At 36.2% G+C, this 57,671-nt stretch carries 57 protein-coding genes (2 of these 57 cut by a window edge); 6 read left to right on the forward strand and 51 right to left on the reverse strand.

The window, feature by feature from the left end; genetic code table 11:
- The 3 genes from CZ487_RS25615 to CZ487_RS25625 all read right to left on the reverse strand — a co-directional run.
- Positions 1-1,518 carry the 5' portion of a malate:quinone oxidoreductase gene (locus CZ487_RS25615; RefSeq protein ID WP_077215179.1) on the reverse strand. 15 nt of this gene lie to the left of the window's left edge, so only the first 1,518 of its 1,533 coding nucleotides appear in the window; it begins with the start codon at positions 1,516-1,518; the stop codon falls past the left edge of the window.
- Between the two features lie 341 nt (positions 1,519-1,859).
- The gene (locus CZ487_RS25620) at positions 1,860-2,216 is read right to left on the reverse strand and encodes a nucleotide excision repair endonuclease (RefSeq protein WP_077215180.1); all 357 of its coding nucleotides are present in this window, start codon (positions 2,214-2,216) and stop codon (positions 1,860-1,862) included.
- Between the two features lie 112 nt (positions 2,217-2,328).
- Positions 2,329-3,213 carry a LysR family transcriptional regulator gene (locus CZ487_RS25625; RefSeq protein WP_077215181.1) on the reverse strand — a complete coding sequence of 295 codons (885 nt, stop codon included), beginning with the start codon at positions 3,211-3,213 and terminating at the stop codon, positions 2,329-2,331.
- A 129-nt stretch (positions 3,214-3,342) separates the two neighbouring features.
- Between CZ487_RS25625 and CZ487_RS25630 the strand changes: the two genes are divergently transcribed.
- Positions 3,343-4,533: a coenzyme F420-0:L-glutamate ligase gene (locus CZ487_RS25630; protein ID WP_077215468.1), complete on the forward strand. Its 1,191-nt coding sequence runs from the start codon at positions 3,343-3,345 to the stop codon at positions 4,531-4,533.
- Between the two features lie 104 nt (positions 4,534-4,637).
- On the opposite strand, the gene nhaC is transcribed toward CZ487_RS25630, so the two are convergent.
- Positions 4,638-6,086 (reverse strand): Na+/H+ antiporter NhaC, encoded by a 1,449-nt coding sequence (gene nhaC, locus CZ487_RS25635; protein ID WP_077215182.1) that lies wholly within the window; start codon positions 6,084-6,086, stop codon positions 4,638-4,640.
- A gap of 657 nt (positions 6,087-6,743) precedes the next feature.
- Here nhaC and CZ487_RS25640 point away from each other — a divergent pair.
- Positions 6,744-7,220 (forward strand): PAS domain-containing protein, encoded by a 477-nt coding sequence (locus tag CZ487_RS25640; protein WP_077215183.1) that lies wholly within the window; start codon positions 6,744-6,746, stop codon positions 7,218-7,220.
- A 358-nt stretch (positions 7,221-7,578) separates the two neighbouring features.
- Entirely contained in the window at positions 7,579-8,286 is a 708-nt protein-coding gene (gene rluF / locus CZ487_RS25645) for a 23S rRNA pseudouridine(2604) synthase RluF (protein ID WP_077215184.1), read from the forward strand.
- 166 nt (positions 8,287-8,452) lie between these two features.
- Here rluF and rlmH read toward each other — a convergent pair whose 3' ends face one another.
- The 20 genes from rlmH to CZ487_RS25745 form a co-directional block, all read right to left on the reverse strand.
- Positions 8,453-8,932 carry a 23S rRNA (pseudouridine(1915)-N(3))-methyltransferase RlmH gene (gene rlmH / locus CZ487_RS25650; RefSeq protein WP_077215185.1) on the reverse strand — a complete coding sequence of 160 codons (480 nt, stop codon included), beginning with the start codon at positions 8,930-8,932 and terminating at the stop codon, positions 8,453-8,455.
- Between the two features lie 80 nt (positions 8,933-9,012).
- A complete protein-coding gene (locus CZ487_RS25655; RefSeq protein ID WP_077215186.1) occupies positions 9,013-9,171 on the reverse strand; it encodes a CxxH/CxxC protein in 159 nt (52 codons plus the stop codon).
- Between the two features lie 173 nt (positions 9,172-9,344).
- On the reverse strand, positions 9,345-10,559 hold the full coding sequence (locus CZ487_RS25660; protein ID WP_077215187.1) for a S1C family serine protease: 1,215 nt from the start codon (positions 10,557-10,559) through the stop codon (positions 9,345-9,347).
- Positions 10,560-10,751: 192 nt separating this feature from the next.
- Complete coding sequence (locus tag CZ487_RS25665; RefSeq protein WP_077215188.1) at positions 10,752-11,546, reverse strand: MBL fold metallo-hydrolase; 795 nt, start codon at positions 11,544-11,546, stop codon at positions 10,752-10,754.
- A 5-nt stretch (positions 11,547-11,551) separates the two neighbouring features.
- Entirely contained in the window at positions 11,552-12,361 is an 810-nt protein-coding gene (locus CZ487_RS25670; RefSeq protein WP_077215189.1) for a two-component system regulatory protein YycI, read from the reverse strand.
- Entirely contained in the window at positions 12,348-13,673 is a 1,326-nt protein-coding gene (locus tag CZ487_RS25675) for a YycH family regulatory protein (protein ID WP_077215190.1), read from the reverse strand. The genes CZ487_RS25670 and CZ487_RS25675 overlap by 14 nt, the downstream gene beginning before the upstream one ends.
- Positions 13,670-15,511: a cell wall metabolism sensor histidine kinase WalK gene (gene walK, locus CZ487_RS25680; protein ID WP_077215191.1), complete on the reverse strand. Its 1,842-nt coding sequence runs from the start codon at positions 15,509-15,511 to the stop codon at positions 13,670-13,672. Before walK ends, CZ487_RS25675 begins: the two co-directional genes overlap by 4 nt.
- 9 nt (positions 15,512-15,520) lie before the next feature.
- A complete protein-coding gene (gene yycF / locus CZ487_RS25685; RefSeq protein ID WP_077215192.1) occupies positions 15,521-16,228 on the reverse strand; it encodes a response regulator YycF in 708 nt (235 codons plus the stop codon).
- A gap of 193 nt (positions 16,229-16,421) precedes the next feature.
- The gene (locus tag CZ487_RS25690) at positions 16,422-17,837 is read right to left on the reverse strand and encodes a M23 family metallopeptidase (RefSeq protein ID WP_077215193.1); all 1,416 of its coding nucleotides are present in this window, start codon (positions 17,835-17,837) and stop codon (positions 16,422-16,424) included.
- 356 nt (positions 17,838-18,193) lie between these two features.
- The gene (locus tag CZ487_RS25695) at positions 18,194-19,486 is read right to left on the reverse strand and encodes an adenylosuccinate synthase (protein ID WP_077215194.1); all 1,293 of its coding nucleotides are present in this window, start codon (positions 19,484-19,486) and stop codon (positions 18,194-18,196) included.
- Between the two features lie 266 nt (positions 19,487-19,752).
- Positions 19,753-21,117, reverse strand: a complete 1,365-nt coding sequence (dnaB, locus tag CZ487_RS25700) for a replicative DNA helicase (RefSeq protein WP_077215195.1) — start codon at positions 21,115-21,117, stop codon at positions 19,753-19,755.
- Between the two features lie 149 nt (positions 21,118-21,266).
- Positions 21,267-21,716: a 50S ribosomal protein L9 gene (rplI, locus tag CZ487_RS25705; RefSeq protein ID WP_077215196.1), complete on the reverse strand. Its 450-nt coding sequence runs from the start codon at positions 21,714-21,716 to the stop codon at positions 21,267-21,269.
- On the reverse strand, positions 21,713-23,686 hold the full coding sequence (locus tag CZ487_RS25710) for a DHH family phosphoesterase (protein WP_077215197.1): 1,974 nt from the start codon (positions 23,684-23,686) through the stop codon (positions 21,713-21,715). Before CZ487_RS25710 ends, rplI begins: the two co-directional genes overlap by 4 nt.
- Positions 23,687-23,781: 95 nt before the next feature.
- Entirely contained in the window at positions 23,782-24,732 is a 951-nt protein-coding gene (locus CZ487_RS25715; RefSeq protein WP_077215198.1) for a YybS family protein, read from the reverse strand.
- A 159-nt stretch (positions 24,733-24,891) separates the two neighbouring features.
- Positions 24,892-25,134 (reverse strand): 30S ribosomal protein S18, encoded by a 243-nt coding sequence (rpsR, locus tag CZ487_RS25720; protein WP_019157210.1) that lies wholly within the window; start codon positions 25,132-25,134, stop codon positions 24,892-24,894.
- A gap of 201 nt (positions 25,135-25,335) precedes the next feature.
- Entirely contained in the window at positions 25,336-27,288 is a 1,953-nt protein-coding gene (locus tag CZ487_RS25725) for a hypothetical protein (RefSeq protein ID WP_077215199.1), read from the reverse strand.
- Between the two features lie 3 nt (positions 27,289-27,291).
- Positions 27,292-27,771 carry a Panacea domain-containing protein gene (locus tag CZ487_RS25730; protein ID WP_077215200.1) on the reverse strand — a complete coding sequence of 160 codons (480 nt, stop codon included), beginning with the start codon at positions 27,769-27,771 and terminating at the stop codon, positions 27,292-27,294.
- 280 nt (positions 27,772-28,051) lie between these two features.
- Entirely contained in the window at positions 28,052-28,333 is a 282-nt protein-coding gene (locus tag CZ487_RS25735; protein WP_139339618.1) for a YhfM domain-containing protein, read from the reverse strand.
- 340 nt (positions 28,334-28,673) lie between these two features.
- Positions 28,674-29,153: a hypothetical protein gene (locus tag CZ487_RS25740; RefSeq protein ID WP_077215202.1), complete on the reverse strand. Its 480-nt coding sequence runs from the start codon at positions 29,151-29,153 to the stop codon at positions 28,674-28,676.
- A 129-nt stretch (positions 29,154-29,282) separates the two neighbouring features.
- Positions 29,283-29,621 carry a hypothetical protein gene (locus CZ487_RS25745; RefSeq protein WP_077215203.1) on the reverse strand — a complete coding sequence of 113 codons (339 nt, stop codon included), beginning with the start codon at positions 29,619-29,621 and terminating at the stop codon, positions 29,283-29,285.
- Between the two features lie 261 nt (positions 29,622-29,882).
- Here CZ487_RS25745 and CZ487_RS25750 point away from each other — a divergent pair, with 261 nt between their 5' ends.
- Positions 29,883-30,347 carry a hypothetical protein gene (locus CZ487_RS25750; protein ID WP_077215204.1) on the forward strand — a complete coding sequence of 155 codons (465 nt, stop codon included), beginning with the start codon at positions 29,883-29,885 and terminating at the stop codon, positions 30,345-30,347.
- Between the two features lie 120 nt (positions 30,348-30,467).
- Here CZ487_RS25750 and CZ487_RS25755 read toward each other — a convergent pair whose 3' ends face one another.
- The 16 genes from CZ487_RS25755 to CZ487_RS25830 form a co-directional block, all read right to left on the reverse strand.
- Positions 30,468-31,211, reverse strand: a complete 744-nt coding sequence (locus tag CZ487_RS25755) for a hypothetical protein (RefSeq protein WP_077215205.1) — start codon at positions 31,209-31,211, stop codon at positions 30,468-30,470.
- A 165-nt stretch (positions 31,212-31,376) separates the two neighbouring features.
- A complete protein-coding gene (locus tag CZ487_RS25760) occupies positions 31,377-31,724 on the reverse strand; it encodes a hypothetical protein (RefSeq protein WP_139339619.1) in 348 nt (115 codons plus the stop codon).
- A gap of 146 nt (positions 31,725-31,870) precedes the next feature.
- The gene (locus CZ487_RS25765) at positions 31,871-32,686 is read right to left on the reverse strand and encodes a lipid II flippase Amj family protein (RefSeq protein ID WP_077215207.1); all 816 of its coding nucleotides are present in this window, start codon (positions 32,684-32,686) and stop codon (positions 31,871-31,873) included.
- A gap of 213 nt (positions 32,687-32,899) precedes the next feature.
- Positions 32,900-33,409 (reverse strand): hypothetical protein, encoded by a 510-nt coding sequence (locus CZ487_RS25770; RefSeq protein ID WP_077215208.1) that lies wholly within the window; start codon positions 33,407-33,409, stop codon positions 32,900-32,902.
- A gap of 126 nt (positions 33,410-33,535) precedes the next feature.
- Positions 33,536-33,940: a hypothetical protein gene (locus CZ487_RS25775; RefSeq protein WP_077215209.1), complete on the reverse strand. Its 405-nt coding sequence runs from the start codon at positions 33,938-33,940 to the stop codon at positions 33,536-33,538.
- Positions 33,941-34,078: 138 nt separating this feature from the next.
- The gene (locus CZ487_RS25780) at positions 34,079-34,402 is read right to left on the reverse strand and encodes a hypothetical protein (RefSeq protein WP_077215210.1); all 324 of its coding nucleotides are present in this window, start codon (positions 34,400-34,402) and stop codon (positions 34,079-34,081) included.
- A gap of 546 nt (positions 34,403-34,948) precedes the next feature.
- Positions 34,949-35,401 carry a hypothetical protein gene (locus CZ487_RS25785; protein ID WP_077215211.1) on the reverse strand — a complete coding sequence of 151 codons (453 nt, stop codon included), beginning with the start codon at positions 35,399-35,401 and terminating at the stop codon, positions 34,949-34,951.
- Positions 35,391-36,995 carry a tyrosine-type recombinase/integrase gene (locus CZ487_RS25790; RefSeq protein WP_077215212.1) on the reverse strand — a complete coding sequence of 535 codons (1,605 nt, stop codon included), beginning with the start codon at positions 36,993-36,995 and terminating at the stop codon, positions 35,391-35,393. Before CZ487_RS25790 ends, CZ487_RS25785 begins: the two co-directional genes overlap by 11 nt.
- Entirely contained in the window at positions 36,996-38,429 is a 1,434-nt protein-coding gene (locus CZ487_RS25795; RefSeq protein ID WP_077215213.1) for a tyrosine-type recombinase/integrase, read from the reverse strand.
- Positions 38,422-39,534 carry a tyrosine-type recombinase/integrase gene (locus CZ487_RS25800; protein WP_077215214.1) on the reverse strand — a complete coding sequence of 371 codons (1,113 nt, stop codon included), beginning with the start codon at positions 39,532-39,534 and terminating at the stop codon, positions 38,422-38,424. Before CZ487_RS25800 ends, CZ487_RS25795 begins: the two co-directional genes overlap by 8 nt.
- A gap of 221 nt (positions 39,535-39,755) precedes the next feature.
- Positions 39,756-39,998, reverse strand: a complete 243-nt coding sequence (rpsR, locus tag CZ487_RS25805; RefSeq protein WP_019157210.1) for a 30S ribosomal protein S18 — start codon at positions 39,996-39,998, stop codon at positions 39,756-39,758.
- Positions 39,999-40,322: 324 nt separating this feature from the next.
- The gene (ssb, locus tag CZ487_RS25810; RefSeq protein WP_077215215.1) at positions 40,323-40,847 is read right to left on the reverse strand and encodes a single-stranded DNA-binding protein; all 525 of its coding nucleotides are present in this window, start codon (positions 40,845-40,847) and stop codon (positions 40,323-40,325) included.
- A gap of 70 nt (positions 40,848-40,917) precedes the next feature.
- Positions 40,918-41,205, reverse strand: coding sequence for a 30S ribosomal protein S6 (rpsF, locus tag CZ487_RS25815; RefSeq protein ID WP_077215216.1), 288 nt, complete (start codon positions 41,203-41,205; stop codon positions 40,918-40,920).
- 259 nt (positions 41,206-41,464) lie between these two features.
- Positions 41,465-42,565, reverse strand: coding sequence for a redox-regulated ATPase YchF (gene ychF / locus CZ487_RS25820; protein WP_077215217.1), 1,101 nt, complete (start codon positions 42,563-42,565; stop codon positions 41,465-41,467).
- A gap of 81 nt (positions 42,566-42,646) precedes the next feature.
- Positions 42,647-44,668: a molybdopterin-dependent oxidoreductase gene (locus CZ487_RS25825; protein WP_077215218.1), complete on the reverse strand. Its 2,022-nt coding sequence runs from the start codon at positions 44,666-44,668 to the stop codon at positions 42,647-42,649.
- Positions 44,669-44,760: 92 nt separating this feature from the next.
- Positions 44,761-44,958 (reverse strand): DUF951 domain-containing protein, encoded by a 198-nt coding sequence (locus CZ487_RS25830; RefSeq protein WP_077215219.1) that lies wholly within the window; start codon positions 44,956-44,958, stop codon positions 44,761-44,763.
- 341 nt (positions 44,959-45,299) lie between these two features.
- Between CZ487_RS25830 and yyaC the strand changes: the two genes are divergently transcribed.
- Positions 45,300-45,923, forward strand: a complete 624-nt coding sequence (gene yyaC, locus CZ487_RS25835) for a spore protease YyaC (RefSeq protein ID WP_077215220.1) — start codon at positions 45,300-45,302, stop codon at positions 45,921-45,923.
- Between the two features lie 51 nt (positions 45,924-45,974).
- On the opposite strand, the gene CZ487_RS25840 is transcribed toward yyaC, so the two are convergent.
- The 11 genes from CZ487_RS25840 to rpmH all read right to left on the reverse strand — a co-directional run bounded on the left by CZ487_RS25840 (position 45,975) and on the right by rpmH (position 56,627).
- Positions 45,975-46,694, reverse strand: a complete 720-nt coding sequence (locus tag CZ487_RS25840; RefSeq protein ID WP_077215221.1) for a DUF554 domain-containing protein — start codon at positions 46,692-46,694, stop codon at positions 45,975-45,977.
- A gap of 126 nt (positions 46,695-46,820) precedes the next feature.
- On the reverse strand, positions 46,821-47,681 hold the full coding sequence (locus tag CZ487_RS25845; RefSeq protein WP_077215222.1) for a ParB/RepB/Spo0J family partition protein: 861 nt from the start codon (positions 47,679-47,681) through the stop codon (positions 46,821-46,823).
- Complete coding sequence (locus CZ487_RS25850) at positions 47,674-48,435, reverse strand: ParA family protein (RefSeq protein WP_077215223.1); 762 nt, start codon at positions 48,433-48,435, stop codon at positions 47,674-47,676. Before CZ487_RS25850 ends, CZ487_RS25845 begins: the two co-directional genes overlap by 8 nt.
- A gap of 355 nt (positions 48,436-48,790) precedes the next feature.
- A complete protein-coding gene (gene noc, locus CZ487_RS25855; protein WP_077215224.1) occupies positions 48,791-49,702 on the reverse strand; it encodes a nucleoid occlusion protein in 912 nt (303 codons plus the stop codon).
- A gap of 137 nt (positions 49,703-49,839) precedes the next feature.
- Entirely contained in the window at positions 49,840-50,556 is a 717-nt protein-coding gene (gene rsmG, locus CZ487_RS25860) for a 16S rRNA (guanine(527)-N(7))-methyltransferase RsmG (protein ID WP_077215225.1), read from the reverse strand.
- A 137-nt stretch (positions 50,557-50,693) separates the two neighbouring features.
- Positions 50,694-52,583 carry a tRNA uridine-5-carboxymethylaminomethyl(34) synthesis enzyme MnmG gene (gene mnmG, locus CZ487_RS25865; protein ID WP_077215226.1) on the reverse strand — a complete coding sequence of 630 codons (1,890 nt, stop codon included), beginning with the start codon at positions 52,581-52,583 and terminating at the stop codon, positions 50,694-50,696.
- 96 nt (positions 52,584-52,679) lie between these two features.
- Positions 52,680-54,065 (reverse strand): tRNA uridine-5-carboxymethylaminomethyl(34) synthesis GTPase MnmE, encoded by a 1,386-nt coding sequence (gene mnmE, locus CZ487_RS25870; protein WP_077215227.1) that lies wholly within the window; start codon positions 54,063-54,065, stop codon positions 52,680-52,682.
- Positions 54,066-54,441: 376 nt separating this feature from the next.
- Entirely contained in the window at positions 54,442-55,056 is a 615-nt protein-coding gene (jag, locus tag CZ487_RS25875; protein ID WP_077215228.1) for an RNA-binding cell elongation regulator Jag/EloR, read from the reverse strand.
- The gene (gene spoIIIJ / locus CZ487_RS25880) at positions 55,053-55,832 is read right to left on the reverse strand and encodes a YidC family membrane integrase SpoIIIJ (RefSeq protein ID WP_077215229.1); all 780 of its coding nucleotides are present in this window, start codon (positions 55,830-55,832) and stop codon (positions 55,053-55,055) included. Before spoIIIJ ends, jag begins: the two co-directional genes overlap by 4 nt.
- A gap of 158 nt (positions 55,833-55,990) precedes the next feature.
- Positions 55,991-56,359, reverse strand: a complete 369-nt coding sequence (rnpA, locus tag CZ487_RS25885) for a ribonuclease P protein component (RefSeq protein ID WP_077215230.1) — start codon at positions 56,357-56,359, stop codon at positions 55,991-55,993.
- A gap of 133 nt (positions 56,360-56,492) precedes the next feature.
- On the reverse strand, positions 56,493-56,627 hold the full coding sequence (gene rpmH / locus CZ487_RS25890) for a 50S ribosomal protein L34 (RefSeq protein WP_077215231.1): 135 nt from the start codon (positions 56,625-56,627) through the stop codon (positions 56,493-56,495).
- Between the two features lie 682 nt (positions 56,628-57,309).
- On the opposite strand from rpmH, the gene dnaA reads away from it, so the two are divergent.
- Positions 57,310-57,671, forward strand: partial view of a chromosomal replication initiator protein DnaA gene (gene dnaA / locus CZ487_RS25895; RefSeq protein ID WP_077215232.1) — the 5' end (the start) only. It continues 985 nt past the right edge of the window; the window shows 362 of its 1,347 coding nt (coding positions 1-362); it begins with the start codon at positions 57,310-57,312; the stop codon falls past the right edge of the window.

The raw sequence follows: 57,671 nt of genomic DNA on the forward strand, positions 1-57,671 counted from the left end.
TACGCGTGTATTGATTTTTGGATTTGTTGGTTTCTTTTCTTCTAGGCCTAGTGTCTGTGCAGTTGAATTATGAATCTCATGAAGAAGGTCAGGATTCTCCATTAGCGACACGCCATAAGAAGGAATCATTTCTTTAATTTTCTGTTCCCATTCTGCTATATATTGCGGGAAACATTTTTTAAGAACTTCAATCATAACGTGAACAGCAGTTGAAGCACCTGGTGAAGCACCTAATAAAGCTGCAATTGATCCATCAGAAGCTGTGATAACTTCCGTACCAAACTGAAGGGTTCCTTTGCCTCCAGCTTCTGTGTCCTTAATTACCTGCACACGTTGGCCTGCAACCACTAGATCCCAATCTTCAATTTTTGCATTCGGAATAAATTCGCGAAGCTCTTCCATGCGCTGTTCTTTCGATAACATCACTTGCTGAATGAGATACTTTGTCAGTGCCATCTCTTTTGCACCAGCTGCCAGCATCGTTAAGAGATTATCCGGTTTTACCGAAGTAACCAAATCGAACATCGAACCCGTTTTTAAGAACTTTGGCGAGAAACCAGCAAAAGGTCCAAATAACAAGGATTTTTTATTATCAATGTATCTTGTATCAAGATGTGGAACAGACATTGGCGGAGCACCCACCTTAGCCTTTCCGTATAATTTCGCATGATGCTTCTCGACCACTTCCGGATTATTACATACCATAAATAATCCGCTTACAGGGAAGCCGCCAATATGTTTCCCTTCAGGAATACCTGACTTTTGAAGTAAATGCAGGCTTCCTCCTCCGCCTCCAATAAAGACGAATTTTGCAGTGTGACGTTCAACTGCACCGCTATCAAGATTACGTACTTTTAGTTCCCATAATCCGTCACTCGTGCGTTTAATATCGTTAACACTGTGTTTGTAATTTATCTCGACATCTTTGCTCTCTAAGTGTTCAAACAACATGCGTGTTAAAGCCCCAAAGTTGACATCCGTTCCAGAGTCAATTTTGGTTGCTGCTATAGGTTCGTTCGATGTGCGGTCTTGCATAACAAGTGGAATCCACTCTTTAAGTTTTTTTGGATCTTCAGAGAATTCCATTCCTTCGAATAAAGGATTGTTAGACAGCGCTTCAAATCGTTTCTTTAAAAAAGCTACATTTTTTTCCCCTTGTACTAAACTCATATGAGGCAATGGCATAATAAAGTCTTTCGGATTACGTATCAGATTACTATCTACAAGATATGACCAAAACTGCCTTGAAAGCTGGAACTGTTCGTTAATTTTGATCGCTTTGCTTATGTCTATCGATCCGTCCTTTTTCTCAACAGTATAGTTTAGCTCACACAGTGCGGCATGCCCCGTTCCTGCATTATTCCACTCGTTTGAACTTTCCTCTCCTGCGCTTGAAAGTTTCTCAAATACTTTTATTTCCCAGTCCGGTTTTAATTCTTTCAGCAGTGACCCCAAAGTCGCACTCATAATTCCGGCACCAATTAAGATAACGTCTGTTCTAGTATGTCCGTTGCTCATTTTACCGTCCGTCCTTATCCCCTTAGATTTGCAGAAAGGATGTGGGCGTTCCTGCTTAGGCGTCACAATAAGCCCAGGACCACCTGTTAATACATCTTTTCTGGATCAATAATACCTACTAATAGTGTATCACTATTATCAAAAGATTAAAATATTAATTTACTATTATATGATAGTTATAACCTATTTAAAAGTGAACGAAACCTTAATTATTCCATACATTTACAATTTAAAAGTGAAAAGTCCACACTTCCTTTGTAAAACACAAAAAAACCAAAGCTGAAATCGGGGTTTCTGCTTTGGTTAATCGTTATCTCTCTATAATAAATCAGCAATTTCATTTAGCGAAAAAATACTTTATCAACATTGTACTTTGCCTTGAGTTCGTTAATGATGTATGTTTCATAAATTTCTCTATGTACAGGATCTTCAACCAGGCAAACGGCAATTTTCGTTACTTCGTCTCTGTGCATCTTTATTGGAGAAACATTGTCCTCAAAATGCTTTTTTATTCTCTGTCTTAACTTCCTCGCTTTGCCTACGAATAATAACTCCTTATCACGGTTGTAAAACATAAAGATTCCACCTTTATCTCTAGAGATAAGATGAAAGTCAGTAAATCCATATATATTACTTAATTCAGGATTATCCTTCTTAGTAATCGTCACATCTGGCTTTGGAATTGTTATGTTTATCATCTTAACCCACCTCCTCACTTTTATAATGCTCTAAATCGCAGCCGCTATCCTAAGATAGTTCATTTATTCCTTTTTGTATACTAAAAGGACCTTGGCTGTATTTTCACATCTTTCAACTATTGTTAATTCTTTCCACAAACCTCTTTGCAGCACGTGATAATGGGACATTCCTTAAATAGCATATACCAATATTCCTTTTTGGAATCGTCTCTTCAAGCGTTACTTCATATAAATTTCCTGAGTTCAAATAATCCTTTGAAAACTCCTTTGTAACGCACGCTATGCCCAGATTTATTTTTGTGAATTCTAATAATAAATCATAAGAACCAAGTTCAAATACTGGTGAAACTTGAAAGCCTCTCTTTTTCAAGAAGTTTTCTACATAAATTCGCGAATTAGATTTTTTTTCCAAAAAAATGAGTGGCATTCGCATCAAATATTCCAAACTAATTGGTTTTTCCGTTATTTTCTTGTATTTTTCACCACAAACAAAAATGTCCTGAATCTCTTTACATGGAATGACTTGAAGGTTTTCCTCCTGGATTGGCAGATTGCAAATCCCTATATCTGCTTTGCCTGACTTGATAAACTCACAGATTTCAGTTGTTGTGCCATTTAATATAGTTAATTTAACACCAGGATATGCTGTGCGAAATTCTTCCAAATAAGGCAATAAAAAATAACGAGAAATTGTGTCTCCTACCCCAATACGCAATTCTCCTGTTTTTAATGATTTAAATTCTAAGATTTTATCCTCTGCTGCCTGAATAATACCTAATGCTGAGTTCACATGCTCATTTAGCAGGCTTCCTTCATTTGTTAAGACTACACCTTTTGATGTTCGATAGAAAAGCTGGATATCTAATTCCTTTTCAAGCTTGGATATAGCTTGGCTGACTGCCGACTGTGTCATATATAACTCATGTGCTGCTTTTGAAAAACTATTATTTTTACTTACAACGTTAAATATGCGATATAAATCTAATGATCCAATCATATAAGTTCTCCTTATATCCGATATTATGAATATTAATTTTACTTATACTACTTAAAAGGTTATAGTAACATAGGATTTAAAATTAGTATTTAAAATATATAAATATACTTTGATAGAGGAGCGATCATGTTGCAAAGAGTAGTCGGAACAGTAGTACGCGGACTTCGAGGGCCGATCATTAATCAAGGGGATAATATTGAAGAAATCGTAGTAAATACTGTATTACATACAGCAAAGGTGGAAGGCTTTTCTATCGAAGATAATGATATTGTCACAATCACTGAATCAGTCGTTGCTCGTGCACAAGGAAACTATGCGACAATTGACGATATTGCTGCTGATGTAAAAGAAAAATTTGGTGAGGAAACAGTTGGTGTCACCTTCCCAATCCTAAGCCGTAACCGCTTTGCAAACTGCTTACGAGGGATTGCTAGAGGAGCTAACAAAGTTGTTTTAAAGTTAAGCTATCCTTCTGATGAAGTTGGTAACCACCTTGTTGACATCGACGAGCTGGACGTAAAGGGTGTAAATCCGTGGACTGATGTATTAACGGAAGATGAATTCCGTGAGCATTTTGGATATAAAAAACATACTTTTACTGGTGTTGATTACATCGAATACTATAAAGAATTAGTTGAAGCTGAAGGTGCAGCTTGCCAAGTTATCTTCTCAAATAATCCAAAGACTATCTTAGATTATACAAAGAATGTTTTAACATGTGATATCCACTCACGCTTCAGAACAAAACGTATTTTAACTAACCATGGTGCTGAAAAAGTATTTGGACTTGATGATATTCTGAAAGAATCAGTCAATGGCAGCGGCTTTAACGAAGCTTATGGTCTATTAGGATCTAATAAAGCAACGGAAGAAAGCGTAAAGCTATTTCCAAATAACTGCCAACCTATCGTGGACGGTATTCAAGCAAAACTTAAAGAAGTAACAGGTAAAAATGTAGAAGTTATGATTTACGGCGACGGTGCCTTCAAAGATCCAGTCGGGAAGATCTGGGAACTTGCGGATCCAGTTGTATCACCCGCTTATACAGCAGGACTTGATGGTACACCGAATGAAGTAAAGTTAAAATACTTAGCAGACAATAACTTCTCACATCTTCGCGGCGAAGAGTTAAAACAGGCTATTTCCACTTACATTAAGAACAAGAACGAAGACTTAGTAGGTGCGATGGAAGCACAAGGTACTACACCTCGCAGATTAACGGACCTAATTGGATCATTATCGGATTTAACGTCTGGCAGCGGCGACAAGGGAACACCAATGATTTATATTCAAGGATACTTTGATAACTATACAAAATAAGCTATACAAAGAAGCTGTCTCATTAAAATGAGGCAGCTCTTTTAAAACCCTTCTATTTCATGACAGTTCTCCGTAATATAGAGGCTGTTATTAGACTGAACAACTTACAAATCCTCTTTCGGTCTGCTCTTTATTTTTGAGCGTATTTGATAGTTAGTTTTCTTCTTCTGTGGATCTTCTTGTTTTGTGATTGTTAATCCTGTTATACCGTAGAACAGTGCAACTATCGGTGTGATCAGAGCCAAGAAACAGAACGGAAAATAAGCACCAGTTGCAACACCAAGTGTAGTTGCTGTGAAAATACCGCTGCCAGTCCAAGGAACTAATGCACCACCCTGTGTGCTTGAATCTTCTATTGTTCTTGAGAGATTTTCGGGTCTTAAGTTTAATCTTTCGAAAATAGGTTTCATTAAAGTACCACTCATCACAGAAGAAAAGTAAATGGAACCACCGATTGCAAGTGTTGAATAACTTACTATGATTGTTACAAAAATCAGGGTGCCAGTGTGTTGAATTTTATCTGCAAAAGAAGCAATTAATGCCTCTAATACTCCCGTTTCAGCAAGCATACCTCCTAGACCTAGTGCAAATAAGAACAGAGCAATAAGTTCAAGCATACTTGTTAAACCACCGCGCTGCAGTAAATTGTCAACAATTTCAATTCCAGACTCCACCACGTAACCCCTATATAAAATACTCAACGTTTCGGAGATCCCGAATCCTTGATAGATGGTTGCAACAAGAGCAGCCACTACTGACGCAATGAAGATGGAAGGGATTGGCGGTTTCTTTTTTAATAACAAGGCAATTAAAACTACAATAGGAATCATAGACACTAGCCCAAGATTGAATGTTTCGCTTAAATAAGCTGTCAGTACTCTTACACTTTCTGCATCTGCAACCCCAGTATATTGCAGCCCAATAAAGGTAAAAATTACTGCGGAAATAATATAAGCAGGTACTGTCGTCCATAGCATATGTTTAATATGTGTGAATAGATCACCACCAGTAACAGTTGGTGCTAAGTTTGTCGTATCTGATAGAGGTGACATTTTATCACCAAAATATGCACCACTTATAATCGCCCCCGCAGTTACTCCCGGTGGTATCCCCAAACTCGTACCAATCGCCATCATAGCTATCCCTGCAGTACCAATCGTCCCCCATGAAGATCCTATAGCCATTGATACAACCGAACAAAATAATAAGGTTGTTACTAAAAAGAATTGAGGCGATATCATTTTAATTCCGTAATAAATTAAAGTAGGTACTGTGCCCGAAGCTATCATCGCCCCAATTAAAATACCTACTGATAAAAGAATAATGCCAGGATGCAAGGCTTTACTCATTGAAGACATCATAGCTTTTTTTACTTGTTTATAGGTGTACCCTAACCCTTTCATAAACGGAATCAATGCAACCATACTTATAAACATTAAAATTTGAATAGGCGCTTCAAAAGCAATTATGCCAGTCGCCACAATAATAACAGCTGAAAGCAGCATAAATAACGCATATTTGAATGATGGTTTTTTTATATGTTCATTTTCCAAAAGATCACTTCCTTCCCTTTTCACTTTAATTTTAGATCTAGCTAACCTTAGATAAGACTGAATCAACGTTCATAAATTTATAAAATATTTTAAAACACGAATTCATAATGTATTATGCTGATTAAGTGGGGATTTTATTAGGAGCATATTTAACAAAAAAGGGGTTGAACCTTTGTTCAACCTTACTGTTCATTCTGCCCTATCCGATTGTGTTAAGAAGTCTTATCCTCAAATGAGTAACCGGCAAAAATAATATAAGCGGAGATTTTCCCGTTAAAATCAAAAAGATGCTCGTTTTAGGAGATATAAGGGGAGATTTTCCGCTTACCCAAGGTAAAATATCCTATTTTCGCATTTTCCTGAGTCAATAAAGGGAATTTCTCCGCCTATTAGTGGCTATTTTCGATGCATTTACTTTTTAAGCGGAATTTTTCCCTCTATTTATCTATCGATCAAGTTTTTAACCTGATCTCCTAAACCAGTCCCTTAATTACAAGTAATGATCAAAGACAATTTTCGTGAGATAAATCACAACTCGCTGTCATTATTATTGCTATCATTATTAATGAGGTAGATAATTATTCACCTAAAAGAAGAGGATTTTCTCAAGATTATTTGTCTTTTCATAAAGAGAGTTTCCATAAGGGAGTGTTATACATGTCTGAAAATAAATTGTCTGAATTAATTAGTCCTGAGGCTATCATAAATTTTGAAACCGGTGCAATTAAAGCGAGCACTTTGGATTCAATTATCAATCTTTTACCATTTGAAATGGGCTTTTGCGATGCTAACGATATTTTCCGCTGGTATTCAAATAATCCAGACCGTGTCCATGGTCGTCGTAAAGAGGCAATTGGACGCCATGTGCTTGAACTTCATCCAAAAGTGGCTCATCATGTTGAAAAATTGTTGAATGATTTCCGTTCAGGAGCACGCGACGAATGGGAATTTTGGTTTCCAAAACGCTCTGGTGAAGAAAGTGGTCAAATTTACCAAAAGTTCATGGCAGTGCGTGATGAAAATGGAAAATACCTTGGCTGTATGGATGTGACCATTAATCTCGACGTTTTCAAAGGAAAAGAAGGTAAACACACCCCTGAAACTATTGACGAATTTATAGCTGTTAAGCCCTGAATAAAAATAACTTTTCTATTAAAGAACACATTGGATCCCCCCGATACAATGTGTTTTTCTTTATATAGAAATTTCAATTTAACTTACTAAAAAATTCTTCAAATTAACCGCATCTATTTATGATACGGTTCACCGTAATGTACTTATATTAGGTGTTGCTAGGTTAGGGTGTGCAAGCTCGTTTTAACTCCTTTCTGCTATTCAGAATAATATCCTTATATATACCTATAATAGAGTAATTTTCGCTTCTTTTTATCCCCTATATCCGTTATATATAAATCAGAATTTGTCATTCACCCTAAAAATGAAGTATAGTTAGTATCTAATAAAACAATCCTCTGATTAAGGTTGTGTCAACATGCGTATTAATAAATATATAAGTGAATCTGGAAAAGCATCTAGACGAGGTGCCGATAAATTAATTACCGATGGAAGAGTTACTATTAATGGTAAGCGTGCAACTATAGGTAGCCAAGTTGAACCTGGGGATGACGTTAAAGTGGATGGAAATCCAATTCGAGTAGCAAGGAATAATGTCTATATTGCCTTAAATAAACCTGTAGGCATTACTAGCACAACAGAAAAAGGTGTAAAAGGAAATATTGTTGACTTGGTCAACCATCCATTAAGAATATTTAATATTGGGCGCCTGGATAAAGATTCAGAGGGCTTAATACTTCTTACGAATGATGGCGATATTGTTAACGAAATTCTGCGGTCTGAAAATAAGCATGAAAAGGAATATATTGTTTCAGTAGACAGACCAATTACTCCTGAATTCTTGAAGAAGATGTCAGAAGGTGTCAAAATATTAAATACTAAAACCCTGCCTTGTGAAGTTGTTCAATTATCAAAGTTTGAATTTCAGATTATTTTAACACAGGGGCTAAACCGCCAAATACGCCGCATGTGCGCTGAATTAGGATACGACGTTTACCGTTTGCAAAGAACCCGAATCATGAATATTCATTTAGGTAACCTTTCTCCTGGACAATGGAGAGATTTATCCAAGAAAGAACGAACTCAGTTATTTAGAGAATTAAACTATGAGCCAAAAGAATGGTGAAAACTATGGAACATCAAGTTTAGGCAGAGTTATCATTGGATTAATATCCAAATAACAAATAAAGGGACAATCTCATTATAATAAATAAACCTTAGTGCTTCTTTCCAAGAAAGAGGCACTAAGGAAAATATGCGTAGGGGCCATCCTATACCCTTAATAACTTCATTTACTTATGATACGGTTCCCCCCGATTAATTCGATACGCCCGATAGACCTGCTCCACCAAAATCAGCCTCATTAATTGATGAGGGAATGTCATTTTTGAAAATGACAGGTGCTCATCTGCCCTGTTTAAGACTTCATCACTTAAGCCAAGTGAACCGCCAATGATAAAGGCAATTTTGCTCTTCCCATAGGTTGCCAGTTTATCCAGTAACTCTGCCAGTTCTTCGGAAGATTTTTGTTTTCCTTGAATCGCTAATGCGATAACATATGTATCGGGGCTTATTTTCGCTAGAATTCTCTCTCCCTCTTTTTGTTTCACTTGCTCCATTTCGGTTGCACTTAGTTCCTCTGGTGCCTTTTCATCGGATACTTCAATTACCTCTACCTTGGCATAAGATGATAATCTTTTTAAATATTCTTCAATGCCTTGTTTTAAATATTTTTCTTTTAACTTTCCAACCGTTACTAACGAAATATGCACACCTAATCCTCACTTTACAAACAAGATATCCACATAACTTATCCACATATCCACATTTTCTATCCACATCTTGTATGAGATCATTCGTTCGCTACCATATATACAGCGGAATTTCGACAATATTCACAGCTTGTTGATAACTCGTCCACTGCCACTTTAGACAGTAACGGAAATGTCTCAAATTCATCTACAATCGTGTCTATAGCAAGATCCACATGTTCTTCACAGCAATATATCATGTTCTTTTCTCCTTCTATCATGTTTATATTTTCTACATAATTAGACAAAATTCTAATGTGGAAAACACCATTCCAAACTCTGTCCTACTTATCCACATTTCATCTTAACATGATCAAAAAAAGCAGGAAAGCTTTTATACACAGCCTTCCTGCTCTATTTTACCCACATCTAACTAATATACTCTATTTCCTGTTAGTTTCATCGTGGTTTCCTCTATCTTTCCATTTCGGTAGACCTTAATAGTTAAGGACTCACCAATGTCCTTTTCATTATATAAGTGCTTGCGTAAATCGATCACGTCTGTAATCTTCTCTCCATCCATTTCAACGATAACATCCAGCTCTTGCAGGCCAGCTAACTCTGCTGGTGAATTTGGTTCTACTCTCATGACAGCAACACCATAATTAATATCTTTTGGAAGCTTCAATGCTTCTTGCTGATAATAAGACGGAATTTCATTTACAGATTGAAGTTCGATTCCCATGTATGGCCTTTGAACTTCACCAACCTGTTCTAAGTCTTCAATAATAGGGATGGCATAATTGATTGGTATCGCAAGTCCAATTCCTTCAACCGCACTCTCAGCAATTTTCATTGAATTAATCCCGATTACTTGGCCAGCAATGTTAATTAGAGCCCCTCCGCTATTACCAGGGTTGATAGCAGCATCCGTTTGTAATACTTCTGCCTGCCAATCAACTACACCATTTTGATCGATATCAACCGGGATTGCTCTTTCTAACCCTGAAATGATCCCTTGAGTAACAGATCCTGAGAAGGTAGGTCCTAATGGGTTTCCAATTGCAATAACTGGTTCACCCGTCCTTAAAGCATCAGAATCTCCAAATTCAGCAATAGTTTCAATTTCACTGCCATCTACTTCAAGCACCGCTAGATCTGTCCAAATATCACTGCCTCGAAGTGTCGCAGGAATTTTTGTGCCATTTGCTAACGTAATTTCAATCGTGTTAGCTCCTTCAATTACATGATGATTTGTTACGACAAAGGCTTTATTGCCTTCCTTTTTATAAATGACACCGGAACCAGTACCAGCCTCTTCTCCTTGACCATTTCCCCAAAAGCTAGTTGCTTGGATATTGGTTATACCCACGACAGCATCTGCCGCTTTTTCGACTGCTTTTGTAATATCTGTTTCAACATTTACTGAAACCGTCTCTGATTGCAGAGGACTGCGTTCTTCCACTTCATTTTTTTCTTCATCATCCAAGGAATAAGGCAATACATCATAATTTAACAGCTGCGGAAGGGCAATTACTACTAGCAGAGCTCCTAATATCACTCCGACCAAGCTGGCAAGTATATATCCACCCCTGTTTCCCTTTTGCTTTTTATAGCGTTCTTGGTAATCTTGATCGTAATAACCCACTTTTCACCATTCCTTTCACGAGAACGATTGCTAAAGATTATTCTTCCTATCTATACCTAATTATAATCTTGTAACATGAAAAATCTAATGAAAAGCATGCTAAATTTGCATTCTTACAACTTTGTTCATATTTTAGTCTTAGTTTATTCATAAAAAAGAAACCGGTTCTCTCACCGATTTCTTCTCAGGTACCTATACGGCTGTTAATGCCGTTGGATTTTTTGGATCTGTATCATAAAGTTCAACTTGCTCACCGACAATTACTCCTCGGCTTTGCAGTGTTTGTGTGACAGACATCTTTGCTAAGTCTTTCATATTATTATCCTGACTTAAATGCGCTAAATAAATTCGCTTAGTCTGATCCCCGATAACTTCACTCATAGCAATGGCTGCATCTTCATTAGAGACATGCCCCACATCACTTAGAATTCTTCGTTTAATATTCCAAGGATATCGCCCCATGCGAAGCATTTGGACATCATGGTTACTTTCAAATACGAAAGCATCTGCATTCGAAATAATCCCTTTCATCCTGTCACTGACATAACCTGTGTCTGTAATAAGAACCAGCTTTTTGCCCCCATGGTGAAAGATATAGAACATCGGTTCAGCTGCATCATGAGAAACGCCAAATGATTCAATATCTAATGCGCCAAAGCTCTTAACGGTTTCTGTCTCAAACGTGAACCTTTGTTCTAATGGTATTTTCCCAATTAAACCATCCATCGCAGCCCATGTCTTTTCATTGGCGTAAATAGGCAGATTATATTTGCGGGCAACAATTCCTACGCCCTTAATGTGATCGCTATGTTCATGAGTAACAAGCAAACCAGAGAGTTTCCCCATATCCCGGTCAATTTTTGCAAAAAGAGCTTCCATCTGCTTCCCGCTTAAACCAGCATCCACTAAAAAGGAATGCTCCTCCGTTTCTACGAAAACTGCGTTTCCCGTGCTCCCGCTAGCAAGAACACTAAATGTGAGTCCCATTTTTTTCACTCCACTATCTTTTTATCTTGGTTTTCTAGTTGAACAATTTGACCATCGATTGCGTTTACGAATAAGCTTTTTTCATCATCGACCAAGAACCGCCAAACTGGTGTCAGCACTTGCGATGACGTAAGATGAACCAATGTATAATACCCTAGCTCAACCTTTGAGATTTTGCTGCCAAATTCTAATTCCCCATTATCATATAGAGTTTCAATCGCTTTAAGAGGCTGAAGGATATTATCCTCCTCAGAAAATTCCTCAAAGTTCTCTAAAAGAGTTTGTTTATAACCGGTCAACTCATTTTCATCATTCAAAAAAAAGGTAAGCTCACCATTGGGATTTTTGTAGAGCATTTTACCATCAAAGACTTGGTAAAATGTGATGACATTTTTATCTTCATCTAACTCCCAAAGCTCATATTCTTCCGTATAGAGAACATTGCTTTTCATAAAAGACTGAAATTCAGCTAAATCAAATTTCTCCTTCAGCTCTATCGGTTCTTGAAAATTAGATTCAATCGTCGTTTCATTCCAAACGGTGATGTTTTGTCCTCTTAAAATCGTGTCCTTAACCTTTTCTAATTCCTCTTTCGTGAATTTCTTTGGTTCCGCACTCAAATATTTATCACTCTTAATATTTTTAGGAAGGTCTTCATATTTAATTTCATCTGTTTTTAACTTATTTTCAATAGAAGTTTCCGACATATAATCATATTGACTAGAATGATAAGTTTTATAAAACTCGAACATCAAATTAAGATTCAAGATAAGGAAGGCTACGATAAAAATTGATTTAATCCTACTCCAATCCAATTTCTTCGCCTCCCTTATTCTCCTTCGGAACCATCAGCCATTGGTCCTTATACTTGTAATACCATGCTGGTTGTAAATGAACAAGCGGTCCTCCTGAACCACGAACCATATTATAGCCGATGGTTAAATCCTGGATAAACTCAGGGTTAATACCCTCGGTGTTTTTGAGAATACGTAATGTATCGATACCGGAAACTAATGGGTTCTCCTTCGTTTCCGTATCAACACGGCGGTCAAGTGCAAAATTATTTCTCATATACATAAAGGTTTCTGTTTGACCCCAGATATGGAGAATGTCAGACATTCCGCTATTAAAAATCGGAAGTCCAGAAGAACGTTCGTACATGCGATATGAAACAGTTCTTTCTGCAGCATCCACCCCTACAAAACGATAGTTATCTGTCCAGCCGCCATGCCCATTTACAAAGTCTATACTGTGCTGCAGCAATTCACTAGCATTGATTGGCCGTTCACTTTCCTCTGCAGGATTCACATAAGAGATCGTATATGTCTCTTTATTGACTCTGAGCAACGTGGAAGAATCCTTATATTCATCCCCGGACATCGAACTATATCTCTGTACACGGATTGGATCACTAAATAAGGCATCTCTGAAGCTATCTGTTTGAAAAATATCTAACAAATAACTGTACGTTGGCAGCGTTGTTGAGTAAGTTAGTACTAATAAGCTTCTATTATCTGTGAGTGGTTCCAACGTATAAGTTAAGAAGGAAGGATTGTCTTTTGCAGTCTGATAATAGGACTGTTTGAAATTATTAATAAAGGAAACAACTACACGTGCCCGAAAAGCCTGATCATGTTCAGAGTTTAAAAAATAGACAAACCCTTCTTCACCTGCTGTGTTTTTTAAATCAATGATGATCCGATCAAATTGAAAATTTAATGTTTCACTATCCCGAAGATTTAATACACCTTTGTAAATTTCCATCGGTACAATATCGGGGAAAATAATCTCCGCATATCCTTCTTCATAAAAATTGGACAATCCACCGATGTTTTTCGAAACGTTCTCGAAACCATCTAAATTCCAGTTACTTAGTTCCTGTAAGACAGTATTTATCTCATTATGATTGACTGTCCCAAGATGGAGGTTGTTCTGATGGTAAAAAATCTTCGTTGGCTTCACAATTTGAGAAACTTCCTTTTTTTCACCTAAGTTAACTTCCGGCACAATATTGGTATTTTCCATTGTGTCGTAACTTGGCTTATAGGTCCAAATACCATAAGTGAATAGTGTACTTGTCAGTACTAAAAAAGTTAATAGCACTGTCTTAAAGTTTTCATATGTCATGCCCAATCATCCTCTTCCGTCTGTACATAAGGTAGACTAAAAGAAATCGTTGTCCCATGACCTTCCACACTGTCTGCCCAAATATTGCCTCCATGTGCTTCAACCATTTCTTTTGCAATGGCCAACCCTAATCCTGTACCGCCCAGCTTTCTTGTTCTAGCTTTATCAACTCGATAAAAACGATCGAAGATTTTCTCGATATTTTCCTTTGGGATCCCCACTCCCTCATCAGAAATGCTAATAACCAGCTGTTCTTCTTGTTCAACCATATTAAAAGTAACTTTTCCACCCTCAGGTGAGTACTTCAGTGCATTTGAAATAATATTATCCAACACTTGTGTTAATTTATCTTCATCAATTTCTACAACTGCAGCATGGTCAAGGAGCTTCCTTTCAAAATGAACATCTTGATTTTTGGTCAATTCAAATCGATCAATGATTCGATTGAAAAACTCCACAAAATTAATCCACTCTGTCGTCAGCTGATAATCTCTGCTGTCCATTTTCGATAACTGCAATAAGTCATTGACTAAACGAATCATTCTTTCTGTTTCGTTTTGTGTCACTTCTAAAAAGTTAGGTGCAATATTCTCATCTTTCCAGGCACCATCTGCCAGCGCTTCTAAATAGCTTCTCATCGTTGTCAGTGGTGTCCGTAATTCATGTGACACATTGGCAACAAATTCACGCCGTTCCATATCAATCTTTTCCTGCTCAGTAATGTCATGAAGCACTGCAATCAGACCGTTCACAAACCCCGTTTCTTTCTGAATGACAGAAAAATTAGCACGCAGTACATAAGGTTTTGTGTTCGTACTATAGTTTAAAATCACTGATTCATTTTCCACTAATAAGTCGTCAAGCGTATACTCTTCTTCGATCCCGAGCAAAGATACAATTGGTGTTGAGAGAATCGTTTCACGTGAAACATTCAGCATTTTTGCAGCGGGTTCATTAATTAAAATAACTCGTCCTTTACGATCCGTGGCAATAACACCGTCGGTCATATAGGAAAGAACTGAGGAAAGCTTTCGCCGTTCTCCTTCAGTTGTTGCCTGTGCTTCTTGAAGTTTCTTAGTTAAATTATTAAAGGTTATTGCTAACTGGCCAATTTCATCATAGCTGTAGACCTTAACTTTTCTTGAAAAGTTCCCTTTTGCCATTGCTAATGCTTGTCTTCTCATATCCGAGATCGGTCTTGTAATCGTTCGAGCAAGCAACACTATTAGTACCGCTGTGATTCCCAACGACATAACCGTGCCTGTAGCAAAGATATTATTAATGGTCCTCATTTGCTCATAAACATTTTCTACATTGGCAATTAAATAGATGGCTCCTATAACGTCACCATCCACCTTAATAGGATTAACTAGAACCCATATACGATTTTTAGTTTGCGGATCAATCATTGTGACATCGTCACCGTCATCATCAGACGTAGCAATGACACGCCAGATTAACTTATCTGTCGTTCTTTGTCCGACAATTCCTTGGTTATAAGGATCTGAGGTCCCTAGGAATTTAAGACTGTTCCCTTCGATTACCCGAACCTCTGAAATATCAGCCGTTTTATTAAAATCCTTCAGGAGATTTTTGACATCATCCTCTAAAGTGGGACCCTCTTCGTCCGTACTTCTTTCCTTGATCATTTCTTCTCCAAGATAATAAGCCAATAAATCGACTCTTTCCTGAATCGATGTTTCAAAATTTTTTAAAAGTGTCGCTTCAAGCTGACGGACGAAATAAGCACCGATGATTTGCATCGCTATTAAAATCAATAGTACATAAATTAATACCAGCTTTAAATGTATCGAACGAAAGAAACCGACTTTTTTCATGATCGTGAATTACTCCTGATCAGGATTTCTTAAGTAGTAGCCGACTCCCCTTCTCGTTACAATCCATATAGGATGACTCGGGTTATCTTCGATTTTTTCACGTAAGCGTCTAACCGTCACATCTACTGTTCGTACATCACCGTAATAGTCATAGCCCCAAACAGTCTGCAATAGATGCTCTCTCGTCATAACTTGACCAATATGCTTAGCTAGATAATGAAGCAGTTCAAATTCGCGATGTGTCAGCTCAATCTTTTCTCCGCGTTTTGAAACAATATAAGCATCTGGATGAATCGTTAACGCCCCAACCTCAATCTCATTTGTCTCTTCTTCATCACTTTGCGCCGCGACATGTTGATGTCTCCTTAAATTTGCTTTTACGCGGGCAATTAACTCTCTTGAACTGAAAGGCTTTGTCACATAGTCATCTGCACCTAGCTCTAAGCCCAATACCTTATCTATTTCAGAGTCCTTTGCGGTCAGCATAATGATCGGCATTTCGTATTTTTTTCGTACTTCCCTGCATACCTCCATCCCATCTCTTTGAGGAAGCATGATATCTAAAAGAATTAAATCAGGTTTGATTTCTTCTACCATTTCAAGTGCACTATTTCCATCATAAGCACAATAGACTTCGTAGCCTTCTTTTTTTAAATTAAACTGCAGTATATCAGCAATTGGCTTTTCGTCATCGACAACTAAGATTTTTTTATCCATACAATTCTCCTTCAATCAATCTAATTTCACTGCCTAGAAAATTGTTCTACTTTCTACTTTACCATTTTATTTAAGGGAATTCACCTATTAGCACGAGGGTAAAAACATATACCTCGAATGGTAAATATTTAAATGGGCATGAATTAAGTAAAAAAGTCCCTAGAGCATATACTAGAGACTTTTTACCATTTTATTATAAATAATCCTGAGGGTCTTTCAGACTGCCATTCTTATAAATCTCAAAATGGAGATGAATACCAGTTGAATTTCCCGTTGAACCCATAATGCCAATTTTAGTTCCTTTTGTAACGGTTTGCCCCACACTTACATTTATGGAAGATAGGTGTGCATAGATTGTTTTGTACCCATTTTGATGGTCAATAACAATTTTATTACCATAACCGCCATCCCAGCCAGCGGAAACTACTTTTCCGTTATCTGCTGCTTTTATCGTTCTATTACTAGGTCTAGCTATATCGATTCCTTTATGAAGTTTCCCCCATCTAGTACCTTGTGAGCTGGAAATGTAACCGCCCACAGCCGGCCATGCAAAAGAACCATCTCCGCGGGAAGGGATTACTTTCGTACCTTTTTTTACAATATGTTTAACAGGTTCCTCCACAATCTTTTCATTGATGGTTTCCTGTTTTACTACCATGCCATTTTGCTCAAATGATTTATAAGTTACTTCCTTAGAGCCATCCTTGCCTTCCTGTATAACCTCTGTGTCACCTTTATACATTGATGGGTCTTCTACGACCTCTTTTTCATGTGCAATTGCTTCCTTTTTAAATGTTTCCTTCTCCACAACTACCTCTACAAGAGGCTTAAGGAATGTGACGTTTAACTCCTGCCCTACCTTAATGGTAGTTTCATCTTTTAACTCTGGATTAATCGATCGTAACTGTTCTAATGTCATATCATGCTCATTAGCAATTTTGCCAAGAACGTCTCCTTCTTGTACTCGATACTTTTTCTCATGGAGAGTACCTTTTATTAAATATTCGACAGCATCCTCTACGGACAATAACTCTTTCGCTGAAACAATTTTCTCCTCTATCTCAATCTCTTTGGATAGAGAAACATTTAATATACGTGTTTCATTTTCTTTTAAAGGCTGTAAGCTGCTGGCTGATTCTTCTTTTTGCTGCTGTACTTGCTGAAGCTGCTCTTTTGTCACATATTTGAGTTTTAGTGCCTCTATTACTTTCTCCGCTGCCTCGTAATCTTTTACATACACAGCAGACTCATCGCCAATTTTTAAAGCATACGCTTCCGCTTCAACATCCAATGAATCTGTTAATTCTTGAATTACCTTTTCATCATCTGTGTTCGCTCCTGAACCAAATACTTGCTCAGGAATATATGTAAGTTCTGAACCAATTGTCAGGTTAACTTGTTGATAGTTATCCTCTGCTTCACTAACTTTCTTATGTAATGCACTATTAATCACTTCTTTATCAGAAACAGTTCCAATATAGTCATCCTGGTTGTATACATAGTAAACCGTTGTAAGATTGGAATCCGCTGCTGCAGCAGCCCCTGTGCCTAAAGAAATAGCCGCAAAAGCAAGTGCTGACATAGTCAATTTTTTTATACCTATATACATTTAAATCCTCCTAGACTAATAAGATAGTAAAACCTCTTATTATTCTATTTACATCCTTGTTTAACACCTTTTTAACTTTAACATAAATAAAACAGAAAAGATTAAGAGAATTTATAATGTAATATAAATGTATAATTCATGACATGCTGCCCTAAAGAAATGTTAGGAATATTATGATTAACCACTTTGGACATGTCGTAAAATAGCATATTCTGGCGAAAAAAACATCAAGTATGCTATTAATAACATTGTCATAGTGATTTTTCAGTTTTATTACAGGAATGTTACAAAAAGGGGGTTATAACAGAAAAAAGACTAAAGGAACTTAGATTCAGTCCTTTAGTCTTTTATCGTGATTAGTTTTGACGCCATGGATTCATGACTACATTGGTTTGAGTACGATCCGGTCCTACAGAGAAGATAGATAGAGGAACACCTGTTAACTGGGCTACTCTTTCTACATAATGGCGAGCATTAACAGGGAGTTCATCTAAAGATTTACAGCCAGTGATATCTTCTGTCCAGCCTGGAAGCTCCTCGTATACCGGTTCACATTCCCCTAAAACCTTTAGACTTGCTGGGAACTCCTCCATCACTTCTCCTTTATAGCGGTAGGCTGTACAAATCTTTAATGTTTCAATTCCCGTTAATACATCAATTGAGTTTAAAGATAGATCTGTGATTCCACTTACACGGCGAGCATGACGTACCACTACGCTGTCAAACCAGCCCACACGGCGTGGACGGCCAGTTGTTGTACCATATTCTCTTCCTACTTCACGAATTTGATGGCCGATCTCATCATTAAGCTCTGTTGGGAAAGGTCCATCGCCAACGCGAGTCGTATATGCCTTACAAACTCCAACAACATGCTTAATCTTTGTCGGACCAACACCAGACCCGATCGTTACTCCACCTGCAACGGGGTTCGATGAAGTCACAAATGGGTATGTACCTTGATCAATATCTAGCATGACACCTTGAGCACCTTCAAATAAAACACGGCGTCCCTCATCAAGAGCATCGTTTAACACGACAGAAGTGTCAACGACATACTGTTTAATTTGTTGTCCAAGCTCGTAGTACTCATCTAGTATATCTTCTATTTTAAAGCCTTCCGTTTCGTAGATACGTTCTAATAGACGGTTCTTCTCTCCTAAATTCCGTGACAGTTTCTCTTCAAATACTTCTCGATCCATCAGATCCGCGATGCGTATTCCTACCCGTGCTGCTTTATCCATGTATGCTGGACCGATTCCCTTTTTAGTGGTTCCAATTTTATTGGCACCTTTACTTTCTTCTTCTACCTCATCTAGTTTTAAATGATATGGCAAGATGACATGCGCACGATTGCTGATGCGTAGATTATCTGTTGTGACTCCTTTATCGTGTAAATAAGCAAGTTCTTTAACTAACGCTTTTGGATCTACAACCATTCCATTTCCAATTACAGAAATTTTATCTTTATAAAAGATTCCAGATGGAATCAAATGCAGCTTATACGTTTCTCCATCAAATTTAATCGTATGTCCCGCGTTATTACCACCTTGATATCGAGCAATTACCTCTGCATTTTCTGAAAGGAAATCTGTAATCTTTCCTTTTCCTTCGTCTCCCCATTGAGAACCAACAACCACTACCGATGACATAAATATCCGCACCTCCAAAGGTATGTATTTAAAAATAAACTGTCCTTTTTTAACATAGTAATTTTACCAATTTATGCATACGTTAGTCAATGAAACACGAACATTTTTTATTATTTTTTTAACAATGTTCGTTAGGAATAAACTAAAAGGAAAACCGTTTCGCCGAAGCATGGTCATAACTCCTTTTCTTTACTTTTTCCAAAAACAAAAAAGATTAGCCGGTTTACATCCAACTAATCTTCATCACAATTATTTATCTTTACAGGCTATGCACCAGGCGGCATAGCAGAATCATCAAATCTTCTTTCTAAATTCACGAATTTATTATATTCTTTTACAAATGCTAATGATACCGTTCCTGTTGGACCGTTACGCTGCTTAGCGATAATGATTTCAATAATATTCTTGTTTTCGGATTCCTTATCATAGTAATCATCACGATACAAGAAAGCAACAATATCGGCATCCTGCTCAATACTCCCTGATTCACGGATATCTGACATCATCGGACGCTTGTCCTGACGTTGTTCAACTCCACGTGATAGCTGTGATAGAGCAATAACAGGCACCTGTAATTCACGGGCTAACTGCTTTAAGGAACGAGAGATTTCAGAAACCTCCTGCTGGCGGTTTTCACCAGAACGTCCGCTTCCGAGAATTAGCTGAAGATAGTCTATTAAAATCATTCCCAAGCCATGTTCCTGTTTCAAACGGCGGCATTTCGCACGGATATCCTGCACTCTTACGCCGGGAGTATCATCAATAAAGATCCCTGCATTTGATAAACTTCCCATCGCCATCGTTAACTTTCCCCAGTCCTCATCTGTTAAGGACCCTGTACGAAGTCTTTGGGCATCAATATTTCCTTCGGCACAAAGCATACGCATGACAAGCTGCTCTGCCCCCATCTCAAGACTGAAGATCGCAACATTCTCCCCCGTCTTTGTCGCGACATTTTGCGCAATATTCAAGGCGAAGGCTGTTTTACCAACTGATGGACGGGCTCCAACGATAATTAAATCATTTCGCTGAAATCCTGCTGTCATTTCATCGAGTTCGGCAAATCCTGTAGCAATTCCTGTGATGTCGCCTACTCGGTTATGCATCATTTCAATATTATCATAGGTGCGGACAAGTACATCTTTTATATTGTGAAAGGCACCGGCATTCTTTCTCCCAGATACCTCCATAATGCTTTTTTCAGCTTCACTTAACAGAAGCTCAACTTCGTCTTCACGCTGGTAGCCATCCTGTGCAATACCAGTAGCTGTTCGAATCAATCGTCTAAGCAATGATTTCTCTTCAACAATTTTAGCGTAATATTCAATATTGGCTGCTGTAGGTACGGACCCAGCTAATTCACTTAAATAACTGACTCCTCCAGTATCTTCAAGTAATTTGGCCGCAGCAAGCTCCTCTGTCACGGTAATCAAGTCGACTGCCTTCCCTTGATCATTCAGGTTCAGCATGACATTAAATATCTTTTGATGTGCAGCACGATAAAAATCTTCCGGAATCAGAATTTCCGTTGCTAGTGTAAGAGAGGATGGTTCAAGGAAGATAGCTCCTAATACCGCCTGCTCTGCCTCAATATTTTGTGGAGGAAGTCGATCTGAAAATAAGTCATTCACGATATTTAACCCCCTTTTATAAATAGAGCAATAACACACTCAAACACTTGTTAAAGTATATATTAGAAAAATGTGATCAGCGATACTGATCACATTTGAATGAACTCTATTATTTTAACATGTTTACGGAAAAAAGGAACTTCCATATATTAGTTTCCTTCTTTAACATGAACATTTAATGTAGCAGTAACTTCAGTATGAAGCTTCACCGGAACTTTTGTATATCCTAGTGCACGAATAGCATCCTCTAACTCAATCTTGCGTTTATCAATTTTAATTTTATGTGTTTTTTGAAGTGCGTCTGCAATCTGTTTGCTCGTAATAGAACCAAATAGGCGTCCGCCTTCACCAGACTTTGCTGTTAATTCTACCGTTAATTTTTCAACTTCTTCTTTTAATTTCTTAGCTTCTGCTAATTCTTCCTCTGCTTGCTTTTCTTCTTTTTTCTTTTGAGCATTAAGAGAACTTATATTTGCTTGGTTTGCTTCCACAGCCAAGCCTTGTTTGATTAAGAAGTTATGTGCATATCCATCTGCCACGTTTTTAACTTCGCCTTTTTTCCCTTTTCCCTTTACATCCTTTAAAAAAATTACTTTCATGATTTCTTTCTCCCTTCCATATAATCATCGATTACTTCTTGTAATCGCAGTTCTGCCTCATCTATTTCAGCGTCATGAATCTGAGTTGCTGCATTCGTCAAGTGTCCGCCGCCACCCAGACCTTCCATAATGACCTGAACATTGACATCTCCTAATGAGCGGGCGCTGATTCCAACCATATTTTCATTCCGTTTGGAAATAACAAAAGATGCAGTGACTCCATCCATCGTAAGGAGCGTATCAGCCGTTTGGGCGATTAAAACCTGATCAATAATTTGGTCGGGCTTACCCTTAGCGATTGCAATACCTTCTTTATAAAAATATACCGTCTCAATTAACTTAGCCCGCTTCAGGAATGTCTCAACATCTTCTTTTAAAAACTTCTGAACAAGTACCGTGTCAGCGCCTTGTCCACGGAGATATGAAGCAGCATCAAAGGTTCTAGCGCCCGTCCTTAATGTAAAACTCTTTGTGTCAACAATAATTCCTGCTAGCAATGAGGTTGCTTCCAGCATATTAATTTTTCCATTTTTAGGCTGATACTCTAAAAGCTCTGTAACAAGCTCAGCGGTCGAAGAAGCATACGGCTCCATATACACAAGTAATGGATTATCGACAAATTCCTCTGCTCTACGGTGGTGGTCAATGACAACAACATGATCGATCTTATTTAAGAGACTTTCCTCAATTACTAGAGACGGTTTATGTGTATCTACAACGACCAAAAGTGTATCTTCTGTTGCAATTTCTAATGCTTGTTCAGGCGTGATAAAACGTGAATATAAATCCTCATGTTTTTTTATTTCATCCATGAGCCGAGATACGCCAGTGTCTATCTCACTAGGATTGACAACAATATAGCCCTCACGTTGATTCAATTGAGCAATTTTTCGAATCCCAATCGCAGCACCGATTGCATCCATATCTGGATTTTTATGTCCCATGACAATTACTTTGTCACTTTCAATAATCAATTCTTTTAATGCATGTGAAATGACACGAGCGCGGACTCTTGTCCGCTTTTCGACTGGATTCGTTTTGCCGCCATAGAATTTCACTTTTCCATTTGTTTGTTTAATGGCAACTTGATCGCCGCCCCGTCCTAAAGCTAAATCCAAGCTTGATTGTGCCAACAGACCCAATTCAGGCAGCGATGAAACTCCTGTACCAACACCGACACTTAACGTAAGCGGGACATTTTGCTTAGAGGTCACTTCTCTAACATCATCTAGTATAGAGAACTTCCCTTTTTCTAATAGATGAAGGATATGTTCATTAAAAACAGCCACGAACCTTTCAGAAGAGACTCTTTTTAAAAATACTCCATTATCATTAGCCCATTTGTTCAAGGTTGAAGTAACAAGACTATTAAGACTGCTTCTAGCTTGGTCATCCATCCCTTGCGTTTGGTCATCATAGTTATCTAAAAAGATATAGGCAATAACCGTTCTTTCGTCCTCATATAATTTTTCAATCTCCGTTTGTTCGGTAACATCAAAAAAGTATAGAAGACGTTCCTCTGCACGATGAATCACTCTAAACTTTCGATCATGCAGTGTGATTGTTTCCGTTTCAACTTCTTGCTTAATGAGGGGAATTAATGATTCACCAACATCAAATAGGGATCTACCTATAATCGTATCCTCATCAAAGCATGAAGCTAAAAATGGATTTGTCCATTCAATGTAATAATCGTCATTGATCAGCATAATTCCGATCGGCATTTCCATTAAAGCTTCTTCCCCAACTTTTTTCACTCGGTAAGAAAGTGTGGAAATATAGTCTTCCATTTCTTTTCTTTGCCGAGATTCAATTAAGAAAAAGTAATAAAATGGGACAACCGCGATTAGAACGCCTGCTAAGCTAAACAACCAATGATAGGAAGCTAAGATTCCAAGCAGCACCACTGTTATGACGATCAATCCATAGATTGGATAGCGAATGGACCGTTTTTCTAAATATGAAGGCATTATGATTTTCAGCTCCCAAACAGTAGTGAAAAGTATAATCGGACACTATTAAATATTAGCTATTTTTAGGATACAACATTCGTCTTCCTTATGCTCTAACCTTTCGTTCTATCTTCTAACCTCTTCCTTAGATCAAATCCTAAATCAATTATACCTAATAACCTGACAATATAAAGAAATATCGGAATAAACAAAGTTAATACGGTTGCTAGAACTGGTATAAATGTCGAAAGTTTTTTTCGATGTGATAAGTAATAGATAAAAGATAACCCCTGCAACAGCATGAAAAATTGCAGGATGAAAGAAAGATTCATTAATGCAGTGAACCAATAACTGCCCTCTTCGGGATTTAGCATAAGTGAGATAAATAAAACGATTAGATAGTACCATAAAAGACTTTTAGGCAGTTTTAGTTCTCTAAATGGCATCCATTTCGGAACTTCTATCCCGAACCTTTTTATAATTGGAAATGACAGCAATTGAATAAAGAATACAATCATGAATGAAGCCATAACAAACAAGCTGGGAATCAGTACCTCTAACATTGCGATACTTGCTTGAAATTGTTCAAGCATAGCCTGGTCAGGACTCTGTCCAAGTGCCGACATCATTTCGGTTGATTGCTCAATTGATTCCTCCATCAACATCATGGACTCTTTAATAAAGTCTACCTTGAAAAAGGCAACAGAGACCGCATATTGCCCCACTAAACTAATTAAAAAGGCGATGCCTCCACCAATAAAGCCTGCTATTCTGCTTTTCTTTTCTCTTATAAAGTCTCCAATGACAATCCCCGTTAATCCATAGGCAATTGCTAAAGGAATGGATAACACCGTTCCGACAATTAAAGAGATCGCAATGGCTCCAATTAAGAATAAGACGGAGCTCTTCCGATTATTCTTTGCAGAAAACATGATAAAAGGGAGTGAAAGAAATAAATTCACAACCATTCCAAGTACCGGAACATAAATCGTAACTAATAGTAATACAGCAAAAATCGCTAATAATAATGCCCCTTCAGTAAGCCTGCGCGGGCTATTAACCATTCCCTCACCTCTTTGATTAAACATCCTAAATCATATTTTATCGATGATTTACATCATCTTCAACTTATATGTAATAATAACGGTTTCCCTAATATGAAGTCAGATTAACCCTTTTAAAAAAAAGACAGCTGGATTGAAATTCCAACTGTCTTTTTCATATTATTCGCCTGTTACGTATGGTAATAAAGCCATAGTACGTGCACGCTTAATAGCAACAGTTAATTTACGTTGGTATTTAGCATTTGTTCCAGTTACACGTCTTGGTAAAATCTTACCGCGTTCAGAGATGAATTTTTTTAGTAAATCTACATCTTTGTAGTCGATGTGAGTGATTCCGTTTGCTGTAAAGTAGCAAACTTTACGGCGCTTTGCACGTCCGCCTCTGCGTCCTCCACCTGCCATGTTATTTCCCTCCTCTGTAATGTAAATAATATACGTTCCGCTTATCCCTTATTAGAAAGGTAGTTATACCAACTCTAACGTGTGTAATCTTTGGTATTTATTGTTTTGAGAGCATATTACCCCAAATTATGAGTAATCTACCTTTTGTAGATTTCCTATAGACAATTCACAAAACTAAACTTACCGAGTACGGCATTATAATCAAAAATATAAAATTGTTTTAATAACACTAGTAACCTTTTTATTAATAGTAGTCATACCATATGATTTTGAAGCTGCATTTATCTTTTCTACCATATATAGCAATTCTTTGTCATTATTAAGGAACAGGATTTTTATTAACTCCTTTAATTCATCTTTATAACTTTTCCCAACCCTACCTAAAATTTGATAAGAAACTAAAAGAATTAACTTTTGAAGACAATGTAACTTTGAAAAATTATTAAAAGAATAGTGATAATATCCCAGATCAAAATCATTGTTTCTTCTCTCTAAAATTTTCTTAATAAAACCGCTAATTGCTTTAAGGTAATTTTTAATAGTAAAATGGCTCATACTTACTTTAATAATATAGCCTGTACATGCATAATGCCCTATTTCTATACTCTTATACAGGGAATGTAATATAATTTTAATTACACCTGTAACTGCCAACTCCTTAAAAATACCATTAGATGAATAGTCTTTAATCCCAGTAACTAAATCTGCAGAATAATTGTATCTATTTAAAATACTTGTTTCTTTAGTTAGTTTTTCTTTAACCTCATTTTCTAAGCCATCTGGATAGTGAACGTGACTATAATATTGATTCAATAATAGGTTCATAGACTCAGTTAAAAAACGTACATTATTTGTTTCAACAGACCAAATAAATAAGGATTCTAGTAACTGTAATTGTTTTTTAAGTAAAGAGCTATAGAAATTTTTAAATTGCTGGTCATTCTTTCCCTTAAAAATATCTAAAGAATTAAAAAGCCCAATTGATTTAGAAATCTGCTCTATTAGGTATGAATACTCAACAGTTTTTTCATCAGAAAACTCTTTTATTATTTCAAACAATGCAGTTTGATAACATCTTGCTAACTCTTGGTAGTAGTTATTAATCCAAACATACTCCTCAACTTGTAAATTTTCCAATTCAAACTTATAAAACTTCACAGGATTCAATCTAGAAAATTCTAGAAGAGATGTTTTTTGGATATTCGTAACGCCATTAGTTGAGGCCTCTCTTATTAATGTCTTGTAACTATATACAATAGTTTTATAGACTTCAATTAAATTATCCATATAATAAATCTTTTCTGATAAATCCTCTTCCAACTCAGTACTCTCAGTAACTCTAAAATCAAGGGAAAAGACCTTTTTGTAGAGTAAATCCTTTTCGGTTACACTAAGCAATCTTTTTAAATTTTTTTCCGAGGTTATGTCTATATATGTTGAAAAATAATCGTTACTTAAAGCAAAAAGATTTTTTAATTCATTTTCAATATTCGAGAAATTTTTCCTTGAAATTGCTGCAATGATTAATTGAAAATTAGATTCAATCAAATGATTATATTCCTCGAACAAGTGCTTATAACTAAATTCTTTCTTATTATCATTTAAGTACAAATATTTAATAAAATTATGAAGCTTTAATGTTTTTTTAAGTGTTTTTTTTGAAGAATATCTAATGTCCATATTCCTTAATAAATAATAAAAGTATACGATGAGTAGAAGGAAAGTTAGGAAACCTAATGAAAAGGTAATCTGAAATCTAATTACGGTATCACTATTAATTTGAGAAGATTTTGTTATATTTGATAGTTCTACACTGGTTGATATAGAATAGACTAGTGTTAATATTGATAATGATACCGTGTATAAAAAAAGTGTAATTATATTCGAGGTCTTCAAATTAGAATAGGATGCATCCTTTTTTTCTCTATACACGAAAGTAAAAATTGTAATAACGGCTGGTATGACAAACATGAAAATCCTTATAAAATAATCAAGAATTTTTTCATTAGGTTTAAGTATTTCAAAATTCCAAGCAAGATTATTACTATAAAACTGTAATGAAATTAATCCTAAAATTAAAATAAGGGTGATAAATTTCACCCAAGTTTTTCTATATAATATTTCAACTTTATAATAATGTCTTTTAGGATCCATATTCTACACCTGTCTATGCATTAATAATTCTTGTGGTGGATTTTTCCTGAAATAGTCAGCTATTGTTTCAGTGGAAATTATACTACTTTCTTTATTAAAGTACCATGAATTCAACCATGGACTTTCACTATGAGTCATGTCTACCAAAGTACCTGCCCTTAATTCTCCAAATTTCCTCCAAACTAATGCAACTATTCCCATTTCTTCTAACTCTAGATTAAAATCATCTTCTTCAACTTGAATATTGATATCTAAATCCCCAAAAACTTTGTAAGTATGGTAAACCTCTTTAATGACTGGACCATATTTCCATGCTTCGATATCCTCTTCAAACAAAGGTCTACCATTATTATTTAATGACAAAAAATACCCTTGACAGTAATATAACAATTTTTGGAGTTTTAGATTGGAAAGCTCTAATTGACGAGGGTCATGGTTTTTTAAAAAGATTAAAAATTTAGCAATATCTAATACATTTGCCATGGAATCAACTCCTCGCTTTAAAATATTTCCTATAATTAAATTTCGACAAAATTATAATAAAATCCTCTGTAAATTTACAGTTTATTCATCTCAGACTAACTAATTCTCTATAGATTGTCAAAAAAATTTGGGCATCTATTTTTTTCTAAAGTTTGTAAAGTAATATTTCTCTTTCCACTTTCAACATTTCACCATTTTTTAACAAACTACTTCGTTAGCAAAAAAAACGACTGCTCCTATTTCGCAATTGCCCCCGTTACTGAAAGAATAAAAAATTCGTTTATTCTTCAATTTGTTGCACCATTTCATTTATCTGCTTTATAGCAGAATTAGAAAAAGAAAAAAATGTTCTACTATCCTTTTCTTTAGCCATGACTACTACCTTTTCTTCCAACCAAAGAAGATAAGTCTCTTTGCCAATCTCTATTTTATAATCAGGATCTCTTCCAATCTGTCCTTGTTTTTGTTTAGCGCGATTAATTATTTTAACAAGAGAATTTATTATTTCTTTATCCTCAATTACAATCGAGGAGTTTTCTTTTTCCTCAAAATAATTTTCCATCTCATAAATATTAATCCTTTGAACATTCTGATTTCCATTAGAAGAACAAGCTGTAATCGCAATAATAATAAAAATAATATAGATATATTTAAAGAACAATTTTTTAATTTTAATGAACCCCCTCTTTTTTAAGATTGCAAAGATTATATCATATATTTAATCTTCTTAAAGTAACCTGCTCCGATAGTAAAGAAAGCGAATACACTGTTCAGCATTCAGCGTTAGTTCAATGTTTTATTAGACTTTTTTTTACTTCAAGGATTTCTTTTTGCAGTTCAAATATCTCTTCTTCAATTTGGAGATAAGCTCTACTGAAAGCTCTACGTTTTGCATATAGCTCTTAAAGTTTCTTTTTTTTCATAATTTCAGTTAAGTTCTCATTTTGTGCTTTAGTGGTAGGCAATTCAGCAGGTGGGGACAAATGTTTATAATCTAATATTTCAATTTTGAACCCATGATTACATTTCAGCTTATTAAGCTTATCGCTGTCACAAGAAGGGGATATTCTTACCTTAACTAAATCTTCTTTATTGTTATCAAGATTTTTTGAAGGAATTTTGATTCTTACGGAAAGATCATAAGAATGATTGTCATTGTAAGATATATCAACAATCCTTTTCCATTCCCAGCCAAAAAGAGTATCCTGCCCATACTCTTTTATTACTCTTTTATCAATACTTGGGAATACAATATCTGAAATAATATCCTCTATTGTGACATACAGATCTTCAGCTTTTGGAACAGTTTCAGCTTTAACAGTTTGTAAAGGAATAAAAGTAGAAAATAAAATCCCAAATAGGAATATGCATATCTTAACCATCAAGATTCACCTCATATTACATATTTACTCTTATTCTTCGCAATTTTTTAATCCTTATTAACCTTTCCCTACTCCATTAAAAGCAACTGTTCCTGCTGAAGAATCGCATCCGTTAGTGAAAAATAGCATTTATTTATTTTGAATATCTTCAAGATACCTTAATGCTTCCTCAACATCATATGTTTTTAGTTTTAGTTTCTTTAAAACCGCACTGTTGTCTTCGAAGATTAAAATCGCGGGTACTTTTTCTATTTCATATTTTGGATATTTTTCTTGAGCAGTTTTTAAATTAAATAAATGCTGATATTGGATAACGGGATTGCCTATATAACCCGCAAATTTTTCACTGATATTTTCCTCGCCAGAAACAACGATAATTGAATAAGTTTCTTCCTGTTTGTCTGCGGAACAAGCTGAAAGCATAATTAGAAACAAAAGTAATAATAAAATAATTTTTAAATACTTCACTAAATTCCTCCCCCGCCCCCAACCTACTTCGATAGTTGAACAATTATTATATTTTAATCTTAACATTGATTTCTTTTAATTTGGAAAAAGAAACGTTCCTGCTTATGACATAAACGCTACTTGTTACTTTAATAAGCAAAAAGGCTGCCGAAACAGATACTGAACTTCATCTCTTGCCCCTGAATTTGAATAAGAAAATAATTAATACTAAAAATAAAATTGTTCATTCACATAATAAACAGCATGAAATGGAGGCAAAAAATGAAAAAATTTATAAGTTTGGTAATAACTTGTTTTATAATTTTTATTCTCACGGGATTTGATAAGCAACAAAATTTGAACATAATTAGTATTAAAATTAATGTAAAAGAAAATATCCTCAGATATGAAGTATTATTAAAAACAGATGACGGTTCACCGATTAGAAGTTATTTTGATTATCCGGGGGAGAGAATACAGGGGTTCGAATTAGCTGTTTTACCCAACAAACCATTAGCACAACTTATGGAGCTTGACGATAAAAATTCAAAGTTTACAAAGATGCGTCCACAAACAATAGGAACATCATCTCTTTCCAAAAATGATGGACTCCTTTTATTTAATGAATATATTATTAAAAAAGGTTCCGATACGAATAGAGTTGAAAAACTAGCAAGGGATGAGGCAACTTTATTTATTTTTGATGGTGCTAACAAAATAATAGAACAACCAATTTCAAGGCAATAAGGAAATTAACCCTTTTTGCCTTATTTAATTCTTTTCTAATAAATTGCAAATTGAATTATCTTCCCCTTTACTTCAATAAAAAAAGCTATACTCCTTCTTGAAGAATAGCTCCCCGATTTTTTATAACATAGAGTTAGCAATTTTAAGTAAATCATCTACTGTAATCTTTTTTTCTGTTCTTCTACTTATACCGATCGAGTACTTTAAATTTTTATGTTGAAAGATTAGTTGCTGTGCTGGACCAAAATTCGGTTGGTACAATGCCTTTGCTCCGTTCTTCAATGTATAAAATTTATCATATCTTCCTCCAAATCCTTCTAAACTAACATCATTAGGTACAACACTTATCTGAAGTAATCCGTTTATATTTTCATTTCGATATCTTAGCATCAATTCATCTTTATATACATATCCGTTTACATGTGTAATATCAAAGGGAAATTCTGAAGGTACTAATATTTTATTTTGAAATTTAGCTTCATATTCATTAACAACTTTTGATTCATTCATAAGTGGATTGGATCCATCATAAACAACCCGTATATTTGTTATTTTTTCTTTATTAGAAGTGATTTCCCAAATAAAAGCTATTCTTTCTGGCTCATTTTCTCCATCATCGAAATAAGTAATGGATACTTTAACATTTTCTTTAGGTGAGGATAATTTCATAAATCCCCTAATTGGTGTATTTTCTCTTATTTCAGGAATTTTAACATTTGAAGATACATATGACTTTGCCAGTTTATCATTATTTTTGACTAGGGCTAATATAAAATTATTCACCACTTCGTTGCTACTAGAGGTTGCTAATACCGATTGAGTAGTAAAAAGCAATCCTATTAGTATAACCAATACTTTTTTCATTTTTCATCACCAATCTTAGATTTCCCAAAAACACAAATATTATTTCTTGTTATATTCTACATCCCGCGCTTTACACTTCATTAAAAAAGCACTTCTCCTTCTTGAAGAAATGCTCCCTGTTTGTTAATAACAAACATATAAAGTAAGTCATAAATATAACGAAAACTAACGATTCTTTATATTTAACAAAGATATGAAAGTAATAAGGTACATTAAAGGTACGATTATATACCATTGAAGGATATTATTTGTCGCATATATTAAATATATTGCACCAAACAAAGCCATAAAAGAAGAAGCTAAAATCAACCATTTCTCCCCTCTGAATAATGCACCTAATGTTGTCATAGAAGGGATAATTATAGATGACCCTACTGGCAATGTGTAATCAAACGCACGCCTAAAGGGTGAATCATTGAAAATAAAATAATAAAAAATTGCAAAGAAAACAATACCAAGAATAGCAGAGAAAAGGCCTAATAAAAAAGCACCTCTATTTGTCTTATACATCAATCAGCACATCTCCCCTTAATGTTTCTGTCATAATATTATTTTTTCCTCCATAAATGAGTTTATTAAATTATTTGACTAACCTGCTCTATACTGCAATAAGGGAAGAGCCATTCTCCTTCTGATGAATATCACCAGTTGAATAACGTTTACACAATGAACTTTGTAAACCAAGCTATGTATCTTGCTCCCCATATAAACAACAATTGAGCAAATAATGTGCCAAATAACCTTGAAGTGACCATCATTATTGACATGCTTTTTAGCTTATTGTAACTTCCTCTTTGATTAACAACATCGTCCGCAATTACAGATATTTTGGGGTCAATGAAGATAACCAAAAGTATCGTTGCTATGCCATTTATTAAACCTGATGCCATAATAGCAGTTGAGGCTCTTTCGGGAGCTAATAAAGCAGCATATAGTGCAGATAATACACCAATTGTATATATTGCTGTTATTATCATATTTACAAAAAAGAGTTTAATTGGAATATCCTTAACCTTAATATCTTGGAAGTATGAAAATTTAGGTAGATTAAAATGTGTTATGCCACGCTTTATGTACTGTAAAGAAAATATCCTTTTCATTAAGGAAGGAACAGAGCCTTTCTCCTCTGATAAATGAATGATTGCCCTTGAAAATAAAGCTATAAAAGTAGGAAGTAGAATTATGCCAAATACTGTTCCAATCGTTGATGCGCCAATGAGAATTCGAAATTGAGTTTCCACAAACTCCAAAGCATTTTCTTTTGGAGCAGTATCAATTAGACTACCAGTGAAAGGTTGTTGCATCATATTTGCTAACCTTGAAACGATAACCATTATATTAAATAGAGATAAAGCTGATGCTATCATCTTTACTCTTGCACCTGATAACCTCACAGCATAAGCTAGTGTTTCTATCGAATGGATAATAAAGATAAACAATCCTATAAATAATAATTTTTCAGTTAAGAATTCCATTCAGTAACCTTCTTTTTAATTTGAGTATATACCCTAATTTTACCATATTCTTCATTTTTCTTCTTGCACTATTCTGCCAGTTAGTAAAATAGCGACTGCTCATATTGAACAATCGCACCCGTTAGTTCAAGTTTTAATTTGGCTTTTTTTCTGCTTCAAGAATTTCTTTTTGTAGTTCAAATATCTCTTCTTCAATTTGGAAGTAAGCTCTACTTAAAGCACTCGTTTTGCATATAGCTCTTCAAGTTTCTCTTTTTTTATAATTTTAGTTAGGTACTCATTTTGTGCTTTAGAGGTAGTAGTCAATTCATCAGATGGGGACAAATGTTTATAATCTAATATTTCAATTTTGAACCCATGATTACATTTTAGCTTATTAAGCTTATCGCTATCACAAGATGGGGATATTCTTACCTCTACTATATCTTCTTTATTATTATCAAGATTTCTAGAATGAATATCAATTCTTACAGAAACATCATAGGAATGATTGTCATTGTATGTTATACCAACAATCCCTTTCATTTCCCAGCCAAAAAGAGTATCCTGCCCATACTCTTTTATTACCCTTTTATCAATAGTTGGGAATACAATGTCTGAAATAATATCCTCTGTTGTGACATACAGGTCTTCTGCTTTTGGAACAGTTTCAGCTTTAACAGTTTGTAAAGGAGTAAATGTAGAAAATAAAATCCCTAAAAGCAATATGTATCTCTTAACCATCAAAATTCACCTCATATTTACATTTACTCCTTATTCTTTGCAATTTGTTAATCCTTATTAACCTTTGCTTACTCCATTAAAAGCAACTGTTCCTATTGAAGAATCGCCCACGTTAGTGAATTTTTGTTACTCTTTAATAAAGCTATCGATTAGTATATAACCCACTATTATAGTACCTCCGTGTCTGAAAATGATGTTCGTATGAACAAGAAACTCTGGTATAGGATATGAAAATGGGAAATACCAATAAAATACGAAATATAGGATTGGTAAACCAATAAATAATAATTTTTGAAAATTTATTTTCCACTTTCCTGCTTTTTTCTTTTCTTTTAAGAGTTTGGGTAGTCCAAGATATATCCCAATAGGAATATAAGTTAACGTTGCATATATGGACCAAGGTACAAGTTTGTAGGTGTCCTGTTGGATTCCTTGAAAATAAGAATAAATCTCACCTGAAAAAATTAACAAAATAATAAATCCAACAGCATAAGTAAGGTATTTTGCTGAAACCTTCCAACTAAACCCCATATTTTTCTCCTCCTCTCTATTTGTAATATCGGAATTATTAGAATATTCCCTTCGATCTTTTACTAATCTCCCGTTAGTAAAAAGGCAACTGCTTACTTATTTCGCGATCGCCCCACACCTATAAAATTGATTTGATTATTATGTTTTAAAAAAATTAATATTTTGAGCTATTTCCTCAAGTATTTCTTTATGCGAGTTTATATTCCAAATAATAAAAATTGTAAAGCTTGTAATATATAAAGCAATTATCCATTTTACATGTTTTTTTGATTTCAAACGAGAATCTAATAATCCAAATAATGCCGCAGTAAACACCAAAAAGATTAAAATACTTGCATACCATAGTTCCTTTGCGTGGTTAATATCCAACATGACCATAGCGATGTTTATTGAATTATATTCATTAACATGCTCACTGTATATTTCCTTCTTTTTAACAAATCCCTCTTCAAGACTAAACATATTCGTGTTTTCATCCAAATGATAAGCATAACCAGATAAATTGAAGTTAGTAAAAATTGAAAAAACCAATAGTGCTATCATCAAAGAAATAATTACCGCACACAGAATCCTTCGCTTATCAAATTTTAGAATAAATATCTCCTCCTTATTACCATTATTTTACCATCACTTTTATATCCCTTGTTAAACAATCCTGCCACAATAGTTGAAGAAGGAACAGCTTGTTCAACTATCGCACTCTTTAGCTATTTAGATTAGTTACTGACAGGTATTTCAAGAATCGTTTCATCAGGGTTAAGTACATATTCCCACACTTTTCCGTCTTCACCTTTATAAAAAATAGGAATACATAATAGCTTTATCTTGAATGATGTTAATAAATAAAAAAATTGACTACCTAAAAGATAATCAATTAATTTGCATTTTAAAAAGCAATAGTTCTATATGTATTTCCGGCTGCTTTTTTTCTATCTCTTAAAGCAACAGGTTCATCTTCCTAAATAATAATAAATTCTAGTTTATCCATTCCATAAGAGGTTTCAAACGTCACGAACGATTACTACTTTTCATCTCAACGATTTTAAGTTCAGCCTGAGAATACAATTTCTCCTCCAAATCCGCAAGTCTTTCTTTCAATCTAGTATTTTCTTTAGTGAGAGTTATGTTTTGCTCTAGAATCTTTTTCTTATCCTCTATAAGCTCCTTATTCTTCTCTCTAAGCCGTTCCAAACGTTCAGATTGAGTTGTGCCTTTTGATTTGGTTTTATTTCCCTTAGATGCCTTTAAATCGTTTTGAAGGGAACTCACTTCATCGATCATTGCTTTTAAATCAGGACGGTTTGTCGAGATTGTCTTTCGTGATATATTAGCCATTTTAGAAACACTACTTATGCTTATTGGTAAGTTTCTATTCTTTAATATTTCAAGTGCTTCTTTGACTTTTTCTGTAGTTCTGAGCCTGTTTATCTCTGCCAACGTTAGATTATTCTTATTCGTCATATTTTGAACCTGCCACTTGTTCTAATGATTCTTGGAATTCTTTTTGTGCCAATTTTTCTTGGAGGTCGAAGACATACTTTTCTAGCTGCCCTTTTTGATAACGAAGTTTAGTAGAGTATATACTTCTATCATTGCTGGTTTTATTTAACTCTTCGTTAACCTTTTCGAGCCTTCGTTCGTAAATCGGTAGATGATTGGAGGATGCTAGGAAGTTGTTACATCCTAAACACACACCGTCTTGAGCGCAAGGTTCTCCGCGCATCGGATGGTGTAAACATATTCCGTGAGGTAAAAGCTCAATTTTTAGGCTCCTTCGCATTTTATCTACTTGATCAATGGTTTTACCTTTAAACGGATTATCGTCGCCTTCAATCGATGCCAGTACAGTTTTATTAGTTGTGCTAACTGAAACATCACCAGAAAGAATTCCCTTAATTACCTCTTGTTTTTCTTCCGAAGTATGGTCATATGTTTCTGTCATCATAATTGATGCATGACCTAACATTTCAGCAACATCATGTATTTTCATTCCACCTTTTAATGCATAGGTAGTAAATATATGTCTGAAATAGTGCTGTGTTAGCTTTAGTTTGTTTCCATACTCATCCTTTAAATCATGCTTTTTGATAAAGGGGTTTAACCTGTTTTTACCCCAATTTGAATAATCAGCTATTTGAATAGGAACTTTGTTTTTAACTCTATCTAAGAAGAGATAAGGTTGGCCGATTTGCTTTCTAAAAGGTTCTGAATGCTTTTCTAAAGCTTTTATTGTTTTAACAACAATTTCATTCGCAGGCCTCGTAACCCAAATAAGCTCCTTCTTTGTTTTCCAAGTTCGGAAGGTGATCTGGGCTTCTCCGTTAATAACACTTAAACGATTTGCTTCCATTAGGACAAGCTCACTGATCCGAAGTCCTAATTGGGTTGAGATTAGAATTCCTGCCGATACAAGTACATCCTCACCCTTTTCAATTTGTTTTAGCGCCAAATTTATTAGATTACTGACGATTTCAGCTTCAGGCAATACTTTGTTTGTTTTACCTAACTTCGTACCTTCTTTAATTCTATTATTTCTAATGATCAACTCATCGTAAATACTATTTACTTTAACTGTATTTCGAGGGACATCCCACCCCCTTTGACTACCTCGGATTAACAATTCTTTAACCACTTGTGCTGATTTTTTAACACTTACTGGACTAAGACGTGTCCCTTTATTGCTTTTGGCATTTAAGAGATACTCAAAAAACTCACGAACTGTATTATTAGAAAAGTCCTGAAAGGATTGAATATTAGGGTTCTCTTTCAAATAATCCCTAAGCTGTTTAAATGATGCATATTTTCGTTTGACGGAGTTAAAAACAATCATTATTAATTCTGATAGGATATACCTTTTTACTGTAACTTTAACTGATTGCCACTCATTAAAAGAATTGAAGTCTATTCGGAATTTAGCATCATTCCAGTGAGGGGCATCAACCAAACCTTTAAAGTCCCATATATCTTCTGTAAATTTACTATTACCACAACGCCATTCAGTTTCTGGCTTTGAGGGGTCGTAATCAACAATGGGTATATTCTTTTTAATTGCCACTTAATGATCTCCCTTCTTGGAGGGCTGCAAACGACTTATAATGTCTTCTAGAGCCTTTTCAGTCTCAAAAAGATGGTATTCACTACCCATTAAGTCTTCTGCCAGATACCGTTCTTTATCCGCCCTTATACGTTCTAAATGAACCTTATGAATATCAAGAAATTCAGGTGTAGTAATAAACTTAGGACAGAATAGACAGGCATTAGGTTTCTTGCAATCAATAACCTTTGTATTAATTGGCTTTGCACAAACACCATCTGGAAGTTGTGCCATTAAACGTTTTTCAGAATCAAGTTGTTTTCCTTCTTCATCAACAATATTTTCGATGCTTTGTTTGATGACACCTATAAAGCCAACCTTCTTATACTCTTTGGTTAATCTGTCGTTTCGAACTTTGGCATATAACCTAGTGGAGTGCATGGACTCATGCCCTAAATACTGCATTACTTCGAAAGCACTCATCCCATTATTTAAAAGATCAGTTCCTATTTGATGACGAAAGTTATGAAATGTCAGTACTGCTAATTTACCATTAGAATCCTTAATATCAAACTTCTTAATAAACTTATTCCTTAACCAATCTCTCGCAGTGTTTTGATCAAGTATCTTATAGCTGTTTTTAAAGATTAAATTATAATAGAACAGTTTATTGCTGTTTAAATCAACCCGAAGATCTTTTGTAGTTTGACTAAGATAATCAATTGCTACTGCTACTTCTTTACTCACTGGAATAAACCTTTCGGTTTCATTTTTTGGACTTACTACCTCTAGCAAATACTTCTTCATTAAGTCTCTATTTAAGCAATCACTATTGAGATTTAGAGCCTCTGTAAGCCGAATTCCAGTATGCCTAATTACAGTAATTAATACCCACAATACAACATCATTTAAGTTTTCTAAAACCGGATTTATTGTTGATTTCCACTGGCGGAGTGAAGAATCAATTGAATCCATTACAACATCATCGATCAACATACTTTTTAGTGTATCTTCTGTTTGAAGAGTACGTTGTTCTGTACCGTCAAAGACTTCAAATGCAGGGAATCCCTCCCATTCAAACATTTGACCATGCTTTATGTGATGCTTTAAAGATGCAATTATTACAGATCTTGTCGATGGACTATCTACGTTTGCTAAAAGATAGTGAACAAAGCCTTCAATAAGCTCATATGAGATATCCTTAAACGTAGCAAGTTCAATATCATAGCTCTCCAAGAAATCAAAAAATACCATTAGAGAATAGTTGTATCTGTTTAATGTAGAGAGTTTTAATCTACCTATTGTAATGTTTTCCTTTGCAATTTTCTTAATCGTCTCCTTAAACCATTCATTTGGTAAATATTCAAAAACGAATGAGTAATCATGTAAGTCATCACTAGAAGGTAGTATCCATGTATCTTTTTTCATATCAATTAGAGGAAGTACGTTATCCATCGGACACCACACCTTCCTTTCTTGCTAGATATCTTTCATGGGCCTTAATTAAAGTATCTATTGAAGGTTTAGCATACTTAGCAGTAGTCTCAATGCTTCCATGTCCTAAACGTTCCTTTATGATATTCACATCAACCCCAAGGTCTTGTAATTCGGAAGCATGAGTATGTCTAAGCGCATGAGGTGTTAATCGGATTTGTTTTAGTTCACTTGCCACTTCAATTTCATTTAAAACCCCTTCAACGGTTACTCTTCCAACTGGATTTCCAAAATTAGCCCTAGAGTGGGAAACGAAAATATAATCGACACCTTCCTTTTCAGGGCGATGATACAAAATATAATCATCTATCTCTTGCAATAACGTAGAAGAGACCGGGGTTGTTCTTTCCCCTGTTTTAAGTTGCCTATCGGGTGGTTCATTATCTCGTTCGATAAGATAAATGTTTCCTGTTTTTTCTGTTGGATCAGGATAGTCAAAATCAGCAATTCTTAGATGTAGAAGTTCAGATACCCTATAACCTGTTTCATATAGAAATTTAAACATCAACCTATTACGAAATTTTAAGGACTCATTCTCATTCCACAGAGACTCTATTGTTTCGTAACACTTATCCACTGCATCAGGAAACAACCTTTTCTTATCTATTTTCTTTTTGTGCTTCCTCTTAAAGTAATTGTGAAGATTTTTATCCCAATTTTTAGTGATATGTCTAAAGTACCCTCTTCTTTGGGTAGGTCTAAAGCCTTCTACTTTAACTAATGGAGATTCTTCTACAAAACCCCCTAAAGCTTCAAAATGTCTGTAGAAGGAGCTTAGAGTAGCTAAATACCTTGAAAGGGTGGGAGGCGATACTCTTCCACTTATACTCCTACTATCAATGAACTCAATGAAACTTGGTATATGTTTTGGCCTTACCTCATAGAACAGCAGCCCTTCCTGGGTAAGCCACAAATAAAACACCTTTAGATCATTTAAATAGCCTCTAACAGTATTGGGTGACATCCCCTTTTGTTCCAACGTATTTGTAAAATCTAAAACCTCTGGAATAATTCTCATATTAGAATCTACTAATACTAAGGAAGATAGGGTTTTCTCAACTTTCATTTCATCCCCCTAACCACCAAATATGGGGGGTACTCCCCTTTTGGTTAGATTTACATATTATTCAAATTATAGCATATTAATTCCATAGGAACTGTATCAAGACCTAGATTACTCATATAAAAAGCAATTGGATAAACCTATTAGATTTAAGGCAAATTGTCATATATGCATAAAAAAAAAGCAGTAGGAGAATTATCTCCAAACTGCTTTTTATCATACCATTATTCTCCTGTTACATATGGTAACAATGCCATAGTACGCGCACGCTTAATAGCAACAGTTAATTTACGTTGGTATTTAGCGTTTGTTCCAGTAACACGACGAGGTAAAATCTTACCACGTTCTGAGATGAATTTTTTTAGTAAATCTACATCTTTATAATCGATGTGAGTGATACCGTTTGCTGTAAAATAGCAAACCTTACGACGTTTAGCACGTCCACCTCTACGACCTCCACCTGCCATTTAAATTACCTCCCTTTCCAAAAAGATTTTTAATATAATTCACCGATACCCGTTTTTTTAACAAAAAAATCTACCCTATAGAGATTGAGCCGAAAGAAAGGAAAATGTCCCCTCTTTAAAAGATTTACACATTACACATATCATAATATGTAAATCCTAGTGGCTATACTGATTATTTAAGATTACTCATATAAGTAACAGAGTTTGAATAATCCACCTAAAACCATTAATCACTTATTATAGATTACTCACCTGTAAACTAGGTTGAAGTCCTATTATATAAGAGTTTTTAAGTGTTTTTAAGATTACTCATCTTAATACTTGCTAAAATGGTAAATCATCATCAGAGATGTCGATCTGACCGCCACCTGCAAATGGATCCTCATCTACACGGGTAAAGCCTTGGTTGTTATTATTGTTATTGTTATTGTTGTTGTTATTGCGATATGGTTGATTCTGATTATTCCCGAATGGATTAGCTTGTTCTCTTCCACCGCCAAAACCGCCGCCACTATTACCTGAAGACGCATTTTTCGGTTCAAGGAACTGTACACTTTCAGCTACAACTTCTGTAATGTATACACGCTTACCATCTTGTCCTTCAAAATTACGCGTTTGAATGCGCCCATCCACACCTGCAAGGCTTCCCTTTTTAAGAAAGTTAGCCACGTTTTCAGCAGGACGACGCCAAACCACACAATTGATAAAGTCAGCTTCTCTTTCACCTTGTTGATTTGAAAAACTCCGGTTTACAGCAAGGGTAAATGAAGCAACAGGAACACCATTTGGTGTGTATCGCAATTCAGGATCTTTCGTTAATCGACCGACTAGAACTACACGATTCATCATCAGAATCAACCCCTTTCTCCCACTAGCTGTTTCACGTGAAACAACCAGTTAAAAGTGCTATATAAAAAAATTATTTTTCATCTTTAATTACGATATGACGAATGATGTCTTCGCTAATTTTAGCTAGACGAGTAAATTCTTCAACAGCAGCTGCATCAGCATTAACCTTTACAAGCTGGTAATAGCCATCACGGAAATCATTGATTTCATATGCTAAACGACGCTTACCCCACTCTTTAGATTCAGCTACTTCCGCACCATTATCTTTTAAGATGCCATCAAAGCGTTCAACAAGTGCTTTTTTAGCTTCATCTTCAATATTTGGGCGGATGATGTACATAATTTCGTACGATCTCATCACGTTCACCTCCTTTTGGACTAACGGCCCTTAAATGGGCAAGGAGCAATATTCATTACTCACAAGAAGAAATTATAGCACAGTAAAAATCAATTAGCAAGAGCTAGAAAAACACTCTATTATTTCAACAGAGTGTTTTTTAAAAAATCAGCCCTAGCAGATCGGTGGTCCTTGGAATGTGCCTTTATTGTAATCAGAATAACAGCACGTGGAAAGGTTCAGCGATCTGCGAGTTTGACAGCGAAACAAATCAAAAAGCCTAAACGTTAAAACGGAAGTGAATGATATCGCCATCTTGGACGATATAATCTTTTCCTTCTAGTCGTACCTTCCCAGCTTCTTTAGCAGCAACCATGTTGCCAGCTGCCAATAAGTCATCATAAGAAACCGTTTCAGCACGGATAAAGCCTCTTTCAAAATCTGAGTGAATGATCCCTGCACACTGTGGTGCTTTCATTCCTTTGCGGAACGTCCATGCACGCACTTCCTGTACACCAGCAGTAAAATAAGTGGCTAGTCCAAGTAAATAATAAGCTGCACGAATCAACTGGTCTAATCCAGACTCCTCAATGCCAAGCTCTTCAAGGAACATTGCTTTTTCTTCCCCTTCAAGCTCTGCTATTTCAGACTCTATCTTTGCGCAAATGACAATAACTTCAGCATTATCCTTCTCAGCAAACTCTCTAACCTTTTGAACGTATTCATTAGAGGAAGGATCTGCTACATCATCTTCTCCAACATTTGCTACGTATAGAACTGGCTTAATCGTAAGAAGATGCATCCCTTTGGCAATTTTCTTTTGTTCATCCGAAAACTCAACTGTACGTGCAGGTTTTTCTGCTTCAAAGGCATCTTTAAGCATTTCGAGTACTTCTAGTTCTGCCATTGCTTCTTTATCTTTTTGCTTAGCCATTTTCCCCACACGGGCAATCCGCTTCTCAACAGATTCTAAATCAGCTAAAATAAGCTCTAAATTAATGACTTCGATATCATCAATTGGATCGACTTTACCGGATACATGCGTAATATTTTCATCCTCAAAGCAGCGTACAACTTGGCAAATTGCATCCACTTCTCGAATATTGGCTAAGAATTTATTTCCTAACCCTTCACCTTTACTGGCACCTTTTACGATCCCTGCTATATCTGTAAACTCAAATGTTGTTGGAACTGTTTTTTTGGGCTGTACTAACTCAGTAAGCTTTGTTAAACGTTCATCAGGCACTTCTACAATCCCTACATTAGGATCAATGGTACAGAACGGATAGTTCGCAGACTCCGCTCCTGCCTGTGTTATTGCATTAAATAAAGTAGACTTCCCAACGTTTGGCAATCCTACTATTCCGGCTGTTAAGGCCATCCATAGTCACTCCTCGTGTCCAATATCTATTAAAACTTATCCTATTTCACTATTATAATCAAGGTGTTCCTGAACACAAACCTAATTGTTAATATGAGACTTTGCAGCTTTGATGTTAACAAGACAATCATAAAGTGTACTTCCCAGCCCATTATCAGATAGTGAGCTTGAAGTAAGCTTGTTTACAGCTCCTCCAAATTTGGCAGGTACTCCTTCATCAATATTAATAATCTTTGCATGAACACCATGTTCTAGAATAGAAATATATCCGCTGATCTCTCCACGTTCATTCCAAACAACAGCATAGTCTCCATTCTTCAAATTCTCTTTGTCAGCAATATCCTTTGAGATTTCAATTTTCACCTTTGGTTCACTTTTGAACAAATGATAATGCTGAGAATGATTAGACCTTAAGGGATGAATCGTTAAAAGCTGATAAGGGAAGTTTTTGGCCAATTCCGGGTTCGTCCATTCTGATTCCTTTGGCAAAGAGAAAGATAATTTTCCATCATATCCCCTTTGCTTTGCAGCCGATGATGTGAACTCATACTTCCCGCTTGGCGTTTTGAATCTATAATCACTCCAAGGAATGTCTTCTACTTTTAGCTCTAGATGACCAAATTCCTTTAACTTTTCATAAGTAATCCCTTGATCTCTTAGAGATTGCAATCCCATCTTGATCCATTGCTCTCTCGTATAATCGAAATCATCACCAAAACCTAGACGTCTAGCCAATTCTGTCCAAATCCACAAATCAGACTTTGCTTCTCCAGGAGGATCAACAAGTTTTGGGCCATAATTTACATAATGATGATACATAGAAGAATAATAAACATCTTCTTCCTCAAAAACAGTTGTCGTCGGTAATACATAATCAGCAAGCTCAGCAGTATCCGTCATATACTGATCGATGACGACTACCGTATCGACAGAATGAAAAGCTCTCTTTACTTCATTTGTGTTTGGCACCTGCGTTAAAGGGTTTCCGCAAGTAACAATCATCATCTTAATTGCAGGATCCTCTGCGGTAAGGATGCTTTTTGCTTGCTCCATCATGGTAAATTGGCGGTGATTTTTTCTTTTTTCAGGCAAGGACAGCAAAGAGGTTGAAAAACTTTTCCCCACCTGCTTATTAGCAAAATTAGCTCCGCCTCCAGTAATCCCCACGTTGCCGCTAATGGCTGCAAGTGCATCAATCCAGCGAATTGTATTCCCTCCATTATGGTAACGCTGCATTCCTAAACCAAGATATGTTGAAGTAGGACGGTCACCATAAATTTTAGCCAACTCTGTAATATCAATAATTGAAACCTCTGTTAACTCACTAATACGTTCAAGTGTGATCGTATCTAGCAGCTCTACCACATCTTCAAACCCAATAGAATGGTGGGCAATAAAATCTCTGTCCTCCAAATTCATTCTTAACATTTCCTTCATGATCCCGGCTGCCAGCAAACCATCCATTCCTGGTTTTATCGTTATATGTTGATGGGCTATTTTAGCTGTAGCATTGTAGATAGGATCAATCACAATTAGCTTTGTCCCTCGTCTTTTCGCCTGCTGTAATTGTTGAAAAAGATGCATATTCGTTCTAGCTGCATTTCGGCCCCAAACAATCACATTTTTACTATTTACAATATCATGTGGGGAATGACTGTTGGCGTCCCCAAAATCCCAAGATTGCGCTTCAATACCTGAACCCCAGCAAATAGAACCGATTAATTCTGTCACACCGCCAAAACAATTAAAAAACCGCTGGTCAAGATTTTTCAATAGTCCACCATTTGCATAGTCATGACTATGCAAAACCGATGTAGATCCAAACTCATTCTTATATTGATATAGTTTATTAGAAATTTCATCAAGGGCTTGTTCCCATGATATTCTCTTAAACTCGCCATCTAGCTTTTTTAAAGGAAACTGCAAACGATCAGGAGAATTTGTCCGTTCTGCAAGCATTCTGCCTCGCCCGCAAATTTTCCCTTTTGTTATGGGATGATCAGGGTTTCCATCAATTTTTGAAACTTTTCCATTTTCAACTTCTACCTTAAAACCGCAATTATCCCAGCAGTTTAAAGAGCATGATGATAGGTGAACACTCAATCTTCTCCCCTCCCATTTTTATAACTTATAAAGAATTTAAAGGATTAAAATATAAGAATATAACATCTCTAACTAAAAAAGAAGCATAAAGATTACTCTTCATACTTCACTAACACTTTTTTCAATTTACGGGAAAACTCTTTTCGAGGTATTAGTACGCTGTGGGAACATCCTTCACATTTAATTCGTATATCCATTCCTAAACGAATAATTTTCCAGCGGTTTGTACCGCATGGATGCTGCTTCTTCATCTCTACTACATCATTTAAGCCAAATTCTTTTTGCTCCATTGATTAATCCTCCTTTAAACCAACTCTATTAACCAACTTATTATAAGAGAGTAGAGTTATTTTCGAACTGTTAGGCATTTTTGAGCCCCTATTTCTATATTTTATTTTAACAATTTTTCCATAGAGTTTGTAGAAAATAAGTTTCTTCTTTGTCGATTATAGCCCTTTCAGCTTTTTTCAATACTTATAGAAAAGAAACAATACCTACATCTTATTCATTACATTGGTAAAAATGTACTGAAATAAAACTTTCAGTATATTTTCATAATTATCCCAAGTAGTATGTATACATTTCAATATTTTTCCGTATACTGTTACTACTATATGGAGGGAGAGGACCAATGAATCTTAAATCTAGCTTGTTCGATAAAAAAGATAGCGCTGAATCGAGGATCATGTTCGATGAACAAAATGCATCCAAAAAGATTGCAAATGAACTTATTTCCATTTTGCCTGCGCGGCTGGTAAACCGCCCAATTGTTTTTGTATGTATTGGTACCGATCGTTCAACTGGTGACTCCTTAGGCCCTCTAATCGGTACACTGCTTGAAGAAAAAGCAAACTCACCTTTTCACATTTATGGTACGTTAGAAGATCCAATCCATGCCGTTAATCTAGAGGATAAGATAAATGAAATTAAAGAAAAGCATCTTAACCCACTTATCGTCGGAATTGATGCTTGCCTTGGCAGACTAAAAAGTGTCGGTTACATTCAAATTGGCAGCGGGCCTGTTAAGCCTGGTGCAGGTGTTAAAAAGGAATTGCCAGATGTAGGAGAATACCATATTACAGGTATCGTCAACGTGAGCGGATTTATGGAATTTTTCGTCCTGCAAAATACAAGATTAAATTTAGTTCTAAAAATGGCAAAAGTTATTGCCAATGGGATCCACGAGGCAAGCACCGTTTATCGCCCGGCTTGGAGAGAGCTGAAACTCGATTATGACCAAGAACAAATCACTTAAAAAGCTCTAGCGCTTAAACTTGCGCTGGAGCTTTTCCTTGCTGCATATAAGCTAACCTATTAAAGGCTGAACATAATAAATAATCGTCACTATAAAAGCCACTACAGCAATTCCTGGAAGCAAATTTGCCACACGAATTTTCGTCAGGCCTAGGAGATTAAGGCCAATAGCAACAATCATTGCCCCACCTGTAGCCGTCATCTCTGCAATGAAGCTGTTCAATAATAATTCCGGAACAACTTGATTAATTTGCGTCGCGAATAAAGCAATCACTCCTTGATAAATAACAACAGGAATAACAGAAAATATGACTCCAACGCCAAGAGTGGTGGTTAAGATGATTGCCGTAAAACCATCAATGATTCCTTTCGTATAAAGCACATCATGGTCTCCTCTTATCCCGCTGTCGAGTGCACCAATAATAGCCATAGCTCCAATGACGAATATTAATGTGGCTGTTACGAATCCTTGTGCAATACTACCCTGCCCATCATTCTTCCCAACCTTTTTTTCAATCCATTCTCCAAGGGCGTTCAGCTTTCGATCTAAATCAAAGTACTCTCCAATCACAGCACCAAAAACTAAACTTATAATCACAATCAAGAAATTTGCACTTTTAAAGCCCATTTGCATCCCCAAGATCATAACTGCTAGTCCAATAGCGTGCATGACTGTACTTTTCATTCCTTCAGGAATTCGGTTTAAAAATTTTCCTAATATAACACCAATGATAATAAGTAGTCCATTTACAATCGTTCCTAAAAGAAACATAGGTTTCACCACATCATTCAGAATATTTCAAAAAACTATTAAATAGATTAACACGAAATTTAGTGTTTTGAAAGCAGTTTTTGTTAAATACTTTATAGCAAAAAAATAAACCATCTCATTGATGGCTTAAGAAGATTGATTCGATTGCAGCAATTCGAGAATTCTTTCTAAATCTTCATTTGAGAAGAATTCTATTTCAATTTTCCCTTTCTTCTTTGGATCACTTTGTTTTATATTGACGGTTGTCCCAAATCGTTCCCGTAAAAAAGATTCTCTTTCGCGAATAAAGATATTCTTTTCGGGCTTTGGTTTTTTCGTTTCACGTGAAACACCTTCATTTATTTCGCCAATGAGCTTTTCAAGTTGACGAACATTCAAACCTTCTTTTAGTATTTTCTCTACAACTAGATTTAGTTTCTCTTTCTTTCGTAACCCCAATAGTGCCCGGCCATGTCCCATTGAGATCTTCCCTGATGAAATAAGGTCTTGAATTTTTGCTGGTAATGATAGCAGGCGTACATGGTTAGCAATATGAGGACGGCTTTTACCTAGTCTTTTCGCTAATTGTTCTTGTGTAAATGAAAGTTTCTCCATTAATAGCTGGTAAGCAGCCGCTTCTTCAATTGGAGTCAAATCTTCCCTTTGAAGATTTTCCAACACAGCTAGTTCCATCATCTGCTGTTCAGAGAGCTCTCTGATGACAACAGGTATGGTTTCCAGCTTCGCTTCCTTCGCGGCACGATAACGTCTTTCTCCTACGACAATTTCATAACCTTTAATGCTTTTTCGAACAATGATCGGCTGGAGAATTCCATGTTCTAAGATGGAATCTTTTAATTCTTCAATCGCTTCTTTTTCGAATGTTTTCCGAGGTTGGTACGGATTCGGGCGCAGCTCTTTCAAACTTACTTCCCTAACAGTTTCTTCTTTCTCCGGTTCTATGTTAGCAAAAAAAGCATTTAAACCTTTTCCTAATCCTTTAGCCATGTACAGCCACTTCCTTTGCTAATTCTAAATATACTTCAGCCCCTCTAGACTTTGGATCATATATAATGATGGGTTCACCATGACTCGGTGCTTCGCTTAGTCGAACATTTCTAGGGATTACAGTCTGATAGACTTTATCCTGAAAATACTTCTTCACTTCTTCAATAACTTGAAGACCTAAATTAGTTCGGGCGTCGAGCATCGTCAGCAATACACCTTCAATTTTCAGTTCATGATTTAAGTGCTTTTGCACGAGACGAACGGTATTTAGAAGCTGACTTAACCCTTCTAGAGCATAATACTCACATTGAACGGGAATCAGCACAGCATCAGAGGCAGTTAAAGCATTTAAGGTTAACAACCCTAAGGATGGCGGGCAATCTATTAAAATATAATCATATTGATCTTTCACTTCTTCTAAAGCCCGTTTCAAACGTACTTCTCTCGAAATAGTCGGTACAAGTTCAATCTCGGCACCTGCTAACTGAATGGTTGCGGGGATTGCATGTAAATTCTCAACAGATGTCGGAAGAATAACCTTAACGGCTTCCACGTCATCCACTAGTACATCGTAAACACATTGTTCAATATCTGCTTTTTCCAAACCTACACCACTCGTGGCATTCCCTTGGGGGTCAATATCAACCAATAAAACTTTTTTCCCTATGTATGCTAAGCAGGCGCCTAGGTTGACAGAAGTAGTCGTTTTACCGACTCCCCCCTTTTGATTTGCAATTGCAATAACTTTGCCCACGGTGTCACCTACCTTCATTTCCTAAAAAGTGAATCTTCATCAGAGTTTGCATTCCCCGATGTTAGATGATTTGTTTGATTCTTAAAACTCCAAATATAGACATCACCATTTACTTCAATAGATTCTCACAATCATGTATTCTATTTTATCATGAAAAAGAATCAGAAATTAGTTTTTCTTAAAATTCCCATATACAAAAGCGGAAGCGCCTTCAGAACAAGTAAAACCCACTTATTCTCCGAGGCAACCTCAGAGAATCATTCTATAGCAGTCAGATTGAAAAGGTGCTGGAACTGGATGAAAAAAAAATATGAGAAACCAAACTTTTTCGTTTAATTTCTCATCTCATGAAGATCTATTTTTTCTTTGGAATTTTTATCGTGAATTGATAATATTCTTCGAATTCTTTTTCTTCCGCGTCCAAATTAATTCCGCTATCAGAAACCATTGATAATGATTGCCTGATGGTATTAACGGCTATCCGCATATCTTTGCTAAAAGCTTTTCTTTTTGGCTTCGGTTTTTCTGCCCCTTTTTCTAATAGCTTAACGACACGTTCTTCGGTCTGTTTCACATTTAGGCTTTTTTCAACTATTTCTGCTAGCAGTTGAATTTGCTTTTCATGATCTTTAAGGGGAATAAGAGCACGGGCATGACGTTCTGAAATGGATTTCTTCAAAACTGCATCTTGAACTTCTTGCGGCAGCTTTAATAAACGAAGCTTGTTGGCAATGGTGGATTGTCCTTTTCCAAGCCTCTGCGCAAGCGCCTCCTGCGTTAAATTATGGAGTTCTAGTAATTTCCCATACGCAACCGCCTCTTCAATCGGAGAAAGCTCTTCTCGTTGAAGATTCTCAATAAGCGCTACAGATGCTGTTTCTGTATCGGTCATATTCTTGACAATTGCCGGAACTTCATCCCAGCCAAGCTTTTTCATCGCCCGCCATCTGCGTTCCCCTGCTATAATTTCATACTTTCCCTTTTCAAACTCCCTAACAACAATAGGTTGAATGATCCCATGAATATGAATCGTCCGGGAAAGCTCTTCTATCTTATCTTCCTCAAAAACCGTTCTCGGCTGAAAACGATTTGGTACGATATCCTCAATAGGAATTTTCCTAATTTCTTCATTTCCCCTAGTTGATGTTATATCCGTTTGCTCTCCTGATTCCGTTTCAGCTTGCTGATCCTTTTCAGCTTGTTGTTCCTTTTCAGCTTGTTGTTCCTTTTCGCCTAGGCCAAAAAAGCGTGTGAAAGTCTGCTTCATCACCTTGCACCACCTTTACGAAACTCCCTAACTTAAGAATTCTCTATAAAATGATTAGTTCCTGCAACTATTAAAAAACGTAACAATAGAATTCTACTCTACTAAAATTATGCCATAAATTTGACAAAAAAGGTACTCTATTCAATAGGAGATTTATTTGGTGTACCTGGTTTCCTTGGATATTTCTTTGGAGTAGCTTTAACTTTCTTAATAACAATAATGTTTCTTTCACTTTCCTCAATCGGAAGCGTGAAAGAAAAAGTCTCTTCTATTTTCCCGCCAAAAGCAGCAATCGCCTTTTTACCTGCATTCATTTCATCTTCTGCATGTGCCGCTTTCATCGCAATAAAGTTTCCGTCCATTTTAACTAACGGAAGGCAAAGTTCACTTAATACAGACATACGTGCTACAGCTCTTCCAGTTACAACATCATAGCTTTCGCGATGTTCCGAATTTTGTCCGAAGGTTTCAGCACGGTCATGTATAAAGCGGACATTCTCCAGCTGCAATTCTTTTGCCAAATGCTCCAAAAAGCCTATTCGCTTATTCAAAGAATCAACAATCGTTACATGTATTTCTGGAAAGGCAATTTTAATAGGAATGCTTGGAAAGCCTGCTCCTGCACCCACATCACATACTGTTAACGGTCTATTAAAGTCAAAATAAAAAGCCGCTGAGATGGAATCATAGAAGTGCTTTAAGTAGACCTCTTCTTTATCAGTAATCGCCGTCAAGTTCATTTTTTCATTCCACTCTACTAATGTGCTGTAGTAGATTTCAAACTGACTCATTTGCTTTTCGGAAAGAGATACCCCTTTTTCTGAAAGGGTACGTTTAAATTGTTCCGTATTCATACATGGAGTCCTCCTTTCTGACTGTGATTTCATTATGTAAAAGAGAGAGAAAACCTCTCTCTATAAGTAGTATTTTAAAATTATTGCCCGGACAATATTTTCGAAAATACTCGTAACCGAAGCGGAAGTTTCATCCCCTACTGATTTGAAACTCGTGCAATTCTCCCTTGTTCTAAATAAACAAGAAGAATAGAAATATCCGCTGGGTTAACCCCTGAAATACGAGAAGCCTGAGCAATCGATAACGGAAGTACCTGCTTCAATTTTTGTCTTGCCTCTGTAGCAAGACCTGAGATGGCATCATAATCAATATCAACCGGTATTTTTTTATTCTCCATCTTTTTCATGCGATCTACCTGCTGCAGAGATTTTTCAATGTATCCTTCATATTTCACCTGAATCTCAACCTGCTCTTTTACCTCTTGATCTAAAGGCAGATCAGAAGGAACGATCTTTTCAATATGTTCATATGTCATTTCCGGCCTTTTTAAAAGGTCAGCCGCTTTAATTCCATCTTTTAATTCGCTGCCGCCTTGGCTCTTAATCAATTCTTGAACCTCTTGTTTAGGTTTGATAATAATGGATTTCAAACGTTCTTTTTCAACTTCAATGGCTTCCTTTTTCTGAAGGAATTTCTGATAGCGCTCTTCTTTGATCAGCCCTACTTTATAACCGATTTCTGTCAAACGCAGATCCGCATTATCATGTCTAAGTAATAAGCGATACTCTGCACGAGAAGTCAAAAGACGATAAGGCTCATTTGTGCCTTTTGTGACTAAATCATCAATTAACACACCAATATAAGCATCGGAACGGCTTAAAATCACTTCTTCTTTGCCCAGCGCTTTTCTTCCGGCATTTATTCCAGCCATTAAACCTTGACCAGCCGCTTCTTCGTAACCTGACGTACCATTAATTTGTCCAGCAGTATAAAGGTTTTGAATTCTCTTTGTTTCAAGCGTTGGCCAAAGTTGCGAAGGAACAATTGCATCATATTCAATCGCATAACCTGCCCGCATCATCTGAGCCTTTTCAAGACCTGGAACCGTTCTTAAAATTTGATGCTGAACTTCTTCCGGCAAGCTCGTTGACAGTCCTTGGACATACACTTCATTTGTATTTCTTCCCTCAGGCTCCAAGAAAATTTGATGTCTAGGCTTATCATTAAAGCGGACAACTTTATCCTCAATAGAAGGACAATAACGAGCGCCCGTTCCCTTAACCATTCCAGAAAACATCGGGGATCGATGTAAGTTTTGATCAATGATTTGATGCGTATGCTCATTTGTATAGGTGAGCCAGCATGGCAATTGATCGGTGATATACTTTGTTGTCTCGTAAGAAAAGCCTTGAGGTTTATCATCCCCAGGTTGAATTTCCGTTTTGCTGTAGTCGATTGTATTACTATTTACCCTTGGCGGTGTACCTGTTTTAAATCGAACTAAATCAAAACCAAGCTTTTCAAGATGTTCCGAAAGCCTAATCGAAGGCTGCTGATTATTCGGACCGCTAGAATATTTCAGATCCCCGATGATGATTTCTCCTCTTAAGAAAGTCCCTGTAGTAATCACGACCGTTTTTGCGTAATAAGCAGCGCCGGTTTTGGTGACAACCCCTTTACAAACATCATCTTCAATGATTAATTCTTCTACCATTCCTTGAACTAGCGTCAAATTAGGCTCATCTTCCAATGTCCTTTTCATCTCATGCTGATAAGCAAATTTATCGGCTTGAGCTCTCAAAGCACGAACTGCAGGTCCTTTTCCTGTGTTTAACATCCGCATCTGTATATGAGTTTTATCAATATTTTTACCCATCTCTCCGCCTAGAGCATCAATTTCTCGAACAACAATTCCTTTTGCAGGACCTCCAACGGATGGATTACATGGCATAAACGCCACCATATCTAAATTTATTGTAATCATTAACGTTTTCGCACCTTGGCGTGCAGCAGCTAATCCTGCTTCACACCCTGCATGCCCAGCGCCAATGACGATGACATCATATTTCCCAGCCTCGTATTGCATTACGCTGCCTCCTCGTTTCTACTGCATAATTATCGACAACTACCATCTGCGGCACTTTCCTTTAACAACGGCTGACGGTTAGTTGGACCCATTCTTTTATTTTCCTAAACAAAACTGTGAGAACAACTGGTCAATCAAACTATCATGAACACTTTCACCGATAATTTCCCCAAGAAGCTCCCATGTACGTGTTAAATCTATTTGAACGATATCAATCGGAATTCCTGATTCTACTCCATTTATAACCTCTTCAATTGCGTTAAGAGATTGATTCAATAGTGCGATATGGCGGCTGTTCGAAACATAGGTCATATCACCGGCTTCAATTGAACCCGCAAAGAATAGCGAAGAAATCGCTTCCTCTAGTGCATCTACTCCGACATCTTCTAAAAGTGAAGTCGTCACAAGCTTATGCTCACTAGCCAATTCTTTTACTCTTTCCATGTCTATTTTCTGCGGCAGATCTGTCTTATTGACGATTACAATCGTATCCATTCCTGCTACCGCTTTAAAAATATTTTCGTCTTCTACTGTCAGTTCATCCGAATAATTTAAGACAAGCAAGATTAAGTCAGCTTCTTTCAGAACCTGCCTTGATCGTTCGACACCGATTCGTTCAACAATATCCTCTGTTTCACGAATACCAGCTGTATCTAATAGTCTTAATGGTACCCCCCTGACATTGACGTATTCCTCGATTACGTCACGAGTGGTTCCTGGAATATCCGTCACAATCGCTTTATTTTCATGTACTAAGCTGTTCAGTAGAGAAGATTTTCCGACATTTGGCCGGCCAACAATGACAGTTGATAACCCTTCCCGCAAAATTTTCCCTTGTTCGGAGGTTTGAAGAATCTTTTTAATCTCTCCTTGGATTTCTTTTGCTTTATTAATTAACAGCTTATGAGTCATTTCTTCGACATCATCATATTCGGGGTAGTCAATATTTACTTCAACTTGCGCCAGTGTCTCTAAGATATCTTGACGAAGTTTTCGAATCAGCTTCGAAAGACGGCCTTCCATTTGTCCTAAAGCAACATTCATAGCCCGATCTGTTTTTGCACGAATGAGGTCCATTACCGCTTCGGCCTGTGATAAGTCAATCCGTCCATTCAAAAAGGCCCGCTTTGTAAACTCACCTGGTTCCGCCAATCTTGCACCAGTCTTTAGCACTAGCTGCAAAACACGATTGACCGAAACAAGCCCTCCATGACAATTAATCTCAACAACATCTTCCCTTGTGAATGTCTTCGGACCCTTCATAACAGACACCATAACTTCTTCAGCTACTTCGTTTGTTTTCGGATCAACTAACTGCCCATAATGAATAGTATGCGTAGCTGCATCATTAAGTTTTTTCCCGCCTTTTCCGCGAAAAAGCTGGTCAGCAAATTCAATCGCCTGGTCCCCACTTAAGCGAACAATCGCAATAGCACCCTCACCCATTGGTGTTGATATTGCTGCGATAGTATCAAATTCCACTTCTTCCACCTCTCTTTACACAAAAAACAATCCTATCTAAATAAATCTTATTTGTACTGTATTTCCCAAAATAATAGGATAGCATATGCCCGTATTTTTAAAAAGATTTACATACTACAGTTATCCACATTTTTTGCCATTAATATGCTTTATTTTAGCTTATCCACATGTGAATAACAATAAATTCAAATAACCACTCTATTATCATTAGCATGAAAGCCATTAGAAAATCACAATTTACCTTCAATACTGGCATAAATCAGTGTCTTTTTTTATACTTTAATCAGTCAAAGACGGTTCTTCCTTAAAGTGCAAAAAAACACTGTATTCGAAAAAGTCGAATACAGTGTTTTTTGTTTTAATCATTCATATTCATTTATTTAGGTGCAATTACAATATGTCTGTTCGGTTCTACACCATCTGAATAAGTCTTAACGCGGTTATTACTCATTAAAGCAGTGTGAATCACTTTCCGCTCATAGGATGGCATTGGTTCTAAGGCCACTTTATGACCTGTTTTAAGAGCTTTTTGAGCAAGACGACCCGCCAGCTGAGTTAATGTATCATTTCTTCTTTTCCGATACTCTTCTGCATCAAGCAAAACATTTAGATATTGATCAGAATGACGATTAATGACAAGCTGCGTCAAATACTGAAGTGAATTTAAGGTTTGTCCTCTTTTTCCAATCAATAGAGCAATTTTCTCTCCTGATAAAGTAAATAAAACCTGTTTTCCTTCTTTTTTTACTTCAATGTTAACTGCTACGCCCATTTTTTCACTAACATCTGTTAAAAATTTCTCTGCTTCTTCAATCGGATCAATAATTTTTGTTACCTTTACGGTTGCTGGACGCGAACCAAAGCCAAAAATCCCCTTTTTTCCCTCATCTAGGATGGTAATTTCCACAGAATCTCTAGTAGTTTGTAACTGAGCTAAAGCTGATTTTACTGCTTCTTCGACATTTTGTCCTGTAGCAGTTACTTCTTTCACTTTTTTGCTCCTCCCGCTTTACTAGTTTCCTTTGCATTTTTCAAATCTGGACCCTTAATAAAGTATGTTTGCACGATCATAAACAAGTTTCCTACTACCCAGTAGAGTGACAATGCAGCCGGGAAGCTGATAGCGAAAATAACAATCATGATCGGCATCATCCAAAGCATCATCGCCATTTGAGGATTTTGATTGGCTGTTCCTGCCATCATCATTTTTTGCTGAATAAAAGTTGTGACCCCAGCAATAATTGGCAATAAGAAGTACGGATCCGGTGAACCTAAGTCAAACCATAAGAAATTATGTTCAGCTATCTCTCTAGTACGGGAAATCGCATGATAAAAACCAATAAGAATTGGCATTTGAATCAAGATCGGGAAACATCCCGCTAACGGATTAATTCCATGTTTTTGAAACAATGCCATTGTCTCTTGCTGAAGCTTTTGTTGTGTATTGGCATCTTTAGAGCTGTATTTCTCTCTAAGCGCTTGCATTTCCGGCTGAATAGCCTGCATCGCTTTCGAACTCTTTGTTTGTTTGATCATTAATGGCAAGATCACCAGTCGAATAATAATCGTTACAATAACAATGGATAGACCAAAGCTGCCACCTGCAAATTCAGCAACCCATACAATAAACTGGGATAACGGGTAGACAATATACTCATTCCAAAAGCCTTTGCTTTCAGGAGTGATTGGTTGATTATACTCCATACACCCGGTTAAAAGGACAGTAAGCATAATAAGTCCAGTCACAAGAAAGATTCTCTTTTTCAACCGTTTATTCCTCCTTATATGTAATCAATTTTAAATTTTCACTTACCCTTATAAAATTATATCAATTCTATTAGAGATAATATCTTATTATGTAATCCACATTGTATTGTACCATCTTTTAATAAGCATTGCCCCAGAAAAATGGGCAGTTTCAAAATTTATTCGTTGTGTTTCGTCTCGGTGTATTTTCTGCTTAACGCTTTTGAAAGTTTTAAGACATGAACTAAGCTGCTTTTTATTTCAAAAAAGTTCATTTCCGATGCTGGTTTACGGGCAATGATAATATAGTCATACTCGTTTGATAACTCTTCCTCAAGTTCAAGAAAGACTTGCCTTATGTATCTTTTTATTTGATTGCGAGTGACAGCATTTCCTAACTTCTTACTGACAGAGAGTCCTATTCTAAAATGTTCCTGTCCTGGCTTTTTCAAAGAATAGACAACAAATTGACGATTCGCAAAAGACTTTCCCTTTTTGAATGCCTCCTGAAATTCCTTATTCTTTTTTACTCTATACTCTTTTTTCACCGTTCTAATCACCTTCAATCATCGATTGATCGGTTATGAATTTTTTCACAACGTTAAAATTATCATCTTTCATATAGCTATCTATACATAAAAATTCGGAACATGAGAAAAAAGACCACTGAAAATCAGTGGCCTAAGCAGATAATACTTTTCTTCCTTTGCGACGACGACGAGCTAGAACTTTACGTCCGTTTGGAGAGCTCATTCGACTGCGGAATCCATGAACCTTACTTCTTTTACGCTTATTTGGTTGAAACGTTCTTTTCATTATATGACACCTCCCTGAGGAATTGCTGTTACAGACAGTCTGTATAATTATATAGACTGAACCCGGAAAATGTCAACCACCGTTTTAAAATTCATGAATGAGAAGATCCAAATACAATAAAACTTCCATCCACTGCAAATTATTATCTCCTCTTTATAAAAAGATTATTTATTTCTATTAGCAAATACACATACTAGAAATCGTAGAACCAGAACCTTTATTAGGAAAGTATTTTCTTACGTGAAAACCTCGCAACTAGTCACTTGTGCATAACTTTCGACATGTTTTTTATTATCCACAATACATATTGACAGCTTTTTCACAGACTAAGTCCATGTGGATAATTTTTTTACACAGCTTGTACCTCTTGTGGATAAAGTAAGAAAAACCATTGCAACAGTAAGGATTATTTGATATTATATTTGTGTTTTCACTATGGATAGATTCCTGTGCATAATATCTTTATCCACAGAATGTGGATAACATGTGGATACTTTATTCACCCCTTATGTAAAACTTTGTCCACAGCTGGTGGATACTGTCGAAAATCTACTTTCTATCTTATTATATGTTTTTCCACAATCTAAGTTTCGTATAATGATAAATTAACATTAAGATTAACGGGCAGGCCCCCCACTGATGGAAGCTCCACTTTATCATTCGAAAGAAGGAGGGAAATCTATTGGAAAATATTGCGGACCTTTGGAATAATGCTCTTGCCAGTATTGAGAAGAAAATCAGCAAACCTAGCTTCGATACCTGGCTTAAGTCAACGCAGGCCCATTCTCTTCAACGGGATACCTTAACAGTAACCGCTCCGAACGAGTTTGCGAGAGATTGGTTAGAAGAGCGTTATTCCGAACTTATCTCCGGTATTTTATACGAAATTACTGGCGAAGAACTCGGAGTTAAATTTATTATTCCGCAAAATCAAAATGAAGAAGATATTAATTTACCAAATCCTCCAAAAAAGCTAACGAAAACAGACGAACAGCCGGAATTTCCGTCTACCATGCTGAATCCAAAAAATACTTTTGATACATT

This window comes from Robertmurraya dakarensis, from assembly GCF_900156875.1.
Lineage (GTDB): Bacteria > Bacillota > Bacilli > Bacillales > Cytobacillaceae > Robertmurraya > Robertmurraya dakarensis.

Bases quoted from the DNA above. Each gene is read 5' to 3' on its own strand.
- CZ487_RS25620 (WP_077215180.1), bottom strand. From the start codon at position 2,216: ATGATAAACATAACAATTCCAAAGCCAGATGTGACGATTACTAAGAAG.
- CZ487_RS25625 (WP_077215181.1), bottom strand. From the start codon at position 3,213: ATGATTGGATCATTAGATTTATATCGCATATTTAACGTTGTAAGTAAA.
- CZ487_RS25640 (WP_077215183.1), top strand. From the start codon at position 6,744: ATGTCTGAAAATAAATTGTCTGAATTAATTAGTCCTGAGGCTATCATA.
- rluF (WP_077215184.1), top strand. From the start codon at position 7,579: ATGCGTATTAATAAATATATAAGTGAATCTGGAAAAGCATCTAGACGA.
- CZ487_RS25655 (WP_077215186.1), bottom strand. From the start codon at position 9,171: ATGATATATTGCTGTGAAGAACATGTGGATCTTGCTATAGACACGATT.
- CZ487_RS25665 (WP_077215188.1), bottom strand. From the start codon at position 11,546: ATGGGACTCACATTTAGTGTTCTTGCTAGCGGGAGCACGGGAAACGCA.
- CZ487_RS25675 (WP_077215190.1), bottom strand. From the start codon at position 13,673: ATGACATATGAAAACTTTAAGACAGTGCTATTAACTTTTTTAGTACTG.
- walK (WP_077215191.1), bottom strand. From the start codon at position 15,511: ATGAAAAAAGTCGGTTTCTTTCGTTCGATACATTTAAAGCTGGTATTA.
- yycF (WP_077215192.1), bottom strand. From the start codon at position 16,228: ATGGATAAAAAAATCTTAGTTGTCGATGACGAAAAGCCAATTGCTGAT.
- CZ487_RS25690 (WP_077215193.1), bottom strand. From the start codon at position 17,837: ATGTATATAGGTATAAAAAAATTGACTATGTCAGCACTTGCTTTTGCG.
- CZ487_RS25695 (WP_077215194.1), bottom strand. From the start codon at position 19,486: ATGTCATCGGTAGTGGTTGTTGGTTCTCAATGGGGAGACGAAGGAAAA.
- rplI (WP_077215196.1), bottom strand. From the start codon at position 21,716: ATGAAAGTAATTTTTTTAAAGGATGTAAAGGGAAAAGGGAAAAAAGGC.
- CZ487_RS25710 (WP_077215197.1), bottom strand. From the start codon at position 23,686: ATGCCTTCATATTTAGAAAAACGGTCCATTCGCTATCCAATCTATGGA.
- CZ487_RS25715 (WP_077215198.1), bottom strand. From the start codon at position 24,732: ATGGTTAATAGCCCGCGCAGGCTTACTGAAGGGGCATTATTATTAGCG.
- rpsR (WP_019157210.1), bottom strand. From the start codon at position 25,134: ATGGCAGGTGGAGGACGCAGAGGCGGACGTGCAAAGCGCCGTAAAGTT.
- CZ487_RS25725 (WP_077215199.1), bottom strand. From the start codon at position 27,288: ATGGATCCTAAAAGACATTATTATAAAGTTGAAATATTATATAGAAAA.
- CZ487_RS25730 (WP_077215200.1), bottom strand. From the start codon at position 27,771: ATGGCAAATGTATTAGATATTGCTAAATTTTTAATCTTTTTAAAAAAC.
- CZ487_RS25735 (WP_139339618.1), bottom strand. From the start codon at position 28,333: ATGGAAAATTATTTTGAGGAAAAAGAAAACTCCTCGATTGTAATTGAG.
- CZ487_RS25740 (WP_077215202.1), bottom strand. From the start codon at position 29,153: ATGGTTAAGATATGCATATTCCTATTTGGGATTTTATTTTCTACTTTT.
- CZ487_RS25750 (WP_077215204.1), top strand. From the start codon at position 29,883: ATGAAAAAATTTATAAGTTTGGTAATAACTTGTTTTATAATTTTTATT.
- CZ487_RS25755 (WP_077215205.1), bottom strand. From the start codon at position 31,211: ATGAAAAAAGTATTGGTTATACTAATAGGATTGCTTTTTACTACTCAA.
- CZ487_RS25765 (WP_077215207.1), bottom strand. From the start codon at position 32,686: ATGGAATTCTTAACTGAAAAATTATTATTTATAGGATTGTTTATCTTT.
- CZ487_RS25770 (WP_077215208.1), bottom strand. From the start codon at position 33,409: ATGGTTAAGAGATACATATTGCTTTTAGGGATTTTATTTTCTACATTT.
- CZ487_RS25775 (WP_077215209.1), bottom strand. From the start codon at position 33,940: ATGGGGTTTAGTTGGAAGGTTTCAGCAAAATACCTTACTTATGCTGTT.
- CZ487_RS25780 (WP_077215210.1), bottom strand. From the start codon at position 34,402: ATGTTTAGTCTTGAAGAGGGATTTGTTAAAAAGAAGGAAATATACAGT.
- CZ487_RS25785 (WP_077215211.1), bottom strand. From the start codon at position 35,401: ATGACGAATAAGAATAATCTAACGTTGGCAGAGATAAACAGGCTCAGA.
- CZ487_RS25795 (WP_077215213.1), bottom strand. From the start codon at position 38,429: ATGGATAACGTACTTCCTCTAATTGATATGAAAAAAGATACATGGATA.
- CZ487_RS25800 (WP_077215214.1), bottom strand. From the start codon at position 39,534: ATGAAAGTTGAGAAAACCCTATCTTCCTTAGTATTAGTAGATTCTAAT.
- rpsR (WP_019157210.1), bottom strand. From the start codon at position 39,998: ATGGCAGGTGGAGGTCGTAGAGGTGGACGTGCTAAACGTCGTAAGGTT.
- ssb (WP_077215215.1), bottom strand. From the start codon at position 40,847: ATGATGAATCGTGTAGTTCTAGTCGGTCGATTAACGAAAGATCCTGAA.
- rpsF (WP_077215216.1), bottom strand. From the start codon at position 41,205: ATGAGATCGTACGAAATTATGTACATCATCCGCCCAAATATTGAAGAT.
- ychF (WP_077215217.1), bottom strand. From the start codon at position 42,565: ATGGCCTTAACAGCCGGAATAGTAGGATTGCCAAACGTTGGGAAGTCT.
- CZ487_RS25830 (WP_077215219.1), bottom strand. From the start codon at position 44,958: ATGGAGCAAAAAGAATTTGGCTTAAATGATGTAGTAGAGATGAAGAAG.
- yyaC (WP_077215220.1), top strand. From the start codon at position 45,300: ATGAATCTTAAATCTAGCTTGTTCGATAAAAAAGATAGCGCTGAATCG.
- CZ487_RS25840 (WP_077215221.1), bottom strand. From the start codon at position 46,694: ATGTTTCTTTTAGGAACGATTGTAAATGGACTACTTATTATCATTGGT.
- CZ487_RS25845 (WP_077215222.1), bottom strand. From the start codon at position 47,681: ATGGCTAAAGGATTAGGAAAAGGTTTAAATGCTTTTTTTGCTAACATA.
- noc (WP_077215224.1), bottom strand. From the start codon at position 49,702: ATGAAGCAGACTTTCACACGCTTTTTTGGCCTAGGCGAAAAGGAACAA.
- rsmG (WP_077215225.1), bottom strand. From the start codon at position 50,556: ATGAATACGGAACAATTTAAACGTACCCTTTCAGAAAAAGGGGTATCT.
- mnmG (WP_077215226.1), bottom strand. From the start codon at position 52,583: ATGCAATACGAGGCTGGGAAATATGATGTCATCGTCATTGGCGCTGGG.
- rpmH (WP_077215231.1), bottom strand. From the start codon at position 56,627: ATGAAAAGAACGTTTCAACCAAATAAGCGTAAAAGAAGTAAGGTTCAT.